General features: G+C 63.9%; 57 protein-coding genes (2 of these 57 only partly in view). 23 read left to right on the top strand and 34 right to left on the bottom strand.

The annotated features are described in order from the left end of the window. From M1L53_RS18010 to M1L53_RS18000, 3 genes are all read left to right on the top strand, one after another. Window positions 1–568, top strand: the end of a protein-coding gene (locus M1L53_RS18010) for a zinc-dependent metalloprotease (RefSeq protein ID WP_054187617.1). Its footprint begins 833 nt before the window's first position; the window shows 568 of its 1401 coding nt (coding positions 834–1401); its start codon lies beyond the left edge, outside the window; its stop codon occupies window positions 566–568. A gap of 98 nt (window positions 569–666) precedes the next feature. Then, window positions 667–1581, top strand: a complete 915-nt coding sequence (locus M1L53_RS18005) for a hypothetical protein (protein ID WP_054187618.1) — start codon at window positions 667–669, stop codon at window positions 1579–1581. A gap of 4 nt (window positions 1582–1585) precedes the next feature. Then, a complete protein-coding gene (locus M1L53_RS18000; RefSeq protein ID WP_007731259.1) occupies window positions 1586–2929 on the top strand; it encodes an AarF/ABC1/UbiB kinase family protein in 1344 nt (447 codons plus the stop codon). Between the two features lie 47 nt (window positions 2930–2976). Here the strand turns inward: M1L53_RS18000 and M1L53_RS17995 are convergent, their stop codons facing one another. After that, the gene (locus M1L53_RS17995; protein WP_003942321.1) at window positions 2977–3300 is read right to left on the bottom strand and encodes a WhiB family transcriptional regulator; all 324 of its coding nucleotides are present in this window, start codon (window positions 3298–3300) and stop codon (window positions 2977–2979) included. A gap of 512 nt (window positions 3301–3812) precedes the next feature. Continuing rightward, the gene (locus tag M1L53_RS17990; RefSeq protein ID WP_003942300.1) at window positions 3813–5951 is read right to left on the bottom strand and encodes an ATP-dependent DNA helicase UvrD2; all 2139 of its coding nucleotides are present in this window, start codon (window positions 5949–5951) and stop codon (window positions 3813–3815) included. Window positions 5952–6054: 103 nt separating this feature from the next. Between M1L53_RS17990 and M1L53_RS17985 the strand changes: the two genes are divergently transcribed. Continuing rightward, the gene (locus tag M1L53_RS17985) at window positions 6055–6312 is read left to right on the top strand and encodes a mycoredoxin (RefSeq protein WP_003942350.1); all 258 of its coding nucleotides are present in this window, start codon (window positions 6055–6057) and stop codon (window positions 6310–6312) included. Window positions 6313–6326: 14 nt separating this feature from the next. Here the strand turns inward: M1L53_RS17985 and nudC are convergent, their stop codons facing one another. Both nudC and M1L53_RS17975 read right to left on the bottom strand, forming a co-directional pair. Then, window positions 6327–7226 (bottom strand): NAD(+) diphosphatase, encoded by a 900-nt coding sequence (nudC, locus tag M1L53_RS17980; RefSeq protein WP_007731249.1) that lies wholly within the window; start codon window positions 7224–7226, stop codon window positions 6327–6329. A 38-nt stretch (window positions 7227–7264) separates the two neighbouring features. Beyond that, window positions 7265–8332: a TrkA family potassium uptake protein gene (locus tag M1L53_RS17975; RefSeq protein WP_003942296.1), complete on the bottom strand. Its 1068-nt coding sequence runs from the start codon at window positions 8330–8332 to the stop codon at window positions 7265–7267. 156 nt (window positions 8333–8488) lie between these two features. On the opposite strand from M1L53_RS17975, the gene M1L53_RS17970 reads away from it, so the two are divergent. Continuing rightward, entirely contained in the window at window positions 8489–8890 is a 402-nt protein-coding gene (locus M1L53_RS17970; protein WP_003942341.1) for a hypothetical protein, read from the top strand. Here M1L53_RS17970 and M1L53_RS17965 read toward each other — a convergent pair. Together M1L53_RS17965 and M1L53_RS17960 are read right to left on the bottom strand one after the other, a co-directional pair. Continuing rightward, window positions 8887–12279: an ATP-dependent DNA helicase gene (locus tag M1L53_RS17965; RefSeq protein WP_054187619.1), complete on the bottom strand. Its 3393-nt coding sequence runs from the start codon at window positions 12277–12279 to the stop codon at window positions 8887–8889. The two genes, M1L53_RS17970 and M1L53_RS17965, sit on opposite strands and share 4 nt — an antisense overlap. Beyond that, entirely contained in the window at window positions 12280–15642 is a 3363-nt protein-coding gene (locus tag M1L53_RS17960) for an ATP-dependent DNA helicase (protein WP_054187620.1), read from the bottom strand. A 52-nt stretch (window positions 15643–15694) separates the two neighbouring features. Here M1L53_RS17960 and M1L53_RS17955 point away from each other — a divergent pair, with 52 nt between their 5' ends. From M1L53_RS17955 to M1L53_RS17945, 3 genes are read left to right on the top strand one after another with little or no spacing between them, the layout of a single operon-like run. Then, on the top strand, window positions 15695–16483 hold the full coding sequence (locus M1L53_RS17955; RefSeq protein ID WP_054187621.1) for an alpha/beta hydrolase: 789 nt from the start codon (window positions 15695–15697) through the stop codon (window positions 16481–16483). A 10-nt stretch (window positions 16484–16493) separates the two neighbouring features. Continuing rightward, window positions 16494–16790 carry an MGMT family protein gene (locus tag M1L53_RS17950; RefSeq protein WP_003942322.1) on the top strand — a complete coding sequence of 99 codons (297 nt, stop codon included), beginning with the start codon at window positions 16494–16496 and terminating at the stop codon, window positions 16788–16790. 50 nt (window positions 16791–16840) lie between these two features. Continuing rightward, window positions 16841–18586 carry an NTP transferase domain-containing protein gene (locus M1L53_RS17945; protein ID WP_054187641.1) on the top strand — a complete coding sequence of 582 codons (1746 nt, stop codon included), beginning with the start codon at window positions 16841–16843 and terminating at the stop codon, window positions 18584–18586. A 5-nt stretch (window positions 18587–18591) separates the two neighbouring features. Here the strand turns inward: M1L53_RS17945 and M1L53_RS17940 are convergent, their stop codons facing one another. Both M1L53_RS17940 and M1L53_RS17935 read right to left on the bottom strand, forming a co-directional pair. Next, on the bottom strand, window positions 18592–18936 hold the full coding sequence (locus tag M1L53_RS17940) for a hypothetical protein (protein WP_007731243.1): 345 nt from the start codon (window positions 18934–18936) through the stop codon (window positions 18592–18594). Then, window positions 18933–19511, bottom strand: a complete 579-nt coding sequence (locus M1L53_RS17935) for a hypothetical protein (protein ID WP_054187622.1) — start codon at window positions 19509–19511, stop codon at window positions 18933–18935. Before M1L53_RS17935 ends, M1L53_RS17940 begins: the two co-directional genes overlap by 4 nt. An 89-nt stretch (window positions 19512–19600) precedes the next feature. On the opposite strand from M1L53_RS17935, the gene M1L53_RS17930 reads away from it, so the two are divergent. Further along, the gene (locus M1L53_RS17930) at window positions 19601–20368 is read left to right on the top strand and encodes a hypothetical protein (RefSeq protein WP_003942311.1); all 768 of its coding nucleotides are present in this window, start codon (window positions 19601–19603) and stop codon (window positions 20366–20368) included. 35 nt (window positions 20369–20403) lie between these two features. Here the strand turns inward: M1L53_RS17930 and M1L53_RS17925 are convergent, their stop codons facing one another. From M1L53_RS17925 to M1L53_RS17895, 7 genes are all read right to left on the bottom strand, one after another. Further along, complete coding sequence (locus M1L53_RS17925) at window positions 20404–21051, bottom strand: maleylpyruvate isomerase family mycothiol-dependent enzyme (RefSeq protein ID WP_007731241.1); 648 nt, start codon at window positions 21049–21051, stop codon at window positions 20404–20406. Further along, window positions 20996–21745, bottom strand: coding sequence for a sirohydrochlorin chelatase (locus M1L53_RS17920; RefSeq protein ID WP_054187623.1), 750 nt, complete (start codon window positions 21743–21745; stop codon window positions 20996–20998). The genes M1L53_RS17925 and M1L53_RS17920 overlap by 56 nt, the downstream gene beginning before the upstream one ends. After that, complete coding sequence (locus M1L53_RS17915; protein ID WP_003942336.1) at window positions 21732–22892, bottom strand: uroporphyrinogen-III synthase; 1161 nt, start codon at window positions 22890–22892, stop codon at window positions 21732–21734. Before M1L53_RS17915 ends, M1L53_RS17920 begins: the two co-directional genes overlap by 14 nt. Continuing rightward, entirely contained in the window at window positions 22889–23302 is a 414-nt protein-coding gene (nirD, locus tag M1L53_RS17910; RefSeq protein WP_003942316.1) for a nitrite reductase small subunit NirD, read from the bottom strand. The genes M1L53_RS17915 and nirD overlap by 4 nt, the downstream gene beginning before the upstream one ends. 90 nt (window positions 23303–23392) lie before the next feature. Beyond that, window positions 23393–25894, bottom strand: a complete 2502-nt coding sequence (gene nirB / locus M1L53_RS17905; protein ID WP_050654902.1) for a nitrite reductase large subunit NirB — start codon at window positions 25892–25894, stop codon at window positions 23393–23395. 49 nt (window positions 25895–25943) lie between these two features. After that, window positions 25944–27344 (bottom strand): nitrate/nitrite transporter, encoded by a 1401-nt coding sequence (locus M1L53_RS17900; protein WP_085989607.1) that lies wholly within the window; start codon window positions 27342–27344, stop codon window positions 25944–25946. A gap of 113 nt (window positions 27345–27457) precedes the next feature. Beyond that, a complete protein-coding gene (locus tag M1L53_RS17895; protein ID WP_054187624.1) occupies window positions 27458–28720 on the bottom strand; it encodes an MFS transporter in 1263 nt (420 codons plus the stop codon). Between the two features lie 93 nt (window positions 28721–28813). On the opposite strand from M1L53_RS17895, the gene M1L53_RS17890 reads away from it, so the two are divergent. After that, window positions 28814–29494, top strand: coding sequence for a FadR/GntR family transcriptional regulator (locus M1L53_RS17890; RefSeq protein ID WP_003942319.1), 681 nt, complete (start codon window positions 28814–28816; stop codon window positions 29492–29494). On the opposite strand, the gene M1L53_RS17885 is transcribed toward M1L53_RS17890, so the two are convergent. From M1L53_RS17885 to M1L53_RS17875, 3 genes are read right to left on the bottom strand one after another with little or no spacing between them, the layout of a single operon-like run. Then, a complete protein-coding gene (locus tag M1L53_RS17885) occupies window positions 29491–30345 on the bottom strand; it encodes a TIGR02569 family protein (RefSeq protein WP_007731227.1) in 855 nt (284 codons plus the stop codon). The genes M1L53_RS17890 and M1L53_RS17885 overlap by 4 nt on opposite strands. A 45-nt stretch (window positions 30346–30390) precedes the next feature. Continuing rightward, window positions 30391–31578: an adenylyltransferase/sulfurtransferase MoeZ gene (gene moeZ, locus M1L53_RS17880; RefSeq protein WP_003942292.1), complete on the bottom strand. Its 1188-nt coding sequence runs from the start codon at window positions 31576–31578 to the stop codon at window positions 30391–30393. A gap of 47 nt (window positions 31579–31625) precedes the next feature. Then, complete coding sequence (locus M1L53_RS17875) at window positions 31626–32672, bottom strand: DUF3152 domain-containing protein (protein ID WP_007731223.1); 1047 nt, start codon at window positions 32670–32672, stop codon at window positions 31626–31628. 328 nt (window positions 32673–33000) lie between these two features. Here M1L53_RS17875 and M1L53_RS17870 point away from each other — a divergent pair, with 328 nt between their 5' ends. Then, window positions 33001–33672, top strand: a complete 672-nt coding sequence (locus M1L53_RS17870) for a TetR/AcrR family transcriptional regulator (RefSeq protein ID WP_003942309.1) — start codon at window positions 33001–33003, stop codon at window positions 33670–33672. Window positions 33673–33741: 69 nt separating this feature from the next. On the opposite strand, the gene M1L53_RS17865 is transcribed toward M1L53_RS17870, so the two are convergent. Together M1L53_RS17865 and M1L53_RS17860 are read right to left on the bottom strand one after the other, a co-directional pair. Further along, window positions 33742–33972 (bottom strand): DUF3107 domain-containing protein, encoded by a 231-nt coding sequence (locus M1L53_RS17865; protein WP_003942312.1) that lies wholly within the window; start codon window positions 33970–33972, stop codon window positions 33742–33744. 107 nt (window positions 33973–34079) lie between these two features. Beyond that, window positions 34080–34775 carry a ferritin-like fold-containing protein gene (locus tag M1L53_RS17860; RefSeq protein ID WP_029255047.1) on the bottom strand — a complete coding sequence of 232 codons (696 nt, stop codon included), beginning with the start codon at window positions 34773–34775 and terminating at the stop codon, window positions 34080–34082. 377 nt (window positions 34776–35152) lie between these two features. On the opposite strand from M1L53_RS17860, the gene M1L53_RS17855 reads away from it, so the two are divergent. Both M1L53_RS17855 and M1L53_RS17850 read left to right on the top strand, forming a co-directional pair. Continuing rightward, window positions 35153–36742, top strand: a complete 1590-nt coding sequence (locus tag M1L53_RS17855) for a DEAD/DEAH box helicase (protein ID WP_054187625.1) — start codon at window positions 35153–35155, stop codon at window positions 36740–36742. 9 nt (window positions 36743–36751) lie between these two features. Further along, entirely contained in the window at window positions 36752–37954 is a 1203-nt protein-coding gene (locus M1L53_RS17850) for a PQQ-binding-like beta-propeller repeat protein (protein WP_054187626.1), read from the top strand. Between the two features lie 13 nt (window positions 37955–37967). Here M1L53_RS17850 and M1L53_RS17845 read toward each other — a convergent pair whose 3' ends face one another. Continuing rightward, window positions 37968–38765 (bottom strand): ParA family protein, encoded by a 798-nt coding sequence (locus tag M1L53_RS17845; protein ID WP_003940948.1) that lies wholly within the window; start codon window positions 38763–38765, stop codon window positions 37968–37970. Window positions 38766–38836: 71 nt separating this feature from the next. Between M1L53_RS17845 and M1L53_RS17840 the strand changes: the two genes are divergently transcribed. Next, window positions 38837–39460, top strand: coding sequence for an acid phosphatase (locus M1L53_RS17840; RefSeq protein ID WP_080552758.1), 624 nt, complete (start codon window positions 38837–38839; stop codon window positions 39458–39460). A gap of 17 nt (window positions 39461–39477) precedes the next feature. Then, on the top strand, window positions 39478–39957 hold the full coding sequence (locus M1L53_RS17835) for a GNAT family N-acetyltransferase (RefSeq protein ID WP_003940724.1): 480 nt from the start codon (window positions 39478–39480) through the stop codon (window positions 39955–39957). A gap of 42 nt (window positions 39958–39999) precedes the next feature. On the opposite strand, the gene M1L53_RS17830 is transcribed toward M1L53_RS17835, so the two are convergent. Then, window positions 40000–40470: a membrane protein gene (locus tag M1L53_RS17830; protein ID WP_019747799.1), complete on the bottom strand. Its 471-nt coding sequence runs from the start codon at window positions 40468–40470 to the stop codon at window positions 40000–40002. 41 nt (window positions 40471–40511) lie between these two features. On the opposite strand from M1L53_RS17830, the gene M1L53_RS17825 reads away from it, so the two are divergent. After that, window positions 40512–41468 (top strand): diacylglycerol kinase family protein, encoded by a 957-nt coding sequence (locus tag M1L53_RS17825; protein WP_007731209.1) that lies wholly within the window; start codon window positions 40512–40514, stop codon window positions 41466–41468. A gap of 255 nt (window positions 41469–41723) precedes the next feature. Beyond that, window positions 41724–41978, top strand: coding sequence for a WhiB family transcriptional regulator (locus M1L53_RS17820; RefSeq protein WP_003940950.1), 255 nt, complete (start codon window positions 41724–41726; stop codon window positions 41976–41978). Window positions 41979–42097: 119 nt separating this feature from the next. Here the strand turns inward: M1L53_RS17820 and M1L53_RS17815 are convergent, their stop codons facing one another. Together M1L53_RS17815 and M1L53_RS17810 are read right to left on the bottom strand one after the other, a co-directional pair. Continuing rightward, entirely contained in the window at window positions 42098–43600 is a 1503-nt protein-coding gene (locus M1L53_RS17815; RefSeq protein WP_003940890.1) for a sensor histidine kinase, read from the bottom strand. 8 nt (window positions 43601–43608) lie between these two features. Beyond that, a complete protein-coding gene (locus tag M1L53_RS17810; RefSeq protein WP_007731208.1) occupies window positions 43609–43824 on the bottom strand; it encodes a biotin/lipoyl-binding carrier protein in 216 nt (71 codons plus the stop codon). Between the two features lie 136 nt (window positions 43825–43960). On the opposite strand from M1L53_RS17810, the gene M1L53_RS34880 reads away from it, so the two are divergent. Then, a complete protein-coding gene (locus M1L53_RS34880) occupies window positions 43961–44035 on the top strand; it encodes a 50S ribosomal protein bL37 (RefSeq protein ID WP_022597109.1) in 75 nt (24 codons plus the stop codon). 102 nt (window positions 44036–44137) lie between these two features. Here M1L53_RS34880 and rsrA read toward each other — a convergent pair whose 3' ends face one another. Together rsrA and M1L53_RS17800 are read right to left on the bottom strand one after the other, a co-directional pair. Continuing rightward, window positions 44138–44419 (bottom strand): mycothiol system anti-sigma-R factor, encoded by a 282-nt coding sequence (gene rsrA, locus M1L53_RS17805; RefSeq protein ID WP_003940722.1) that lies wholly within the window; start codon window positions 44417–44419, stop codon window positions 44138–44140. Further along, complete coding sequence (locus M1L53_RS17800; RefSeq protein ID WP_042922166.1) at window positions 44416–45114, bottom strand: sigma-70 family RNA polymerase sigma factor; 699 nt, start codon at window positions 45112–45114, stop codon at window positions 44416–44418. The genes rsrA and M1L53_RS17800 overlap by 4 nt, the downstream gene beginning before the upstream one ends. A 207-nt stretch (window positions 45115–45321) precedes the next feature. Between M1L53_RS17800 and ybaK the strand changes: the two genes are divergently transcribed. Together ybaK and M1L53_RS17790 are read left to right on the top strand one after the other, a co-directional pair. Next, window positions 45322–45816, top strand: coding sequence for a Cys-tRNA(Pro) deacylase (gene ybaK, locus M1L53_RS17795; RefSeq protein WP_054187627.1), 495 nt, complete (start codon window positions 45322–45324; stop codon window positions 45814–45816). A gap of 24 nt (window positions 45817–45840) precedes the next feature. After that, window positions 45841–46554: an SIMPL domain-containing protein gene (locus M1L53_RS17790; RefSeq protein WP_021332569.1), complete on the top strand. Its 714-nt coding sequence runs from the start codon at window positions 45841–45843 to the stop codon at window positions 46552–46554. A 3-nt stretch (window positions 46555–46557) separates the two neighbouring features. On the opposite strand, the gene M1L53_RS17785 is transcribed toward M1L53_RS17790, so the two are convergent. After that, on the bottom strand, window positions 46558–47310 hold the full coding sequence (locus M1L53_RS17785; RefSeq protein WP_020969226.1) for an SOS response-associated peptidase: 753 nt from the start codon (window positions 47308–47310) through the stop codon (window positions 46558–46560). Between the two features lie 49 nt (window positions 47311–47359). On the opposite strand from M1L53_RS17785, the gene aroA reads away from it, so the two are divergent. Then, a complete protein-coding gene (aroA, locus tag M1L53_RS17780; protein ID WP_042922161.1) occupies window positions 47360–48673 on the top strand; it encodes a 3-phosphoshikimate 1-carboxyvinyltransferase in 1314 nt (437 codons plus the stop codon). After that, complete coding sequence (gene rsgA / locus M1L53_RS17775) at window positions 48622–49659, top strand: ribosome small subunit-dependent GTPase A (RefSeq protein WP_083471184.1); 1038 nt, start codon at window positions 48622–48624, stop codon at window positions 49657–49659. Before aroA ends, rsgA begins: the two co-directional genes overlap by 52 nt. Before the next feature lie 98 nt (window positions 49660–49757). Here rsgA and M1L53_RS17770 read toward each other — a convergent pair whose 3' ends face one another. From M1L53_RS17770 to M1L53_RS17745, 6 genes are all read right to left on the bottom strand, one after another. Continuing rightward, on the bottom strand, window positions 49758–50999 hold the full coding sequence (locus tag M1L53_RS17770) for a fatty acid desaturase (protein WP_003940700.1): 1242 nt from the start codon (window positions 50997–50999) through the stop codon (window positions 49758–49760). A gap of 138 nt (window positions 51000–51137) precedes the next feature. After that, entirely contained in the window at window positions 51138–52400 is a 1263-nt protein-coding gene (locus M1L53_RS17765) for an acyl-CoA desaturase (protein ID WP_003940901.1), read from the bottom strand. A gap of 24 nt (window positions 52401–52424) precedes the next feature. After that, on the bottom strand, window positions 52425–53543 hold the full coding sequence (locus M1L53_RS17760) for a ferredoxin reductase (RefSeq protein WP_003940928.1): 1119 nt from the start codon (window positions 53541–53543) through the stop codon (window positions 52425–52427). A 92-nt stretch (window positions 53544–53635) separates the two neighbouring features. Next, entirely contained in the window at window positions 53636–54136 is a 501-nt protein-coding gene (locus tag M1L53_RS17755) for a DUF6912 family protein (RefSeq protein WP_030535010.1), read from the bottom strand. 23 nt (window positions 54137–54159) lie between these two features. Beyond that, window positions 54160–55569 (bottom strand): wax ester/triacylglycerol synthase family O-acyltransferase, encoded by a 1410-nt coding sequence (locus M1L53_RS17750; protein ID WP_007731194.1) that lies wholly within the window; start codon window positions 55567–55569, stop codon window positions 54160–54162. After that, complete coding sequence (locus tag M1L53_RS17745) at window positions 55563–55988, bottom strand: HAD-IA family hydrolase (RefSeq protein WP_003940859.1); 426 nt, start codon at window positions 55986–55988, stop codon at window positions 55563–55565. Before M1L53_RS17745 ends, M1L53_RS17750 begins: the two co-directional genes overlap by 7 nt. A gap of 130 nt (window positions 55989–56118) precedes the next feature. Here M1L53_RS17745 and M1L53_RS17740 point away from each other — a divergent pair, with 130 nt between their 5' ends. Then, window positions 56119–56637 carry an Rv3235 family protein gene (locus M1L53_RS17740; RefSeq protein WP_232319032.1) on the top strand — a complete coding sequence of 173 codons (519 nt, stop codon included), beginning with the start codon at window positions 56119–56121 and terminating at the stop codon, window positions 56635–56637. Window positions 56638–56673: 36 nt separating this feature from the next. On the opposite strand, the gene secA is transcribed toward M1L53_RS17740, so the two are convergent. Further along, on the bottom strand, window positions 56674–56935 hold the end of the coding sequence (gene secA / locus M1L53_RS17735) for a preprotein translocase subunit SecA (protein WP_007731191.1). 2582 nt of this gene lie beyond the right edge of the window; the window shows 262 of its 2844 coding nt (coding positions 2583–2844); its start codon lies beyond the right edge, outside the window; the stop codon is at window positions 56674–56676.

The raw sequence follows: 56935 nt of genomic DNA, 5'->3' as shown, positions 1-56935 counted from the left end.
GATGGAAGAATTCGCCAAGGACCTCGATCCATCCGCTCTCACCGATCCGAGCAAGCTCGAAGCGCTGATGCAGCAGGGCACGTTCGAGCCGCAGAACACACCGGAGCAGAAAGCCGCTCTCGAACGTCTCGAGACTCTGCTTGCGCTGGTCGAGGGCTGGGTGGAGACGGTCGTCACCGCCGCACTCGGCGAGCGACTGCCTGGTGTTGCCGCGATGAGTGAGACGTTGCGGCGTCGCCGCGCTACCGGCGGCCCCGCCGAGCAGACCTTTGCGACGCTGGTCGGACTCGAACTTCGTCCTCGCAAGGTCCGTGAAGCGGCTGGTTTGTGGCAGAAGCTCACTGCGGAAGCCGGTATGGACGTTCGCGACGGCGTCTGGTCGCATCCCGACCTGATGCCCGATTCGAGCGATCTCGACGCACCGGACGGATTTGTCGCCCGTGTCCTCGGCGCCGGCGAAGCCGGTAATTTCGACGACCCGATAGCCCAGCTCGAAGCCGTCGTGGCAAAAGAGCGTGCGGCCGAGGAAGCGATGGACAAGACCCGCGAGGACGACGAAGAGAAGTAATCCCTTCTCGACCGATTTTCGCAGATCAGCCGCGATGACCGCCTGTGGATAACTGCCGCTGACGGGGACTCGCCGAGGGCCCGTCGTGCCAGCATCGAATGATGACCGGTCACACACACGACGACACCAGACAAGACAGCACTTCACAGCGATCCGCGGGACCTCGATGGGACCCGCGGATCGCTGTTCTGTCGCGCCCGGATGGTCGACTGCAGCTGGGATGGACCCCCGGACGTGCCGTCCTGCTGACTCTGCCTGTCGGGGTCGACGATCGCGCGGTGAAGTCGATCCTGCGCAAAATGGACGGCTCGAGATCCCGCGCAAACATCCTCTGGGAAGCGTCGAGGCTCGGGATTCCCACATCCGTGACGGAGGAGTTGCTCGAGCAACTCGCCGATTCCGGTTTCGCCCACACTGCCCGCAGAAGCACCGCGACGGTCCGGATTCACGGTGTCGGTCCGCTCTCTGACGCCATCGAGCGCGCACTGGTCACCGGCGGGGTCAGCACGCGTCGCTCGCGCGGGTATCGCAACACCGACGTCGTGCGCACGTGGAACGAACAACTGGTGGTCCTGAGCGACGACGTCGTGACTGATCCTCGTCTGGTCAGCGATCTCGTTCGCTGTGGACTCCCCCACCTTTCCGTCCGCATCCGCGACGGCAACGGTGTGGTCGGTCCTCTTGTCCTGCCTGGTCAGTCGAGTTGCCTGCGGTGCGCAGACATCCTCCGATCCGAACTCGACCCTCATTGGCTTCATCTGTCCGCGCAGCTACTCGGCAGCGCAGGCCACGCGGAATCGGCGATGATCCATGCAAGTGTCGCGCTGGCCCTGGCCGAGATCGACTCCGCATTATCGGAGACAGCGGCGACGCATGCGGCGAGTCTGTCGTCGACGCTCGAGATCGCGCTCCGTCCGTATCGGATCACAACCAGGCGCTGGCCTCGGCAAATATCCTGCAGTTGCCAATACCTGGCACCTGTTTCGGGCAAAGGACGCCCCAGTCAGACATGATGGTGTGGTGTCCGAGATCCCACGCAAGAGTTCTGCCCGTACTGCCAAACTCGCGAGCATCCCCCTGGGGATGGCCGGTCGCGCCGCCATGGGCTTCGGACGCAAGCTCGCCGGCGGCGACAAAGGCGAGATCGACGCGCAGTTGAGCGCGAAGGCGGCCGAGCAACTGTTCGCGGTGCTGGGCGAACTCAAGGGCGGCGCGATGAAGCTGGGCCAAGCGCTCAGCGTCATGGAGGCGGCAATTCCGGAGGAATTCGCCGAGCCGTACCGCGAGTCACTGAACAAGCTCCAGGCCGCCGCCCCGCCGCTGCCGACCAAGCAAGTACACAAGATGCTCGACCAGCAACTCGGAACCAAGTGGCGCGACCGATTCCAGTCGTTCGACGATGAACCGACCGCGTCGGCAAGCATCGGGCAGGTTCACCGAGCCGTCTGGGCGGACGGCCGCGACGTAGCCGTGAAAGTTCAGTACCCCGGCGCCGACGAAGCTCTACGCGCCGATCTCAAGACCCTGGGCAGATTTGCCGGTCTCTTCGGTTCGGTCATGCCCGGTGTCGACGTGCGGCCCGTGATCGAGGAGTTCACCGCGCGCACGGAGGAAGAACTCGACTATCGGATCGAGGCGAACAATCAGCGAGCTTTTGCCAAAGAGTTCGACGGAGATCCCCAATTCGTGATCCCGCACGTCGTGGCGAGCGCGCCGAAAGTGGTCGTGACCGAATGGATGACGGCAACCCCGTTGACCAGAATCATCGAGAGTGGAACGCCGGAGCAGCGCAATGCGGCCGGTGCACTACTCGCCGAATTCCACTTCGCGTCTCCGGCCCGTGTCGGATTGCTCCACTGTGACCCGCACCCCGGCAATTTCATGCTTCTCGAGGACGGCCGACTCGGCGTCATCGACTTCGGTGCTGCTGCGCCGTTCCCGAACGGACTGCCACGGGTTCTCGGCACGATGGTGCGCTTGGCTGTCGAGGAACAATTCGACGAGTTGACGGAGTTGTTGCGCGCCAACGGTTTCGTGATCCCCGGACGCACGGTGACCGACAAGGAGATCGCGGATTACCTGCGACCCTTCACCGACCCGATCCAGACCGAGTCATTTCACTTCACTCGGGCATGGCTGCAAAAGGCCGCCGGAACCGCCACTGACTTCAACAGTGCGCAGTTCCGAACGGCCCGTGCACTCAACCTTCCGGCCGAGTATTTGATGATCTTCCGTGTTCTTCTCGGTTCGGTCGGCATATGCGCCCAGTTGGACGCATATGCCCCGTACATGGAAATCCTGACTCGTTGGTTGCCAGGGTTCGCGGAGCCGGTTCTGGATGACACCGGCTCCGCCGAATAAGACACCGGCTCCGCCGACTAAGACACCGGCTCCGCCGAATAGGGCTCTCACGCGCACACAAGTTGCTTGCGTGGGCGCCCTCTCGGTCTCTTGCGCGCTATGACGGCCCCCTGATCGAGGATCTCGCCGCCCCACACCCCCCATGGCTCGGCGCGGTCGAGAGCCGCACTGAGACAACGGGAACGGATGGGGCACTGCGCGCACAGTGCCTTGGCCTGCTCGAGTTCGGCCGGAGCTTCGGCGAACCAGAGATCGGGGTTGGATGCCCGGCACGGCAAGTCGCGGCGGGTGGACGCGACCTCGATGAACGTGACTGCAGCCGAAGTGACGTCGGTGGAAGTTACTGCAGTGGTGGAGTTTTCGGATTCCACGCGGATTGTCTGGGCAGACAACTCGGTCTCCTAGTGCTCGGATGCGAAACTGTGTCGCACGATATGGGTTCGATGGGTGCGAACCTGAGCCGAGTCGGAAACCAGATGAAGAGGGCTATCCAACACAAAGGCCACGGTCCGCAGGGGCTGCGGGTCCGTGGCCGTAAGTGAACGGATGTGTCCTACCGAGAAATACCTCGATGGCTTAAGAACACGGACTCGACAGCTGCTTTCTTTGCTGCTGCTTGAGGGCGCAGGCGGAGCGCATGCTGCGCCCATACCGCTGCACGCGGCAGCATGGGGGCGGCAACAGCGAACTTTGCGCTTGCGCACGCTTCGTAAGAGATCAAGTTCGTCATTTTTTTGCCACCTCCATTTCGTGTCGGTCCGGATAGTTTCTGCGCACAGGTTGCCCCGTAACACTGAAAACCAGAGTAGAGAATCTGCCGAATCTGCACAACCTATTTTTGACCTGCGGTTATGTAACTCACCGTTGTCGATTCGGATGCATTTCAGATATCGAGTGTTGCCGCACGCAGTTCGCCGCGAATGACAGCTAGTACGTCTTCCCCGAAGTTGTCGAGTTTCTTCGGCCCGATTCCAGGGATCGAAACCAGTCCACGATTGTCTTGTGGTCGTTGTTCGGCAATAGCCATCAATGTGTTGTCACTGAAGACGACATAGGCCGGAACTTTGAGTTCTCTGGACTTGTCCAGACGCCAGGCCTTGAGGTGCTCGAGCAATTCCAGGTCGACATTGGACGGGCATTTTTCGCAGCGCCCGAGCATGGTCGCCGACGTCCCGATCAACGGTTTGCCGCAGACGCGGCAGCGCGGACGCTTCTTGTTTCCCGACGACGGCGCGGCGACGCGCGAGGCCGGCGAGTCCTCGGGGATTAGTCCGTTGAGAAATCTCGACCGGCGACGGGACTTGCGTCCACCCTCATTGCGGGCCAATGCCCACGACAGCTGCAGATGCTCGCGAGCGCGAGTAACCCCCACGTAGAGAAGCCGACGCTCCTCCTCCACCGCGACGTCGTCGGCGCCCGAATTGGCGTCGCCGAGAACGTGTTGGATAGGCAGGGTGCCGTCGTTGAGGCCGACCAGGAACACCGCATCCCATTCGAGTCCCTTGGCCGCGTGGAGGGAGGCCAGCGTCACACCTTGCACGGTCGGTGGGTGCCGCGCCTCGGCTCGGGCCGTGAGCTCCTGTAGAAGCCCGGTGAGCGTCAGTTCAGGTTCGTGGACAAGTTGTTCTTCGGTGAGCGCCACGAGAGCCGAGAGCGACGCCCAGCGCTCGCGTGCCTGAGTACCCGAAGGCTCTTCGTTGGTCAGGCCGAGCGGCGCGAGCACAGCGCGGACGAGTGAGACCAGCGCTTCGCCGTTGTCTGCACCTTCGGGGAGGTCGTCGCGTCCAGCTGCCTGACGCAGCGCTGCCACCGCCTGACGTACCTCGGTGCGAGTGAAGAAGCCCTCTCCACCGCGCACCTGGAACGGAATGCCCAGCTTCGTCAGGGCCTGCTCGTGCGCCTCCGACTGAGCATTGATCCGGTACAGAACAGCGATCTCGGCCGCAGGGGTGCCTGCCGCGATCAGCCGTTTGATCGCCCGCGCAACGCCGAGTGCTTCGGCCGGCTCGTCGTCGAACTCCATGAACTCCGGCTCAGGCCCCGGCGCGCGTTGCCCGATCAGCTGCAGACGCGTCCCGGCGATCCGCCCGCGCGCGGCACCGATCACGCGGTTCGCCAACGACACGACCTCAGGGGTGGAGCGGTAATCCCGTTCGAGCCGAACGACGGTCGCTTCGGGGAATTTCCGGGAGAAGTCCAACAGATAGTTGGGGGTGGCTCCGGTGAAGGAGTAGATGGTCTGATTCGCATCGCCCACCACGGTCAGATCGTCTCGGTCGCCCAGCCAGGCGTCGAGCACACGCTGCTGCAGTGGGGTGACGTCCTGATACTCGTCCACGACGAAGCAGCGATACCGCTCGCGGAACTCGTCGGCGACTGTCGAATGCTCTTCGAGAGCTGCCGCCGTGTGCAGTAGGAGATCGTCGAAATCAAGCAGCATGCCGTCCTGGCCGCGTGCTTTCAGCTCTTCGTATGCGGCATACACCTGGGCCACCTTGGTGGCATCGACCGGTGCCTCACGGCGAATCTTGGCGATCGCGCGTGGGTAATCCTCCGGCGCGATCAGCGACGCCTTCGACCACTCGATTTCACTGGCGAGGTCGCGGACGCTTTCCGTGCTGGTGGACAATCCCACCCGGGCTGCGGCACTGCTGACAACGGCGAACTTTCGGTCCAGCAGACGCCACGGCGTGTCGCCGACAACCTGCGGCCAGAAGTACTTCAGTTGACGGAGAGCAGCAGCGTGAAAAGTTCGAGCCTGCACCTGCGGCCCACTCCCGCCGACGCCCAGCTCACGGAGACGTCCACGCATTTCCCCGGCCGCACGAGCGGTGAACGTCACGGCAAGCACCTGACCGGCCGACACGTGACCGTCGGCAACCAGATGAGCGATCCGGCGCGTGATGGTGCGGGTTTTGCCTGTTCCAGCGCCCGCGAGGACACATACCGGGCCGCGTGGCGCGAGCACGGCGGCCGATTGTTCTGGATCCAGTCCGGTGTCCGCAGGCATGGGGACCATCATGGCAGGACGTTCCGACACTCCATTCGCCGCGCCCGACGGTATGTGGGCAAGAGAACACGGGCCGATACGGAACAACGCTCTCGGTCGTGGTGTTATATCGGCCGTGACTTCTACCGAAAATGCGCCTGCCCTGACCATCTACTCGACCACGTGGTGCGGCTACTGCCGTCGCCTCAAGACGCAGCTCAACGCGTCGGGGATCGAGTACACCGAGATCGACATCGAGAACGATCCGGCAGCAGCCGATTTCGTCGGCAGCGTCAACGGTGGCAATCACGTCGTTCCGACCGTGAAGTACGGCGACGGCAGCGTTGCGACCAACCCGTCGCTCAACCAGGTCAAGCAGGCTCTGGGTCTGTAGACCTTCTCCGGCTGCTACTTGACCCAGCTCTCGAGCATTCCGCGAGCGATGGAGATCGACCCGGGCAGCAGCAGTGGCGCGTCCGCTTCCGAACCCCAGTCGCCGAGTTCGAGAGCGGCGCGCACCTCGTCCTTCGTGAACCAGGTGCCCTCGGCGATCTCGCCGTCCGCGAACAGCAGCGGAGCGGCGGGGTCGCCGATTGCGGCGAAGCCCAACATCACCGAGCGAGGGAACGGCCAAGGCTGGCTCCCGAGGTATCGAACGCTGTGCACGTCGATACCGACTTCTTCCTTGATCTCGCGGACAACACACGTTTCGAGTGACTCCCCGGCCTCGACGAATCCCGCGAGAATCGAGAAACGGCGCTGCGGCCAGGTCGGCTGACGCGCGAGTAGAACTCGATCGCCGCCGTCGTGCACCAGGCAGATGACCGCCGGATCCGTTCGGGGAAACTCCTCGTGGCCGGTGGACGTGGAAATGCGTGACCAGCCGGACATCGTGGGTTCACTCGGTGCGCCGTCGATAGCGCTGAATCCGGCACTGTCGTGCCAGTTGAGAATCGCGACGGCACCGGTCAACAAACCGGCGTCCGCGTCGTCGAGTGTTCCGCCGAGCATCCGCAATTCAGACAAAGTGCCCGCCAGCAGCGACACCCGCACCGCCCAGACGTGGCGATTCTCCCGAATTCCCAAGAAGACCGCGCCGCGCACCGGTTCGGGCCCCAACTCGGTTGCCTCGGCGAAGACCAATTGACCTTCCGGCGACACCTTGACCTGACCCCGTGAATTCACACGGAGGAGCAGTGCGTCCGCCCAACCCGTCGTCAGTGCAGCGGCGTCCGACCGCAATTCCTCGGCGCGGCCGACGCTCGAGCGTGAGAGCAGAGGTGTTTCGGTCAGCTGGAAGTCGTTCACGCTCACGACATTACTGCGCGCACGAAGCTCGGTAACACTCAGTTCGTGACGCGGCGAATGTAGAGCAGTCGATCGTTCTCCTCGACGGCGTCCACCTCGGGCGAACCGACGCGAACCAGACGGCCGTCGCGAACGACCCCGAGCACGATGTCGGAGAGATGACGCGGAGAGCCGCCGACCTCGTCGCGCTCGACGGCACGCTCGGCAATCGCGAATCCGGCCTCCGGAGTCAGCAGGTCTTCGATCATCTCCACGACGGTCGGCGTCGTGGTCGCGATGCCGAGGAGTCGACCCGCCGTCTCCGAGGACACGACGACGGAGTCTGCGCCGGACTGACGCAGAAGATGCGCGTTGTCGGCTTCACGGATGGCTGCGGCGATCTTGGCTTTCGGCGCGATTTCGCGGGCTGTCAGCGTCACGAGCACTGCGGTGTCGTCACGGTTGGTTGCCACGATGATCGACGACGCATTCTGCGCACCTGCCAACCGAAGTACGTCCGATTTCGTCGCCGAACCGAATACCGTCACCAGGCCTTTGCTCGCCGCCGAATCGAGGACGGTCTGATCGGTGTCCACGACCACGATCTCCGACGCCGGTACACCGTCACCGAGCATTGCTTCGATTGCCGTCCGCCCCTTGGTCCCGTATCCGACGACGACGGTGTGATTACGCACGTGCTGCCTCCAACGCTGAATTTTGAACGCCTGACGCGAACTCTCGGTCAGAGCTGAAAGTGTGGTTCCGACCAACACGATCAAGAAGAAGATCCGAAGTGGCGTGATCAACAGGACGTTGACCAGGCGCGCCGACGGCGTGAACGGAGTGATATCGCCGTAGCCGGTGGTCGAGAGCGAAACCGTCGCATAGTAAATGCAGTCGAGCAGCGACAGCTCGTTGTCCTGTGCGTCCCGGTATCCCGCGCGATCGATGTACACGATCAACACGGCGGCGCCGAGAGCACCCAACGCGATGAGAACTCGCTTGTAGATGGCCCGCGCCGGACTTGTCTGTAGCTGGGGAATGCGCAGCACCCCGACAAGGGCGAAGTCAGGCTGATCGGTCAATGCTTCCGACCTGGTCAAACGCGCCCGGAGCTTACCGGCCATACATCGACTCTCTCACTCGAACTTACGAAATACCTACACGGACATCGGCAGGCAGCGTAACCCTCGAAGATCGACTTCGGAACTCGGGCGCCGAATAGCGCGCGGGTCGTGGCGCCGGTAGTGGCAAGAAGGTCCACCGTGAGGCAGGCTGGGCAAATGCCTTTCACCGGTTCGACGTCCACTCCCAGCCAAGCGGCCGCTCTTCGTTTGTCGGCCCTCCTTCTCGGCGCCGGCACCATGCATTTCGTGGCGCCTTCCTTCTTCGACAGCACCGTTCCCCGCCAGCTTCCCGGACAGGCCCGCACCTACACCCAGGTGTCCGGCGTCGCGGAACTGGCGATCGGCGCTGCCTTGGCCGTGCCGAAGACCCGCAAGCTCGGCGCGGGCCTTGCCGCCGCGCTCTTTGTTGCCGTGTTCCCCGCCAACATCCAGATGGCGATCGACTGGTGCCGAAGCCCGAAGACGTCCACACCGCAGAAGATCGGTTCGATCGCACGTCTTCCCCTGCAGGTTCCGCTGGTGACCGAAGCACTCAAGGCTCGTCGAAACGCAAGCTAATCTTGCGCGCCTGCCGTTCGGATGAGGCGAGCGAGAGCCTCACCGTCCGGCAGGTTCTCGGGTGCGATGGTGCGACCCGATCGAACGTAGTGAAACGCCGCCCGCACCTTGTCGGCCGGAAACTGTTCGTTGCGCCCCGCCGAACGGGCTCTGGCGGACATCAATTCGGCCCAGGCCACCCGATACGCGGCCAACTGCATCACAACAGCGTCCTCGTTGGCGGCCGACGGTTCGGCACCGGTCTTCCAGTCGATCACCGTCCATCCGCCGTCGGGATCGGCGAACACAGCGTCGATCCGACCGCGGAGAACCGTTCCGGCAATGGATGTTTCGAAAGGAACTTCCACTTCGATCGGGCTGCGATTGGCCCACGGGGACCGCAGGAACGCATCCTGAAGTTTCACCAGATCGGTCTCGGGACCCGCGCCGGTATCCGCGGCGCCGGGTAGTTCGTCGAGATCCAACAGTCGGGTCGCACCGAACCTTCGCTCGATCCAGGCGTGAAAAGCCGTGCCGCGCCGAGCGAGCGGGTTCGGTGGGTACGGCAGTGGTCTACGCAGCCGTGCCGCGAGTTCATCCGGATCTGCCTTGAGGTCGACGAGCTGAGTCACCGAAAGCTGCGCCGGGAGAATCACTTCGGCACGCGCGTTTGCCCGGGCTTCGCGCTCGGCCAGGAGAACGTCGACGTCCGAGGCCCAGTTCTCCGGATCGTCCTCCGGTTCTTCCGTCTCTTCGCTGTCTTGCGGCAGCGATGCAAGTGCGGACAGGACGCTTGCGGCTCCGGCCTCGACCGCGCCGCGCCGCGCACCCAGCGGATCCGGCGGCCACTGCGCCGTACGGGGCGTGGCGGCCAACGGGTTCTCGGTGTCAGGTTCCGGTGCAGGCGCCCACTCCTCCACGACGCCGATCGCACCGCGCGAGTCTTCTTCACCGGCATCGTTTTCGGCCGTGACCATCTGATGCAGCTCGTCCAGGAACGCCGAAGGCCCCTTCGGTTCCGAACCGGATTCCGCCCAGTGATGCGCCGAGATGAACAGCGCCCGTTCGGTTCTGGTCAGCGCGACGTAGAACAACCGCCGGTCCTCGTCCAGTCGACGGTTGGACAATGCCTTCTTGTGCGCCGTGATCGCGTTCTCGAGGTCCTTGCGGTTGTAGAGCTCCTCGAGGTCGAGCACCGGAACTCCGTCGGCCGAATCCGCGTCGACCGCCCGGTCACCACGCAACGACGGTGGCAGTTCGGCGAGCGCCCCGAGCCACGATCCGGACGCGGTGGACGAGGGGAACACCCCGTCGCTGACATGCGGGATCGCCACTACTTCCCATTCGAGCCCCTTCGCCGAGTGCACGGTCAAGATCTGCACGCGATCCGGCGCCACCTCCACTTCGCCCGGAGTGAGGCCCTTTTCGATCTGTTCGGCGGCCGCGAAGAATGCGAGCATCCCGGGCAGATTGGCTGTTGGACGCGTCGCGTAATTGGCGACGACGTCGGCAAATGCGTCGAGATGCTCGCGGCCCGCGGTCCCGACGACACCGACTCGGGTTCGCGCGCCTGCCTCGATTCCGATACCGAGCACCCGCTCGACCTCCGCCACCAGTTCGGTGAGCGGCTGGCCGATACGTTCGCGCAACGACGCCAACTCTGCCGCTATCGCGTTGATGCGTGTGTACCCGAGAGCTGAATAACGTTCTGCCGGGCCTGGATCGGAGATCGAATCGACCAATCCTGCTTGCTCGGCGTTCTCCCCCGGCAGCGCGTCCTGAACTGCCGAGGTGAGCGCCTCGGCGTCGGTGACCGCACCCGCTGTTCCGTATCCGGCGGAGATGGCAAGTTCGCGGGAGCGTTGCGAGAGTGCGGCGAGGTCCTTCGCGCCGATCTGCCATCTCGCTCCGGTGAGCAGCCGAACGGCGGCGCTGCCCGCCAGCGGATCGGCGACCACTCGGAGCATGGCGATCACGTCCGCCACCTCGGGTGTGTGCAGGAGCCCACCGAGTCCGACCACTTCGACCGGCAGACCTTTGGACCGCAAAGCCTCGGCCAGCGGGGCAGCATCGGCGTTGCGGCGGATCAACACCGCTGCTGTGGGCGTCGGGCGGTCTTCGGCACGTGCCGCCTCGTATTCTTCGGCGATCTTCTCCGCAACCCACTGACGTTCCTGTTCGACGTCTCCCAGCAGCGCCAGTCGAACGTCTCCGGCGACGGCTCCCGGCCGCGCACGAAGTGTGCTGACGGCCACACCGCGTCGGCGCAACGGTGCCGACGACAGGTTTGCCAATTCGAGAGCCTCCGGCGGGTTACGCCAACTGGTGAGCAGTTCGAGCGTCGGAGCCGGCTTTCCGTTGGCAAGCGGGAAGTCGGTTGCAAACCGTGGCAGGTTGGCCGCCGACGCGCCTCGCCAACCGTAGATCGACTGCATCGGATCGCCGACGGCTGTCAGCGCCAACCGGCCGTCGGCTCCCCCGCCGAACAACGAGGACAACAACACTCGCTGAGCGTGACCGGTGTCCTGGTACTCGTCGAGAAGAACTACCCGAAAGCGCTCACGCTCGGTTTGCCCGACCTCGGGATGTTCGGAGGCGACACGGGCCGACAGCGACATCTGGCTGCCGAAATCCAATGCGCCTTCACGCCGCAGCGTCTCACCCAGCCGGGCAACGAGGGGCAGTAGCTCGATGCGTTTGTGTTGCACATCAAGGTAATTCAACAGCTCCTTGCTCGGCCCACCCCGCTGTTTCGGACCGGCGGGCAGAGTGTGAATCAGCTTGTCCAACTCGGTGTGAGCCTCGAGCAACTGCTCGGGGTCGACCAGGTGCTCCGCCAACTGACCGGCAAGGGCCAGAACGGTTTCGGTGATGGACCCCGGATTCTTGTCGGTGTCCAGATCACTGTCCCAGCCGCTCACGACGCGGTGCGCAACCTGCCACAGTTCGGTCTCGGACAACAGCGTCGCCGAGGGTTCGATCGGCAACAGCAGTCCGTGCTCGGACAGCAACCGTCCCGCGTAAGCATGGTAGGTACTGACTTCGGGTTCCCCGGCCAGAATCCGGGAACGCACTCCGCCGGTCGGGTCGAGTGCCCGCAAAACGTCCGAACCCGCCAGTCGCGCCAAGCGCTTGCGGATTCGCGACGTGAGCTGTTGTGCCGCTTTGCGCGTGAAGGTCAATCCGAGAACGGCCTCGGGATCGACGAAGCCGTTGGCCACCAGCCACACGACGCGAGCAGCCATCGTCTCGGTCTTACCGGCACCGGCACCGGCGACGACCAATGTCGGACCGAGCGGTGCGGCGATGACTGCCGCCTGTTCCGGCGTCGGCGGGTGTTGACCGAGCGCGACCGCCAGGTCGACAGGATCGATCTTCGGTCGGCGTGCCTTCTGCGTCGCGGCAGCCACTTAGTTACTCACCTGTCGTCCCTCGTCGTGTGCCGGGCAACTCGAGCGCACCGGGCAATGTCTACATCCGTCGTTGACCCTGGCCAGATACTGCGGCCCTTGGGTCGCTGCCGCTGCGTTGTGGATGACGTCTCGCCACATCTCGACGGCTTCGGCCGTCAGCGGCGGCTGAACTCGCTGCGCCGCACCGTCTTTCTTGTTGGACTTGGCCACGAATACCAGGCGTGCACCGCCGGGTTGTGTGGCCGGTTCGCCGGCAATCGCACCTTCGGCCGCTGCGACCTGGTACGCCGCCAACTGCGCGTGAGATTGCGCGGCCTCGTTGCTGACAGGGTTTCGCGCAGTCTTGACGTCGACAACCACCGGACGGCCTTCGGTGTCGCGCTCGAGCCGGTCGATCCGGCCACGAAGCTTGACCGCAGGCGCTCCCTCCTCACGTGGTTCGAGGACCCCCTCGACCGCGACCTCGACGCCGACTTCGGTCAGTTCACCGCGAGTTGCGTTCATCCAGGCGGTGAACGTCGCCAGCATCTCCCGAGTTCGATTGAGTTCGCGGCGCGAGTACCACTGCGATCCCAGATCGATGGATTCCCAGGCATTTTCGAGTGCCTTCTCGACCTGATCCGGTGGAATCCGGCCGGCCAATGCCTGCACCAAGGTATGGACCAGCGTACCGGCGATCGCATGAGTGTTGTCTCCGTCGCTGCCGCCATGACGCTCGAACACCCATCGGAGAGGGCATGTTTCGAGAAGCTCGATGGTGGACGGCGATAGTGAAACCGGTCCGTCCTCGGGCTGCCACATGGGAGCAGCGGTACTCGGCTCGGCTGTGCCGTACCACTGATCCGGGTGCGCGCCGCGTACCCCGGCAGCAGCCAGACGTGCCAACTGGCGAGCGGCCCGGGAATGCTTCTCGGGGTCGAAATGCGCGATGTCGGGATCACACACGACGCTGCGAAGCTGTGCGACCAGTGCAGGCAGCGACAGAACCCGGGTATCCCCGGTCTCGGGTGCAACGACGTCGAGATCGGAGGACGGATCGTCCGAGTACGCGTCACCACGGATCAATTCGTCCACGAACCGCGAAGGCACCAAGTCGGTGTCCCCCGAAGCCGATTCGACTGCGGTGATCAGCAGACGGCGACGAGCACGGCTACAGGCAACCAGGAACAACCTGCGTTCTTCGGCCAGAAGCGGTGCGGTTCGCGAGAGTCGTTCGGCAGCCGAGTCACTGCCGTCGGAGACTCCGTTGACCAGGTCGATCAGCGCTTCGGTACGCAGTAGCGATCCGCGTGCCCGCAAACTCGGCCAGAGCCCCTCCTGCACACCCGCCACCGCCACGACCGCCCATTCGCGACCCGCCGCGGCGTGAGCGCTGACCACGGTGACGGCGTCGGGAGTGATGACCGATCGGCTCCGCGAGTCGGTCGGTATCTCCTGGCTGGTCAAGTAGTCGACGAAACCGGCGAGTTGAGAACGCGGCAACCGGTCGACGTAGTTGGCGGCCGCGTCGAAAAGTGCGACGACTGCGTCGAGGTCTCGATCGGCCTGTGAGCCGATAGGTCCGCCGCGCGCCGACGCAGCCGCCCAGCGTCGTTCCAGCCCCGTCGCCTGCCATGCTGCCCACAGAACTTCTTCGACCCCGAGACCTCGCTCGAGAGGCACTCGGGCCTTGCGAAGGACCGACAGCACGCGATTGAGTGCCGCAGCTTCGACGTCTGTCAACTTGCCCATGAGGCGCTTGGACTGCGCACGATCCTCGTCGATCAGAATGAGCCGCAACAACTCCGAGGAGTCCCGATCACTTCCCGATGCCAACTCGACCCGGCGCAGGCCACGACGCAACCGGCGCAGGGTGACCGGCTCGGCGCCGCCGATGGGACCGGCCATCAGGGCAAGCGCGTCGTCGCCGGTGAACTGATCGCCGCCGAGCGCCCGAAGGACCAGCAGCAGGCCGGACACTCCGTGTTGCCTGGCCAGCGGCAATTCGGTGGCAGCGGTCGTGACGGGTACCCCGGCCGCGAGCAGGGCTCGCCGGAGAGGGGCGAGAGTGCGCGGGACCGACCGAACGATGACGGCCATGTCGGACCAAGCAATCCCGTCCAGCAGATGCGCCCGGCGCAAGGTATCTGCGACGACTGCCGCTTCTTTGGCCGTCGTACCGAGAACCCGCACCGACGCCCGCCCCGGGTCCTCATCGGCGAGATCGGATGGAACCGCGATGCGATGAGCGAGGTTGCCGGGCAGCCGCGCAGCGATCTTCGCCGCGATCGACGCGACGTCGGCGTTGTTGCGAAACGTGGTGGGCAGGACGATCTGGCGCTCGTCTCCGCGCTCGGCGAGTCCGAGTAGGAACGCCGAATCCGCACCGCGGAACCCGAAGACCGACTGATCGGGATCACCGGCGATGACCGTGCCCGCAGTTGCGGTTCCGATCAGCCGAACCAGTTGCGCCGCCTGCGGATCCAGATGTTGTGCGTCGTCGACGAGTAGGTGCCGGATCCGAGCGCGCTCGGAGCGAAGCAATTCGGGATCGGTGGCGAACGCGGTCAATGCCGCACCGATCAACTCGGCCGCGTCGAGCGCCGGCGCCGTCGCCTCCGGAGCCTCGACACCGACACTGCCGCGCAGCAGCACGCCTTGCTCGTAGGCCTCGGCGAACCGCCCGGCCGCCACCCACTCCGGACGTCCACGCTTCTTGCCGAGCTTGACCAGATCTTCGGGGCCGAGTCCGCGCTCGTTCGCTCGCAACATCAGATCTCGAAGTTCGACGGCAAAGCCGTTCAAACCCAATGCGGGTCGCAGGCGCTCCGGCCACCGGAGCGCACCGTCTTCGATGTCGCCGCGCAACATCTCTCGGAGCACCGAGTCCTGCTCGGCGCCGGTGATCAGGCGTGGCGGCGCGTTGCCGTGCGCTGCGGCTTGAAGCCGGAGTACGGCAAAGGCGTACGAGTGAACGGTGCGGACCAACGGCTCACGAGTTGCCTGCGGTCCGCGTTCTTGTTCGTACCCGAGCAACCCGGCCGTGATCTGCTCGCGGACCTGCGTCGCTGCCCGGCGCGACTGGGTGAGCACCAGGACCGATTCAGGATCTTCGCCACCGGAGATCTTCTGCACTGCCAGATCCACCAGAAGGGACGTCTTGCCGGTTCCGGGGCTGCCGAGTACCTGCCAGGGACTCCAGGCGGCCCCCGAGCCGAATGAAACAGGGCCGAACGCGAGTTGGAAAGGATCCTCGGACGGCGGCGCGAACAGCCGGGCCGTCCCTTCGTCCCACGTTCGGGGTATCGGAGACGGCGCAGTTCGGTGCACCAACCGCGCCCGCGGAATGGTGACCTTGCTGCGTGTTGCCGTCTCACTCACCCAGGCATTCCACCAGAGCGCACCGACAACTCACACATCGCCTGCATCCGGCATGATTGACCTCGTGTCTGCACTCCATACGTATCTCTACGGACCCGTCGGGGCACCGGAGATCCTTTCGCTGCACGGTCTGACCGGTCACGGCCGACGTTGGCAGTCGATGGCCGAGAACCAACTGCCCGAAGCGCGCTGGATCTCGCCGGATCTACGCGGTCACGGGCGTTCCACCTGGGCTCCTCCGTGGAACATCGAATCCCACGTGGCGAGCCTGCTGGAGACGCTCGACGAACATGCCACCGGACCGGTGGTGATCGTCGCGCATTCTTTCGGCGGAATGCTGGCGCTGCACCTCGCGGCCACCGCACCGGAACGCATTCGTGGGCTCGTCCTGCTCGACCCGGCGATCGGGTTGGATCCGACTTTCATGCAGGAAGTGGCCGAACTCACAATCGGCTCACCGGATTACACCGATGCGGCAGAGGCCTACTCCGAGAAGATTCACGGCTCGTGGGGTGAGGTTCCCACACAGGACCTCGACGTCGAGATGGCGGAACACCTGATCGAACTGGACAACGGACGCGTCAACTGGCGCCTGTCCACGCCCGCGATCGTGACCGGGTGGGGCGAACTCGCTCGCCCGATCGTGCTGCCTCCGTCGTCGATGCCCACCGTGCTGGTTCAGGCGATGAAGGTCCAACCGCCGTACGTCACCGACGAGTTCCGGGCAGCGCTCACCGAGCACCTCGGTGAAAATCTGACCGGTGTCGAATTCGACTGTGACCACATGGTCCCGCACGTGCGGGCCGACGAAGTCGCCGCCCTCGTTCGCAGCATGCTCTGAAGGAACCGACATGGCAGCCACCACCGAAGAGCAGATCGAAGAGGTACGGCGCCTCATCGCGTCGATTCCGGCCGGTTTCGTGGCGACGTACGGCGATATCGCTGATGCTGCAGGACTTTCCAGTGCTCGCACGGTCGGTTGGATCATGCGAACGGACTCTGCCGACCTGCCGTGGCATCGGGTTCTCGGCGCCTCCGGCAAACCGTCGGCGCACCTGGCTCATCGTCAGATCGCCAAGCTCGAACTCGAAGGCGTGCCGATCAAGGACGGTCGGATCGACCTGAAGAAAGCTCGGTATCACTTCTGATTCACGTGTCACCGGTCGTCGTGACGCGGGCGATGGGGCAGCATGGAGGTATGACCGTCACGCCGCCGACCGCCGCCCTCATTCTGGCGGGTGGTCGCGGGACCCGAATGGGTGGTGTCGACAAACCCGGCCTGCTCGTTCACGGCCGCAGGCTCCTCGACATCGCGCTTTCAGCGACGGCGCATCTGGACGCCGTCGTCGTGGTCGGTCCACATCGCCCTGAACTTGATCCTGGCATCACTCAAACTCAGGAAACTCCGGCCGGAGCCGGCCCTGTCGAGGCGATCTGGGCCGGATTGTCTGCGACCCGGTTACCCGACGACGCCGTGGTGGTGGTCCTGGCGTCCGATCTGCCGCACATCGAGGCCGTATCAGTCGACGCTTTGATAGCTGCCACGTCGACGGACAGTCCGCTGACGTGTGCCGTGGACGAGAACAACCGAACCCAATTCCTGCTCTCCGCGTGGACATTTCGCGAGCTCCGGCAACGCCTGTCCACATTGCGGGAGAGTTCGGGGTTGGAGAATCAACCTATGAAAGCGATTGTCACCGAACCGTTCTCGACGCTGCGTGTCACTGGCACCACTGACTGCGACACACCGGCGGACATCGACCGCGCGCGAAACCATCCGCGCCTGACGATCGAGCAAGCCCGCGCCGCCGTCAGGAACTCACTGACAGCATTGTCACCACACCGGGCCGCCCTCGCCGACAGTCTCGGAGCAACGCTCGCGCAGCCTCTCGTCGCCCTGGGTGATCTGCCTCGATCCGATGTCTCGGCGATGGACGGGTACGCCGTCTCCGGCGAGGGTCCCTGGCGAATCCGCACCGAGATCCGTATCGCGGGCGCCGACGGGCAACTCGAACTCGGTGAAGGCGAAGCGATTCGCATTGCCACGGGAGCACACCTGCCCCTCGGCGCCACCTCGGTGATTCGTGACGAGTATCTGTCCGTCGACGAGCCATCTCGGATGGTACGGAGACTGCCGGATGCGCCGCACCGCAACGACGCTCGACCACGAGGGGAAGATTGGACCACCGGATTCACGATCGCCCCGACTGGTACCGCGGTGACTCCGGCGGTGGTCTCCGCAGCTGCCAGCGGTGAAGTGTTCGACGCCCTCGTCCGTGGTCCGGTACGGGCACGCGTGACAGTCACCGGCGACGAGATCCGGCGGACCGGTCCACTGCGTGAAGGTCAGACCCGCGACTCCGTCGGTGGGATTCTCCCCTACCTACTGGAAAGCAACGGCGTACGGTGCGTGGCGGATTCGCACCTGAGGGACACGGCCGACAGTTTCGAGCGTGTACTGGCGGATGCGACTGAACAGGACCTGCTTGTTGTCATTGGTGCCACGGGCGGCGGCGCTGCCGACGAAATGCGCAGTGCGCTCGATCGACTCGGCGCTCGCACGATTGTCGGGCGAGTCGCCTCGCGCCCGGGCGGATCTCAAATAACGGCTGTCCTGCCCAGTGGTCGGGTGGTTCTCGGCCTCCCCGGCAACCCGTACGCCGCAGTGACCACCCTGTTGACGATGCTGCCCACCGTCGTGGCCGCCTTGACGGGAAGCGACACACCACCGCGACTGCTCGGCATCATCGAGAACGCCGCTGCGGTGACTTCCGATGCGGTACGCCTACTGCCGGTCACACAATCCGCCGACGGTCGCTGGCGCGCCGAACCGTCTGTACGTACCGCACACCTGGCGGGGTTGATCGGGCGCTCCGCGTTTGCACTCGTTCCGCCACACGCGGAAGACGATGCCGTCGCCGAAGTGGTTGTCCTCCCACGCTGATCGGGTCAGTCGTTTGGGCGCCTACGCCGGTTGACCCCGACCACGCCGACCACTATCGCAAGCACCAGCGAATACACGCCCCACAGCACCAAGAACGGCAGCAGCCACCCGGCATCAACGGTCTGACCGCGCGGTCCGACGCAATACAGCGTGAAATTGGTGGACGTACCGTCGCCGTCGGAAAAGGTATCCGAGACGACCATCGCGCTCGATGTGGGAGCTTCACAGAAAATCGGCGCCAAATGAGCGACCTGTCCTGGCCAGATCACCGAAGACAGTAGTGCAGCAAAGATTCCCACGACCACGATCACCACTACGGAGATCAGCAACGGAGCGATACGGCGGCTCACAGCGGGTGCACCAGGAAGGGAGTTCCGTCAGGCTCGAAGACCACCAGCGCCCGCGAGCGTGGAGATTCCACCATCACGGATGCGCGAATCGCCTCGGTGCGAGTGACCGAGATCCCGGTGACTTCGCCGTCGTCGACACCGCTGTTCTCCAGCGCGTCGTCGACCAACTTCTCGAGGTTCGTCAATGCCGGCACTTGATCCAGCGTGAACGATCGTGCATCGAGATCGTCGGTGACACTGACTTGCACGGGGCTCGGCTCGCCGAGAATGACTCCGTCGAAAGAGAATCTGTCGAGCTGGGTCGGCTTCCCGGGGTCACGAACGGTGACCCCGAGCGTCTCGATCGGGCTGATGTCGATGCTGGTCACCGATATCGCGTCGACGCCGTATCTATGTGCGAGGCTGTCGAACCCGCCTCGCACCAACTCCGACGTCATCCCACCGCCACGTTCGCGCATCTGGTTGTCGAAATCCATCCGATCGACGGCACCGATGCATCCGCTCAGACCCGTGGCCGTCAAGGCGATGGCTACCGTCCACAGCGCCGGACGCACCCTCGAGGACGCCGATTTCATGAGCGGAGCGTACCGCGAGTGTCCGGTTCCATCTCGGTGACCTGCGCGTCGGACGAATTCCTGTCGGCGACTCGTGGGATCATCGCGCCATGAATCGTGTCGACGAAGGATTCGAACCGCCGGACGCATTGGTCGAGTGGTGCCGCTCCCGCACCTTTCCACTGCACGTCCTCGACGACGAAGCGACCGTCGACCTGGATTGGTGGAACGCGCACCTGAAGGACGCCGGCCACACCATCAGCCTGCGCGGGCGTGATCTCGACGGCAAAGTGATCACCGAAGGTCGAGCCATCGTTCAACGCAACGACCTTCGCCCGTCGAGCGATCTCGTTGTCGCCCAGCACGACGGCCTCGGACTACTGTTTCTCTGCGCGGCCTGGCAGGGCTCGCACGAGAGCCGACGGTTCACACGGCGGTTCCCCAACGTCTTCAATCCCCATCACCGCGAGGACGAGGATCCGCTGACCCAGATCACAGCCATTCTCGATCACTGCTCGAAAAACAAGTCGATGCCCGTCGTCCGGCGCGACACCTGGTCCGGGTGGCCACTCACCCCCGGTGTCGGGGTATCGCTGATGGCCGCTTTCATGTGGGCAGTGGGCGTACAGGACGAAGGCCGACGCGCTCAGATGATCGACCAGTACGGAGTCTCGACGCTCATCCACGAGGGCTGGCTCGAGGATCCTTCCGTCACCGGCTTCACGACGCGTCGCTACCGCCGGTACTGCGAACTTCTCGACAGCTGGGCCTATGCCGCCGGCACCCAACCCGAGATCGTCGAGATGTGGTTGGTGAAAAGGTGGAGTGCGCGGTTGGCCCAAGCACGCAACGACGTGAGCGCCCCCACCCTGTTCTAACTCTCAGAACGGCTGCATCTCAGAACGGCTGCATCTCAGAACGGCCAGGCAGGGAGAGTCGGCAGCCCCACCCTCGTCGGCCTCCCGACCAACCAGGCCAAGGTCTCCGCGTCGGACAGTGACGGCACTCGTACACCCGGGACCGCCGTCTCGAGTGCGCCCAACTGACTGGCGAGAGTGAATTCCACGAACTCGGCAGGCCAGTCGTGGCAGGTGTAACCGATGTCGAGGTCCATCAGGTGAATCTCGATCTCGTTCCAGCGCAGGATCGGTAGATCGAATGCCGTCACAGGTTTGCGCCACGGCACCGGTGTGTCCAGTCGATCTGTCGGGATCTCGCACAACGCGTCGACCAGCCTCGTTCCCGAGAAGCGGTAGTCGAGGGCCAACAATTCAGCCGGGCGATCTGCGCCCTCTTCGATTGCAGCATTGCGCGCATCCGGCCCCCCTGGATACATCTCCCCCGATTCGCCGCCCTGCACGCCGGCAACAAATCTGCCCAGCGCGTCGGCGTTGCGCGACATGTGCGTCACGACGTGTCCCCGACTCCACCCGGGGAGCCCGGAGGGCTCCCGCGCCTGCTCTTCGGTCAGTGCACCGATGAGAGCCTGTGCCTTGACGTCGGATTCACGAACTGCTGCGACCAGGTCGGCATACGTCGGCGTTACGGAGTGAGACGTCATGCAGCGATACTAGTTCCCTTCGCGCACTCTCATACCGATTCACGACAAGGTCCACCACTCCCGGATCGACGCCGAGCGGTTCGGTCACACCATCGGCTCCTGCAGCGTGCAACCTTTCGTGGAACAGCCCGTGCGCGAGGAGGTACGAGGCGACAAAAACTCGCTTCGCGCCGCGAACGCGTTCTGCTGCAACAACATCGGCTACCTTCGGCTCCCCGGTCGCGATGTACCCGATGTCGACACGAGTCCCCGCCGCTTCGGCAAGCATCAGCGCAGCACGCTCGACGTCTCGCAGCGCCCGCGCATCGGACGACCCGGCGGCAGCAAGCACTGTCGCGTCACCCGGATTCCACCCCGCTTCGGTCAAGCGCCGAAGCAGCACGCGTGCAAGCGCCGGATCGGGTCCGAGTGCGGGCGTCACACTCACAGCCGAGTGCTCACTGATCGCCACTTCGCGTCGAACATCGGTGTGAACGTGGTAGCCGGACGCCAGGAACGCCGGTACGAGAATCGCTCGCCCCGGAGTGTCCCGGAGGACTTCCGAAGGTGACGGACCGAGCACATCGACAAAGGCAACGCGCGTGCGTCCGACGCGCGTGCCGACGGCGTCGGCCAGTGCGGCAACCATTTCCACGCCACGTGCACTACGCGTGCCATGAGCTACCAGGACGAGGACATCGTCATCGCGTTGCATAGTCACCTGGATTCTGTACGTAGTCGCCGGGGTCGAGGGCAAGTCGATAGCCCCGCTTGACCACCGTCTGAACGGCTTTGGGCGCGCCGAGGCACGCGCGCAATCGGGCGACGGCGGTCTCGACGGCATGGGTGTCGCCGCCGCCGCCGGGAAGAGAAGCCAGCAGTTCGTCGCGGGAGACGACTCGACCGGGGCTGGCACCGAGAGTGCGGATCAACGACATCGCAGCCGGCGGCAATTGCTTCACTTCACCGTCCACGACTACGCAACCGCCGCGAATGCTGATTTCGTGTTCGCCGGCTTGAATCTTGTTGGCTCGCTGCGGGAGTTCGTCGACGATGTGTCTCGCGAGCGCGCCCAGACGTGCCCGCGCCGGGGCTGTGGTCGGTACATTCAACGCTTCGAGCGGCGCCGAGGTGACCGGGCCGACGCACATGGCCGCCACCGGACCCCGCATCGCGTCGAGAATGTCTCCGAGATCCCCGGTCTTGTCGGCGCGCATCAACATCGAGGCTACGGCCGGTGCACTGGTGAAACTGACGGCGTCGATTCCGGCTGACGCTATGGCGTCGATCATCCGGTCGAGCAGCGTCGGATCCTCCGGCGGTTCCCATCGATAGACGGGCACCGCGATGACCTCGGCGCCGGCCTCGCGCAACACCTGACAGAAGTCGGGAATCGGCTCCCACTCGGTGGTCGCACCATGCAGTTGTACAGCGATCCGCTTTCCCGAGACACCTTCTGCCAGAAGATGTTCGAGCACCTCGGCGGAAGACTCGGATGCCGGTGACCATTCCTCACGAAGGTCGGCCGCGCGGATTGCTCCCTTGGCCTTCGGTCCTCGCGCGAGCAGACGAGCCGAGCCCAACGCGGATCCGAGATTTTCCGCCTCACCCCACCCGTCGGCTGCTTCCAGCCAACCCCGGAATCCGATCCCGGTGGTGGCGACAACCACCTCGGGAGGATCCGAGATGATCTGCTGTGTCACCCTTTCGAGCTCACGGTCGTCGGCCAACGGAATGATTCGAATCGCCGGAGCGTGAACGACATCCGCTCCCCGACGAGTCAGCAAGGTCGCGAACTCCTCGGCGCGGCGCGAAGCAGTGATACCTACCGTGAATCCAGCCAACGGCATGTCGTCACTCACGAGACTGCATCGGCGACAGTCGAGCGAACACCCTGCATCTGCAAGCTGTGTACCTGAACGACTCCAGCCCACACGCGAACGCCGTACACCGGCAGCGCAACCGACGAGTCGTCCAGCGCCCGGCCGTCGACCAGCGAGAACGCCTGCTTGAGCAGTGGCGAGACCACGATCGGCTCACCGTCCCGGTCGCCGACGAGTCCGCGAGACATCACCGCGGCGCGGCCGTACGGATCGAAGTTGCTGACAGCCCGGAGTGTGCCGTCCTCGAGTAGGAACAGCGCCACCTGCTCGCCGCCGCGAAGAAGCACGGCAACTCCGCGTCCAGGGATCAGATGGCTCAGCGGGCAGGCCGACGTCCATTCGAGTCGATCCGAATCCAGCTTGGCGATCTGCGCATCGATGACACTCATCGAAGTCCTCCTGTCGATCCGGCGACAACGTCGCGCGGGTTCTTGTCTACGTTTCTACGGATCCCGTGTTTCCCACGGGTTACGCGACTATTACCGGCGCGTGGGGATGCTCGGCATGCCCATCAGGACCGGAACCTTGCGCACTCCGGTCTCGTCGAACACAACCGTCGGGTCGGCTTCTTCCGGTGCGTTGACGAACGAGACGAACCTCGACAATTTCTCCGGATCACCCAGCACACCGGCCCATTCGTCCTGGTAACCCTCGACGTGCTTGGCCATCAGTGCCTCGAGTTCCTCGCCGATACCCAGGCTGTCTTCACAAATCACGGCCTTGAGGTGATCGAGTCCGCCTTCGAGTGATTCGACCCACGGCGCCGTGCGCTGGAGGCGATCGGCAGTACGGATGTAGAACATGAGGTAGCGGTCGATGTACTTGACCAAGGTCGCGTCGTCGAGGCCTCCGGCAAGCAACTGAGCGTGTTTGGGCGACTGTCCGCCGTTACCGCCCACATACAGATTCCAACCGTTCTCCGTCGCGATGACGCCGACGTCCTTGCCTCGCGCCTCGGCACATTCACGGGCGCAACCCGAGACGCCGAACTTGATCTTGTGCGGCGAACGCAGACCGCGGTAGCGATTCTCGAGGTCGACGGCCATACCCACCGAATCCTGGACACCGTAGCGGCACCAACTCGAACCGACGCAACTCTTGACCGTCCGGAGGGACTTGCCGTACGCCTGACCCGATTCCATCCCGGCGTCGACGAGGCGCTTCCAGATCGCGGGCAACTGTTCGACGCGGGCACCGAACAAGTCGATGCGCTGACCGCCGGTCACCTTCGTGTACAAGCCGAAGTCTCGCGCCACTTCTCCGATGACGATGAGTTGCTCACCCGTGACCTCGCCGCCAGGCATCCGAGGTACCACGGAGTACGTACCGTTCTTCTGGATGTTCGCGAGGAAGTGATCGTTGGTGTCCTGCAACGACGCCTGCTGGCGGTGCAGGATGTGATCGGAGTCCGTCGATGCCAGAATCGAAGCGACTACGGGCTTGCAGATGTCGCAACCGGCGCCCTTGCCGTACTTGGCGATCAGCGCCGAGAAGGTTCTGGTCTGCGTCGACTGGACGATCTGGAACAACTCGGCCCGCGACTGCGCGAAATGTTCGCACAGTGCCTTCGACATCACGACGCCGGAATCGGCCAGCAGCTGCTTCACGGTGGGAAGGCAACCGCCACAAGTGGTTCCGGCGCTGGTGCACGCCTTCACCGAAGCGATGTCGCATGCGCCGGCTGCGATTGCACCGCAGATGGCTCCCTTCGTCACGGCGTTGCACGAGCACACCTCGGCGTCGTCGGGCAGCGAGCCTGCACCCGGCTTCTCCCCCGCAGGCGAGATCAATGTCGCCGGGTCACCGGGTAGTTCGCGACCGACCAGCGGGCGCAGCGACGCGTAGGCCGATGCGTCACCGACAAGAATGCCGCCGAGCAGGATCTTCGCGTCGTCGGAGACCACGAGCTTTGCGTACGTCCCCTTGGACGCGTCGCTGAGGACGACTTCGAGGGCGCCCGGTGAGGTCGCCATCGCGTCACCGAAACTGGCGACGTCGACGCCCATGAGCTTGAGCTTGGTGGACATGTCCGCGCCCGGGAAATCCGCGGCGCCGCCGAGCAGACGATCGGCCACGATCTCGGCCGTCGTGTAACCGGGAGCGACCAGACCGTAGCAACGGCCTTCCACCGCAGCACATTCGCCGACGGCATAGATGTTCTCGTCCGACGTCACGCAGCCGAGGTCGGTCAGAATGCCACCGCGCTCCCCCACTGCGATGCCGGCGTCGCGGGCCAGCTGATCACGCGGACGTACTCCGGCGGAGAAGACGAGCAGCGACGCGTCGATGGTGGAGCCGTCGGAGAGTTCGACCACGATTCCATTGTCGGCCTGCGAAATTCCCGCCGTCCCGACACCGGTGTGGACAGTGAGCCCGAGTTCGGTGACGAGGCGAGCGAGTAGTGCGCCACCACCCTCGTCGACCTGCATCGGCATCAATCGCGCATTGTGTTCGACGACGTGTGCCGTCATTCCCATGAGCGAGAGAGCATTTGCGGCCTCGAGTCCAAGCAAACCTCCGCCCACCACGACGCCGACAGCGCCAGGACCAGCCTTCTCGGCGGCGGCCCGGATACCGTCGAGGTCGTCGAGGGTGCGGTAGACAAAACATCCGTCGCCCTCGTGCCCCGGCACGGGTGGCACGAACGGATACGAACCGGTCGCCATCACCAGAGCGTCGTAGGAGATCGTCTCGCCGGTTGTCGTCGTGACCGTGCGTGCATCTTTGTCGATCGAGAGCGCGCCTTCCCCCACACGGAGGTCGACCAGGCTGTCGCCGTCGTAATCGTTGCCGGCCAGTGCCAATTCCTTGGGGTCCCACGCTCCGACGTACGAGGACAGCCCGACTCGGTCGTACGCTGCGTACTGCTCGTCGCAGAGTACGGTCACCGACCAGTTGTTCGCTTCGTCGCGCGAACGCAGTGCCTCGACGAATCGGTGTCCGACCATTCCGTGTCCGATGACAACAACCGACTTGCTCATGACGCCTACTTCCTGAGGTACGAGATAGTTCTGAGATTCTGCGGACCGCTCACGCCGTGACTGCGACCTTCGCCTCGTCGACGTCTGTGGTCAGCGTCGACGGCTTGCGCAGGAAGACGAACCAGGTGACTGCGATGCAGGCGATGTAGAAGGCCAGGAACACCCAGAAGGCCATGGTCGCCGACTTCGCGGGGCTGCTGTACGACGCGCGCAGCACCAGGTTGATGCCGACGCCGCCCAAACCGCCTACCGCACCGGCAAATCCGATGAGAGCGCCGGAGATACTGCGCGACCACGTTGCCTTCTCGCTTCGATCCATGTGGTCGAAGCTCTGGGCCTTCGCCTCGAAGATCGCCGGGATCATCTTGTAGACGGATCCGTTTCCGATGCCCGAGAGCAGGAACAGGGCGATGAAGCCGAGAACGAATGTCACCATGATTCCGGCGCTGGCGACGCCCGCGGTGTTGTCGTCCATCGTTCCGGCCGTCACGAGTATCGATGCCGCGAATGCCATGGCGACAAACGTCCACATGGTGATCTTGCCGCCGCCGATGCGGTCGGCCAGTTTGCCACCGAGCGGCCGGGCGATCGAACCGAGGAGTGGTCCGATGAAGGCGATCTGTGCTGCATGCAGCGCCGCCGCGGCCGGAGTGGCACCGCCGGCGAGGAAGTTGATCTGCAGAACCTGACCGAAGGCGAAGCTGAATCCGATGAAGGAACCGAACGTACCGATGTACAGGAAGCTGATCACCCACGACTCGGAGAACTTGAGTGCCTTGGCCATGGAGCGCAGGTCCGACTTCTGGTTGCCCAGGTTGTCCATGAACAGCGCGGCACCGACGGCGGCGGCCGCAATGAACACGAGATAGACGGCGCAGACGATCCACGGAGCGCGGTTACCGACGGTGGCGATCACCAGCAGACCGATCAGCTGAATCATCGGCACACCGATGTTGCCGCCGCCGGCATTGAGACCGAGCGCCCACCCCTTGAGGCGTTGCGGGTAGAAGGCATTGATGTTGGTCATCGACGACGCGAAGTTGCCGCCGCCGATACCTGCAGTGGCCGCTACCAACATGAACGTGGTGTACGACGCACCCGGGTTCATCATCAGGTAGAGCGTGAGAAGTGTTGGCACGAAGAGGAACAGCGCACTCATGACGGTCCAGTTGCGACCGCCGAACCGTGCGGTGGCAACCGTGTAGGGAATACGGAGGACCGACCCGACAAGTGTGGGCACTGCGACGAGGAAGAACTTTCCGGCCGCGTCGATGCCGTAGATATCCGTCGGCATGAACAACACCATCACGGACCAGATCGACCAGATCGAGAAGCCGACGTGTTCGGCTACCACTGACCAGATCAGGTTCCGCTTCGCGATGTCCTTGCCGCCGGATTCCCAGGCGTCGACGTCCTCTGCATCCCAATGCTCGATGTAATGACTCACCAGGGCCTCCTGAATATGTTGGAGACCCAAAGGTAGAAAACGGTTATTGCGCCGGTGCTGCGTGCGATGACCGCGAAGTCAATTGATCCTCACCCGGTAACAAGACCGGGTGTGAGCTAGTTTTTCGCAGGTGCGTGCCAGGAATCCTCGAGCATCCGAGGCTTGCATGCCTGGTAGGCGCCCAGGAGCACCACGATCACAGCGACGACGAGCAGGCCGAACGGCGCAGCGTATCCACCGGACACGTCGTGAAAAACGCCGAACAGGAGCGGACCGAGGCAGGCAACGGAGTAGCCGATGCCCTGGGTGAAGCCGGACAGTGCCGAGGAACCGATGTGTGAACGAGTACGCAGGTTGATCAGTGTGAGCGACATCGGGAACGTGCTCGGGCCGAGGCCCAGGACGACAACCCACACGACCGGCGCCGCCATCGGGGCAAAGTACAGCCCGCCCATGCCGACCAGGTAGCAGACGGCACACGCGATCACGACAGGGAAGGGATTGGCCATGCGGGCGCACAGCGTCGGTGCACCGAACGCTGCGACGAGCCCGATCACCGAGAACATTCCGACCATCGTTCCGCCGAAGGCATCACTGGCTCCGGCGTCACGAAGGATCGACGGAATCCACGTGAACATCGAATACGTGATCAGTGAGGTCATGCCGAACATGCCGGCCATCCCCCAGGCCACGGGAGAACGCCAGACCTGACCGCGTGGCTGTTCTGCCACTGCCGCAACCGAATCCGATGAATTCTCGACGGACCCGGCTTCGTTCGCGCGAGCCTTGCGCGAGCGAGCGAGGGTGATCAACCACGGCACTGCTGCGGCGAAGCCGAAGGCGGACCACCAGCCGATCGAGAACCGCCACCCGAAGGCGTCGGCGACCGGGACTGCGACGAACGCCGGAACGATGGTGCCGATCTGCACGGCCACGATGTAGACCGAACTCATGGTGGCGAGGCGATCCGAGAAGTACCGCTTGACCAACGGCGGGATCACGACATTGCCGATTCCCATGCCTGCCAGTGCCAGAGCCGAGAGGGCCAGCAACGACCATGTCTGAGACATCATGGCGCGCAACAACATTCCGACGCCGGCCATGAGCATTGCAACGAGGGCCGTTCGCTCGAGCCCGATACGTTTCGCGATGGCGGGAGTGATGAGACCGAAGATGGCGAACATTGCGGTCGGAACCATGCCGAAGACACCGACGATCGAGGCGGAGAAGCCGATCTCGTCGCGAATCTCGGCCGCCAAGGACGAGAACGAGGTCACCGCAAGTCGAAGTACGAGCGCAGACATCGCAATCGCAGCGAAGACGAGCACACGGCCTTGTATCAACGAGTGGGTTTCGGTTCTCTCCAGTTGAGCAGTCACCGGCAAATCATAGGATGACCGGACGAACTCGCACAAGCGCGGTAATCTAACGTCACATTCACACCACTTACCCGGACCCGAGGAAACAACCACGTGCAACCCGTTCGACGCGCAAGTCTCATCTCGCAGGTCACCGAACAACTCCGCAACGAGATCCGGAGCGGAACCTGGCCGATCGGTTCCAAAATCCCCACCGAACCGGAACTGTCGGAGCTGACCGGGACCGGTCGCAATACCGTGCGCGAGGCGGTCCAGGCGCTCGTACACGCCGGAATGCTGGAACGTCGTCAGGGATCGGGCACCTACGTCGTTGCTGTCTCCGACCTCGGTGGCACTCTCGGCAACTACTTTGCCGGCGCCCACCAGCGGGATGTACTCGAACTTCGGCGCGCACTCGACATCACCGCGGCCACCCTGGCCGCCGCACGGCGAACCGAAGACGACATCGCCGAACTGACGCGGCTACTCGAGCTTCGCACCGCGTCATGGGAGGGTCAGGACGTCGACGCCGCCACCACCGCGGACGTCGCCCTGCACCGAGCAATCGTCGCGGCCAGCCACAACGAGGTCTACCTGGAGTTCTACGACTCCCTGCTCCCGGTCATCGAGACCACGATCCAACAGCACATCGATGCAACCGGCGAAGGATTCCACTCGCAGCACGCGAACCTCGTCAACGCTGTCGTCGACGGGAACACCGTGGCCGCCTCGAACGCCGCACGCGAGCTGTTCGAGGGCCTGGTCTCGGACTTCGGTACCGGCGCCCCGATCTAGAGCAGCAAGCGCACGATGTCGGACGTACGGGCCAACCCCGGGAACGCGTCCGCCGTCGAGCGAGGATGCAGAACATGAACCGCCAAGCGGAACATCACCGCACGTAGAAGCATCTGCGGCCACTCGGGGAGATCTTCCCACCGGCCGACCAGTGCCTCGTCGGCACCGCCCCACGAGATCGCGTCGACCACAGCGACGGCGGCGGCCCACGCGGCCGGCCGCCAATACGGCGTGATGTCGGTGATTCCGGGCGCCATACTGCCCGAGAACAGCACTGTCCCGAACAGATCGCCGTGCACGAGCTGGTCCGGGCTCTGCACCGGCTTACGCAAAGTAGCGAGCCCGGCGATCAGTTCCAGACTTTTGCGACCGTCAGGAGTGGGCGTCTCGAGTTGCTCGACGCCCTTCGCGATCCTCAGCGGAACCGTTTCCCATGCCGCGCGATCAGCGGCGACGAATACGTCGACCTCGGCCCACGGCGGCACGGGCGGTTGCGCAAGGAAGCGCGGGCGCTCGAGCGAGGCCGTCGCCGCATGCAGTCGGCAGGACATCGAGACCACTTCGTCGTGACGTGGTTCCGGCGATCCGACGATGAAGGTGTCGGCACGCCAGCCCGAGACGACGTAACGACCGTCGGTCGAACGCACCGGTCGAGCCAGCCGAACGCCGTCGACTTCGAGGTTCTCTCGCACCTTCGCCGACCACGCTGCGCGGGCATGATCCGCGACTGCTGAAAGGACGACGTCTCCACACAGCCACCCGCCGTCCCAATCCGCACCGAGTGGGATGGGATCGACTTCACGGAGGCCGAAGGTGGAGCACACGTGCTGGGGAGGTTGGCCTGTGCTCACACCCCAACGCTACCGGTGCGCGGCGCCGCCTCCCGCGAGGCGCGCCTAGTAGACCGGCAGACTCGCATCCACCTGGTTCGCCCAGGCGATCGCGCCGCCTTGAACGTGGACCGCGTCGGAGAAACCGGCGTTCTTGAGAAATGCCAATGCCTCGGCGGAACGAATGCCGGTTTTGCAGTACAGCACTATCTGCTTGTTCTGCGGCAACGTCGCCAGAGCTTCACCGGACAGGATGCGGTCCTTCGGGATCAGCACGGCCCCCGGCAGATGCATGATGTCCCATTCAACCGGTTCTCGTACGTCGACCAGCTCGATCGACCGTCCCTCGCCGATCATGGCCTCCAGTTCGGGCGCCGTGATCGTCGAACCGACAGCAGCGGCACTCGCCTCTTCGGACACGACACCGCAGAACGCGTCGTAGTCGATCAAGGCGGTGACCGGCACGCGGGTCGGATCACGCTGAAGGCGGATCGTCCGGAACGTCATCGCAAGTGCGTCGTAGATCATCAGGCGTCCGAGAAGCGGTTCGCCGATCCCCGTGATGAGCTTGACCGCCTCGGTCGCCATGATCGAACCGACGGTCGCAGGCAGGACTCCGAGCACACCACCCTCGGCGCACGAGGGGACCATGCCTGGCGGCGGCGCCTCCGGGTAAAGATCGCGATAGTTCAGTCCCGCGCCGTCCGGGGCGTCTTCCCAGAAGACCGAGACCTGCCCTTCGAAGCGGTAGATCGAGCCCCACACGTACGGCTTTCCCGCGATGACGGCAGCATCGTTGACGAGGTACCGCGTCGCGAAGTTGTCCGTACCGTCCAGGATCAGGTCGTACTCGGAGAACAGTTCGACCGCGTTGGAGTTGTCCAGGCGGAACTCGTGCAATCGGACGTCGACGTGCTCGTTGATTTCGAGAATCGACTCCTTCGCACTGAGCGCCTTCGGGCGTCCGACGTCGGAGCGTCCGTGAATCACCTGACGCTGCAGGTTCGACATGTCGACCTCGTCGAACTCGACGATCCCGATGGTGCCCACTCCTGCGGCCGCGAGGTAGAGCAGTGCCGGTGAACCCAATCCACCGGCGCCGATGAACAGGACTCGTGCATTCTTGAGCCGCTTCTGACCGGTCATGCCTACGTTCGGGATGATCAGGTGCCGGCTGTATCGGGCAACTTCCTCCCGGCTCAACTCGGCTGCCGGCTCCACCAGTGGTGGCAATACGACGGGTGTTGCAGACACCGCGAAACACTCCTAGTTCAAGACGAGATCAGGGATTCTCGATCCGGTCACGCTCGGGGGTACGGCCACGGATTGAAGCGGCACGTGAGTCCGTTCATCGGAACGACGCCCTCGGGATCAAGCCTAGCGATGTCGTTGTTCGCGGTTCCGAAGGTCTGCTGCATCATGATCGGTGCGAGTCCGCCTTCGGTCTCGCACGGCTGATGAGCGGCGTATCCGATGGCATGGCCGACCTCGTGATTGATCTGATACTGCCGATACGAGCCGATGTCGCCCTGGAACGAAATGGCGCCTCGCACCCATCGCGGTTCGTTGAGCAGGACTCGGTCCATGCTCGGGTTGTAGCAGGATCCTTCGAGTTCGATTTCGTATCCACAGCCTTCGCGGATCGTCATCTGTGAGGTCAAGGAGATCCGGAAGTCCGGCTCGCCGGCGTCGACGCGCCGGAACGCGACCTTGGGATCGTTGGTCCAACTCTTCGGATTGGCCAGTGTCTGGTCGACCATGCGTCCGTACGATTCGTCTCCGCCGAAGCCGGTCGTGTCGACGCCGTCCTCGATCTCGACCGTGTACGTGAACTCGCGTTCGGTTCCCTGTCCGACCTTGCCCGTCGTACCTGGTACGACGTGCCACGTTCCACCCCCCGCGACGGTGAACGGACCACCGTCGGGAAGGGCACCGGACGGTATCGACGAGGCAAAAGTTCCGTCTCCGGCCGGTGGGGCACCGATGACATCGGTTCCGTCGGTGCTGTGCGCGAGGTCGGCGGTGGCCGACGTCTTGCTCGCGGAGTCTGTGGCGTCCGGCCGTACCGCATCGACGATCACAAGAATGGTGAGCACCACGAGAACCGGAATCGCGTAGGCCCGCCAACCGTAGGTCGAGACGAAGCGCCCGAGCTTGCTCTGCTTTCGCGCTGCCCGGTCCGGTCGCGGATTACGCGGGGTTCGGCCCACTTCTCGTTTGGTCGGATCCCATTGGGCGCGCAAAGGCTGATGGGAGGAAATGCCGCGATAGTCGCGTTCGCCGTAGGCACGATCATCCGGCACCTCCGGCCGACGTTCGTCGCGAGGCGCTCCAGTTCCGCTACGCATTCGACGTTCCTCACGTTCAGGGTTCTGCGTAGTTCGTCCACGCATGCGCGGTCCCCCTGGGTCAGTCACGTCGTCCAGAATCTCACACACGGCAAGTCGCTCGCCCGGGCTGACCGAAACTTGCTGGTCCTGGCGTGTCATGGCAGCCCGTCCTGTAACGAGAAAGACCGCTGGTCTCGCTCACCGAGGCACGCGCGACTCGCCCGGGCGACACACGGTATCGTTCATTCGGCTACGACCGGTGTGACGGAGGATACTGGCGGGTACGCACACGCGACTCGCGGATCCGCGCGCCGACCGAATTACTTTTGCTCAGATTGGAAGCGACATGACAGAACTCGCGGATCGGACTGACTCCGATCGCGGTACAACGGCTGGCAAGCCTGCCGGAACACGTCGCAGCACCCGCCTCCCCCGCGATGCGCGCCGCCTCCAGCTCCTCGCAGCTGCAAGTGAGGTATTCGTTGCGAACGGGTACCACTCGGCCGGCATGGACGAGATCGCCGAATGTGCCGGTGTCAGCAAGCCAGTTCTGTACCAACATTTCCCAGGCAAACTCGAACTGTACGTCGCAGTCCTGCAGAGTTACGTCGACAGCCTCATCTCGGGTGTACGCCAGGCCCTGCGATCGACGACGGACAACAAACAGCGTGTCCGCGCCGCGGTCCAGGCGTTCTTCGACTTCGTCGACAACGACTCCCAGGGCTTCCGCCTGGTGTTCGAGTCCGACATCATGGGCGAACCTCAGGTCCAGACACGCGTCGAACAAGCCACCGAAGCCTGCGTCGACGCTGTGTTCGACCTGGTGAGTCAGGATTCCGGACTCGATCCGTACCGCGCGCGCATCCTTGCGGTCGGTCTTGTCGGTGCCAGCCAGTTCACTGCGCGGTACTGGCTCGAGGCCGCGCGGCCGATCCCGAAGGAAGAAGCCGTGGAAATCACCGTGACCCTCGCGTGGGGCGGTCTCTCACACGTGCCGCTGCAAGCCGAAACGAAGTAACCGGAACCCGAACGAGAATGGGCGGGCAGTCTCACGACTGCCCGCCCATTCTGCTGTTACAGCTACGCGTCAGACGGTAGGCGCGAATCCGACCTTGCGGATATCGGACGGACCGATCTCCACGTACGCCACACGAGAAGCCTGCACCAGGAACTTGCGGCCCTTGTCGTCGACGAGAGCCAGAACCGGCTCGCGGCCACCGAGGACAGCCGCGACCAGTGTCTCGACCTCGTCAGGGGTCTGTTCGCTGTTGACGATGAGCTCACGCGGGCTGTCGATTACACCGATCTTGACCTCCACGGTCAACCTCCGAACTGTTCGTGAATTACATCCGTTGTCGACGCAAGGCTAATGCAGCAACGACCGCCCACGCTCCTCTGCACGCTGTGCCCAGAGCGAACAGGCACCTAGACGAGTCCGAGAATCGCCATCCGCTCGGCATGCTTTGCCTGCATGCCGTCGAACAACGCGACAACTCCGTTGAGGTCGCCGGAGGCGGAGATCACCAGATCGGTTAGATCTTCACGCTGCGCCAGCACGAACTGTGCCTGCGTGATTGCTTCGCCCAGAAGACGGCGTCCCCACAGCATCAACCGGTCCTTTGCGCGAGTACTGGCCTCCACTGCTGCCTTCACCTCGAGCACCACGAACTCCGAGTGGCCCGTCTGGGACAGCACGTCCTCGACGATTTCCGCGACATCCGCCGGGAGGGAGTGCCCGATCTCGCGATAGAAGTCGGCAGCGATTCCGTCGCCGACGTACGCCTTCACGAGCGATTCCAGCCACGTCGACGGTGTCGTCGACGCGTGGTAGTTGTCGAGAGCTCGAACGAACGGGTCCATGACGGCGAAGATCTCGTGGCCACGTTCCGTCAACGCCGTTTCCAGAGTCTCGAAGTGGTCCATCTCGGCGGCGGCCATGCTGGCGAACGCCACCTTGCCTCGCAGGTCCGGTGCCATTTGTGCGTCCTCCGCCAAGCGGTAGAACGCCGAAATCTCGCCATACGCGAGAACGGCAAACAAATCGATCACGCCAGGGTGATCGGAAGCGACTCGGCCTCCGGTTCCAGCGTCCGTCGAAGCATCAAGATCGTGTGCGCCCATGACTACGAACTGTAGTGCTTCGACGGCCGACGCGACCGGCAAGGACCGCATGTCCGATTCGGTGATCTTCGACATGTCATCGCGAGGGACGGACAACGTGCAGCTACAATGGTCTTGGGAGTTCGCCAGTTCCCCCGGGCCATTTGGTTAGCCGGGACGGCTGTATTCACACGAACCCCACCGATAATGTGCGCGCACCTGCATCGACGGTTGTCGCCCGCTTCGCCGAGATCGCCGGACGGTTCGAATTCGTCCGAGTGGAATTCAGTGCTGAGGCGTAGGCATGACCGAAGAAAAAGAGGGCATCGACATCGGCCGACTTACGGCCTGGCCCCTTACCTTGTGCGTGCGTACCGCCACGAGGAAAGGCTAGTCCCCTGAGCAAGATCACTGTCGACCACGAAGACGAAGCAACCGAGAACACCGTTTCCGTCCAGCTCGACGACACCCATGTACCCCCGAGCTTCGCCGAACTCGGTGTCCGCGACGAAATCGTCCGCGCACTGAACGAGATCGGCATCGAGCGCACCTTCGCCATCCAGGAACTCACCCTTCCGTTGGCTCTCGCCGGTGACGACCTCATCGGTCAGGCCCGCACCGGAATGGGCAAGACCTTCGGTTTCGGCGTCCCGCTCCTGCATCGCATCGTCACCGCCGAGAACGGCACAGCTGTTCTCGACGGCACGCCCCGCGCTCTGATCATCGTTCCCACCCGCGAGCTGTGCATCCAGGTCGCCCGCGACCTCGAGAACGCCAGCAAGTACCTCCGGGTCGGCGACCGCGGTCTCCAGGTTCTGCCCATCTACGGCGGCCGTCCGTACGAGGCGCAGATCTCGGCACTCCAGAAGGGCGTCGACGTTGTCGTCGGCACCCCGGGTCGCCTGCTCGACCTCGCCAACCAGTCGCACCTGATCCTGGGCAAGGTGGGCGTTCTCGTCCTCGACGAGGCCGACGAAATGCTCGACCTGGGATTCCTCCCCGACATCGAACGCCTCATGGGCATGGTCCCCGACAAGCGTCAGACGATGCTCTTCTCCGCGACGATGCCCGGCCCGATCATCACCCTGGCTCGCACCTTCCTGACGCAGCCGACGCACATCCGCGCCGAAGAGGCCGAATCCTCCGCGGTGCACGATCGCACCAGCCAGCACATCTACCGTGCACACGCGCTCGACAAGGCCGAGATGGTCGCCCGCGTCCTGCAGGCCGAAGGCCGCGGCGCGACGATGATCTTCACCCGCACCAAGCGCACAGCCCAGAAGGTGGCCGACGATCTCGCGGAACGCGGCTTCTCCGTCGGTGCCGTCCACGGTGACCTCGGCCAGATCGCCCGTGAAAAGGCGCTGAAGGGCTTCCGTAACGGCAAGGTCGACGTTCTGGTCGCCACCGACGTCGCTGCCCGCGGTATCGACATCGACGACGTCACCCACGTCATCAACTACCAGTGCCCCGAGGACGAGAAGACCTACGTCCACCGCATCGGTCGTACCGGCCGCGCCGGACGCACCGGCATCGCCGTCACGCTGGTCGACTGGGACGACATCCCTCGCTGGCAGCTCATCGACAAGGCACTGAGCCTCGGAATCCCCGACCCGGTCGAGACCTACTCCAGCTCGCCGCACCTCTACGAAGAGTTGTCCATTCCGGCCGATGCCAAGGGCACTGTTCGCAAGGCCAAGGCCGCCCCGGAGAAGGCAGCAACGGACAAAGCAGACGCGCCGAAGTCGACCGACTCGGACGGCAACGAAGAGAAGGCCGCTCCCCGCCGCAACCGGACCCGTCGCCGCACCCGCGCCGGCGCTTCGACCGACGCCGCGACGTCCACCACCGCCGGCGCCACCACAGCTCCCCCTTCGGCACCCGCGGCAACCGCTGCCGAGAACTCGGACGAAGACGGAGCGGCCAAGCCGCGTCGCCGTCGGCGTCGTCGCCCCGCGGCTTCCGCGACAGCAGGCGCCGCAGAGTAAGCTGCCGATGTGCTGGCTCCCGAAAGGCGTACTCGCTCAGATGTCATCGGTGCGCTGGCAATCGCGCTGGCCGTAATCGTGGCGGTGACCGTTGTGTGGTTGCGCAGTGATGCGCGCGGAACCACCTCGGTCACCGCCGAATCTCCACTCCCACCTCTGTCGACGTCGGTGTTGTTACCCGACATCCTGAAGCAGACGTGGGAATCTCCCAGTGCCGACTCGACGGCACCGATCACCGTCGGAAATGCCGTCGTCACCGCCGACGGCTCCGAGGTGATCGGCCGCGATCCGGCAACGGGCGAAGAAGTATGGCGATACGCGCGCAACATTCCGCTGTGCGGCGCGATCGGTTCGTGGGATCGCGTCGTCAGCGTCTATCAGGACGATCGCGGTTGCTCTCAGGTCACGTCGCTGGTCGCCGACACCGGCGCCCGAAAGGACCAGCGCAACAGCGACGCCGATTCCGCGGTCAGCCTTTCAGCGGACGGCACCTACCTGATTTCGCGCGGCAGTGAGCGAATGGAGCTGTGGCGCTCGGACCTCGTCCGAACCCTCGAGTACGGCCGGGTCGACGCGAAGGTGAACCCCAACAAGCAACCTCGCACCGGATGCACGCTGCTCGACGCTGCGTCGAGCGCCAACCGAGTCTCGGTACTCGAGAGCTGCCCCGGTGAAGCCTCCAACAGGTTGACGGTGATGAATCCCGCACCGAAGGACGCCCAGGAACCCGAAGAGTACGGATCCGCGATTCTCCTCGACTCCGAGGGCGCCCGCCTGCTTGCCGTGGCCGGCGAAAAGACGGCCGTCTACCTCCCTGCCGCCAACGGAACCGTTTCTCGCATCACTATTTTCGACGGATCCGGCAATCCGATCGTCGACTATCCGATCGAGGGAACGGTGACCGAAGGCGCCCGCACCCACGCCGACAAGGCTTCGATCACGTGGTGGACCGGCTCGCAGACCGTCAACCTGCGCCTGAGCGATCTGGCTCCGACGTGGATCGTCAACGGAACGTCCGGACCCGGAAGCATGGTTGCCGGTCAGATGCTCATCCCCGTTCCGGGCGGCATTGCAGCCGTCAGTCCGTCGGACGGAGCGGTGCAGCGCATGATCGCAGTCGACCGCGGTGAGACGGCGACACCGATCGTGCTCGCCAGTGCGGGCGAGACGATTCTGGAACAGCGCGGCGATACCTTGTTCGCGCTGCGCTAGAAGCTCGCCTTCCTCAGAGCGCCAGCTCCGGCGCGAAAGTCACGACTTCGTTTCCAGCCCAATGCTTTACGAGATTGTCCGCGAGTTCACGATAGGCATCCGCACCCTTGTTCTTTCGTCCGGCGAGGACCGTCGCACCCGACGCGGACGCCTCGGCGAACTTGACGGTGCGTGGGATCGGAGGCGCCAGAACGGCCAGGGAGTAGCGGTCGCTGACGTCGGCGAGCACGTCGCGACTGTGCGTGGTTCGAGCGTCGTACAGAGTCGGAAGTGCGCCGAGCAGAACAAGATCCGGGTTGGTGATGGCTTGGACTTCACGAACCGTACGCAGCAGCTGTCCGACGCCGCGGTGTGCGAGGGTTTCGCATTGCAGTGGAACCAGAACCGACTGCGCCGCAGTCAATCCGTTGAGTGTGAGCACACCCAACGACGGTGGGCAGTCGATGATGATGACGTCGTAAGAGCCCAGGAGCGGAGACAGCGCCCGCTTGAGCGCGAACTCTCGACCGGGTCGCATCAGGAGCAGCGCTTCGGCGCCCGCGAGATCGATCGTGGCCGGCAGGAGATCCATACCGTCGTCCGTCTTCAGCACGGCGTCGACCGCGTCGAGATCACCCGCCAGGACCTCGTTGACCGAACGCTCGAGGCGATCCGGGTTGTGTCCGAGCGAGAACGTCAGGCAGCCCTGCGGGTCGAGATCCACCACCAGAACTCGTTGTCCGAGCGCGGACAAAGCCGCACCGAGAGAAGCGACGGTGGTGGTTTTAGCCACGCCGCCCTTTTGATTCGCCACTGCGAGAACCGTCGTCACACGTAGATCCTTGCGCACTTCGCGCCAGGAGGCGAGCTACACACGCGAGGCAGCCTGCAATGATGGTCGACATGACGTCCCAGTCCGCCCCCTCGTCGATCCCCCTCGGTGCTCGCGTCGTACTCATGCGACACGGTGAAACCGAGTGGGCACGCACCGGGAAACACACGGGCCGGACCGAGGTTCCGCTGACTCCGCTCGGCGAGATGCAGGCAACCGCGACCGGAAATCGCTTGCGAACCCTCGACCTCCGGAACCCCATGATTCTGACGAGTCCGCGGCTGCGCGCACAGTTGACGGGCGATCTCGCCGGCTTGCCGGAAGAGCGAACCTGGGATGCACTGTCCGAATGGGACTACGGCGACTACGAAGGCCTCACGACGCCCGAGATCCGCGCAACGGTGCCCGATTGGACCGTCTGGACGCACCCGTGCCCCGGCGGCGAGCAGGCCGATCAGATCCACGCCCGCACCGACATGGTGCTGTCGATGGTGCGTTCGCAACTACCCGAACGCGACGTGATCCTGATCGGGCACGGCCACTTCTCACGCGCACTCATCGCCCGCTGGCTCGAGCTCCCGGTGACGGAAGGAAAGCGTTTCGCCTTGTCCCCCGGCGCATACTCGGTTCTCGGTTACGAGCACGGCGCCACCCACCTCGTCCATCACAACGTGCCGCCGCTCGTCGAGGCTTGAGGCCTAAGATTCTCCCTATGATCCGACGCGCCACGCCCGCAGACGTCCAGCCGATCACCGACATGATCTACGAGTTGGCCGACTACCAGAAGGCCCTCGACGAGTGCACCGTGAAGGCGGAACAGATCGGCGAGGCGTTGTTCGGGCCGGCCGCGACGGCCTTCGCGCACGTCGCTGTGAATTCGGCCGACGACGTCGTCGGCATGGCATTGTGGTTTCGCAATTTCTCGACGTGGGACGGCGCTCACGGCATCTACCTCGAAGACCTGTACGTCAAGCCCAGTCAGCGCGGATCAGGCCACGGGAAGGCTCTTCTGGCCGCACTCGCCAAGGAGTGCACCGACAACGACTACACCCGGCTGTCCTGGTCGGTGCTCAACTGGAACACCCCCTCGATCAAGTTCTACGAGTCACTCGGTGCCGACGCGAAGACGGAGTGGACCACGTATCGCCTGACCGGTACTCACCTCGGAGCTCTCGCCGCCGAAGCTGAGTAGAGCGGAGGCTGAGTAGGTCTGAAGCAGCGTAGGCGTTCCGTCCTACTTGTCCCGCGGCTCTTCGGTCTCGTCCGGGCGCCCCTCTTCCGGCGACACCTCGTCTGCGTACGCTCCGTACTCCGCTGCCATCCATCGAGACGTCGGAGCCGAGAACAGGCAGCCCAGAGCGCCGAGAACGACGACACCCAGAACGATGCCGAGTGGCACCTGATGCGAATCGGTCAGGAGCGACCAGGCGACCGGCAGGAGCAGCAACTGCGCGACGACGGCAATTGCCCGGCCCCACCGGCGGCCCGTCAGCAAAGCGATACCGGCAGCCAACACCGCGCCGCCGAGGATCGCGACCCAGGCGGCAAATCCGTATCCGTTGGTGACGCTCTGATCGTGGCCGGTTGCACCGCGAATCACTGCGACGATCGCGAACCCGGCGGCAACCAGCCCTTGAAGCGTCACGAGGGCACCTGCCCATGTGACTGTCTTGGGCAGGGCGTTCGGACTGGCGGTATTCGGCACGAGGCCAGCCTAGAACACGACACCGGATAGGCTCATGCCCCGTGCGCGCACTGCTGATCGTCAATCCCAATGCCACCTCCACCACCGCTGCCGGTCGTGACCTGTTGGCACACGCCCTCGAGAGTCGGGTGCGACTTACTGTGGCGCACACCACACATCGGGGTCATGCCGCCGAACTGGCGCGCGAAGCCCACGAAGACGGCTTCGGCTCGGTGATCGTCCACGGCGGCGACGGAACGGTCAACGAAGTGGTCAACGGACTGCTCGGGTCACCGCATCCCGCGTCGATGAAATCGGTTCCGGTCGGTCCGATCCCGACGATCGCTGTCGTCCCGGGAGGCTCGGCAAACGTTTTCGCGCGCTCACTCGGTATTGCCGCCGACCCGATCGACGCCACGAACCAGCTCGTCGACCTCCTCTCCGAACGGACCAGGCGCCGAATCGGGCTCGCACACTGCGACAACCGTTGGTTCACGTTCAACGCCGGAATGGGCCTCGACGCCGATGTGTGCGAGGCCGTCGACGCCAGCCGTAAGAACGGTGACGCCGCCACACCCGCCCGGTATGTCCGAACCGCGATCGCGGCGTTCTTCCGTGCCAAGCGAGCCGAACCAGCGCTGACCGTCCACCTTCCCGATCAGGATCCCGTCTCCGGAGTCCACTACGCATTCGTCTCGAACTCGAGCCCGTGGACATATCTGGAAGAGCGTCCCGTCCACACCAATCCGGGAACGACCTTCGACAGTGGACTCGGCATCTTCGCCATGACGAGCACCAAAGTTCTGCCGTCCCTGCGGGTGGTGCGGCAACTACTCGCACGCGGCGCGGAGCCGAAATCGAAGGTCCTCTTACGCACCGACGACGTCCCGACAATCACCATCGAATCGTCGCGACCGATCGGACTCCAGATGGACGGCGACTACATCGGACTTCGTGAAAAGGTCGAATTCACCTCGGTCCCGGATGCACTGGAAGTGTTCGCACCGATTACGACGTGAGTCAGGCAACACGTTTGACCTGCAAAAACTCTGGTGCCAAAAGGTCGAAATCGGGTAAAATGCCGGTGACGCCCAGGTGGCCGTCAGGTGTGTCACAAATTAGTGAGTTGGCCCACGAACCCGTTCAAACCTATTGACATACCGCGAGTTCGTGAAAGCATTCACAAGTAACAGTGCGGAAACATTGATGACGCACACACAAACTCATTGGTACCAAATGGTGTGAATACACACCCAATTAAGGAGCGAAAAAAGATGGACTGGCGCCACAACGCAATCTGTCGCGACGAGGATCCCGAACTGTTCTTCCCTGTGGGAAACAGTGGACCGGCCCTCGCTCAGATCGCTGATGCCAAGGTTGTCTGCAACCGCTGCCCCGTCACCGCCGAGTGCCTGTCGTGGGCTCTCGAGTCCGGCCAGGATGCAGGCGTCTGGGGCGGAATGAGCGAAGACGAGCGTCGCGCACTCAAGCGTCGTAACGCACGTACCCGTGCACGCACTTCCGTCTAGGTAGAACCGAGACGTTCGACTCGCGGCGGAGAACAGCCCCTCTGCACAGTCGAAGACGACAGCCCGGCACCACATGGTGCCGGGCTTTTTGTCTGCTCGAATCGCTAACGCGGCTCGAATCAGTAACGCGCAGAACGTCTACCGAGCGGCACACGCAGAACCGCGTCGGTACCGCCTCCGCTTCCCGGGTGCAGTCCGAGCGAGCCACCGAGTTCGGCGCCCAGCAAAGTCCGCACGATCTGGAGTCCGAGGCGATCGGATTTCTCGAGGTCGAAGTTCTCCGGCAGGCCGCGCCCGTTGTCGTGGATGATCACGTCCAACCAGCGTGCAGAACGCTCGGCACTGAGTGTGACCGTGCCGGTCACACCCGGATCGAAAGCGTGCTCGATCGCGTTCTGCACCAACTCCGTCAGCACCATGACCAGCGGGGTGGCGCGCTCGGCGGAGAACACTCCGAAACTGCCCTCACGCCGAATCGTCACCGGCACACCTACTCCCGCGACATCGGAGAGCATGGGAACCAACCGGTCGATCACCTCGTCGAGATCCACCTCTTCGTCCACCGACATCGACAAGGTGTCGTGAACGAGGGCGATGGACGTCACGCGTCTCACCGACTCTGTCAACGCTTGTCGCGCTTCGTCGTTGCCGGTTCGCCTGGCCTGTAGACGCAGAAGCGCCGCGACGGTTTGCAGATTGTTCTTCACTCGATGGTGAATCTCGCGGATGGTTGCGTCCTTGCTCAGGAGAGCGCGATCACGACGCTTGACCTCGGTGACGTCGCGGACGACGACCGCAGCACCGACATGCCGGCCGCCAGGCTTGAGAACCAGGGCCCGCAGCAGAACGGTCGCCCCGCGCGCCTCGATCTCCATACGGCGACCGGGCTTGTCCGCCAACGTATCTCGGATGTATCCCGCAGCTTCCTGAGACTCGAACGGGTCGGTGACCAACGAACGGGTCAGCGCTGCGAGGTCTTGGCCCACCAGATCCGAACTCAGACCCATCCGGTGATAGGCCGAGAGCGCGTTCGGGCTGGCATAGACGACTGTGCCTTCGGTATCGAGACGGATGAAGCCGTCGCCCGCACGTGGGCTCGAGTTCGTGTCGGAGCGCGATTCTCGGATCGGGAAGGTTCCGTCGCTGATCATCTGACACAGGTCTTCGGCGCAATCGAGATACGCGAGTTCGAGCGGACTCTGCGCTCGCTGGTGCGACAGGTTGGTGTCGCGGCTCAGAACAGCGATGACTCGCCCGTCCAGACGCACCGGAACGGCTTCCCGACGCGGCGGCATTCCTTCACGCCACGTCTCGTCTTCCCCGCGCACGACGCGGCCCTCCACGAGAGCGCGAAGAACCTGCGGGTGCTCGGACTCGGAAACGACCGTTCCGACCGCATCCTCCGGAAAAGCCGTCGATGCCGTTGTCGGCCGGCAATGCGCGACGCAGATGACCGTCCCCTCGGATCGGTTCTTCTCCGATTCGGTGCCCACCCACAAGAGAACGTCGGCAAAGGAGAGGTCGGCGAGCAGTTGCCACTCCCCCACGACGCGCTGGAGATGGTCGACCGCCGCACCGGGAAGGTCGGTGTGTTCGGCGAGGAGGTCGCTGAGAGTGGACATCGTCCGGCTTAGGAGATCACGGCGATCAGATCGCCTTGCTGAATCACGTCGCCGACCTTGACGCCCACCGTCGTCACCGTTCCCGGAACCTCGGCCAGGACGGGAATCTCCATCTTCATGGATTCGAGGATGACCAGGGTGTCGCCGTCCGCAACGACGTCTCCCTCGCTCACGACGACCTGGTAGACCGTCGAAACCATCTCGGCGCGCACGTCTTCTGCCATCGTGAACCTCACTTCTGTCGGAACTGCACTCTGACCACGAAAATACGTCGACGGATCACTCGATCGACCTGCCAATGGAACCACACCGGCATCGGCGTGAAACAATGACGCGAAAGAAACAGAAGGGAGACCAATCATGGGTAAGCGTGGTCGTAAGAAGCGCAGCCGTAAGGGCAACGCCGCTAACCATGGCAAGCGTCCAAACGCCTGACATGTAGCGCAACAAAACGTCCGAGGGGCGGGGAAGCATTGCTTCCCCGCCCCTCGGCGTTACTGCCTTCCGACTGCTGCCGCTCAGATCTTCGCTGACGGGCTAGCTGTCGGTTTCGGTAGTCGTTATGACGATGGTCCGACGCAACTCGACGGTGAGCCTCTGACGCAGGCTTTCCGGCGCATGGTCTCCGCCGCACTTACGGTTGATCAGGCTCTTGACCTTCTCTTCGATCCCGTAGGCCTCGAGGCACGATCCACAATCGTCGATATGACGCTGCAGGCGAGCACGACTTGAATCGTCGCATTCACCGTCGAGCATCAACCAGACGTCGGCGATGACTGCCGAGCAGTCGAGCCTTTCGAATTCGTCCTGCTCACTCATCGTGTGACACCTTCCGTCTCGGTGGCTGCGACTGTGGCTGTGTCGACCGCGCCGTCCCGATTGAATCCCCGGTCTTTTGCGACATCGGCCAAAAGACCACGCAATTGCTTGCGACCACGGTGCAGTCGCGACATCACCGTTCCGATGGGTGTGCCCATGATCTCCGCGATCTCCTTGTACGGGAATCCTTCGACATCGGCGTAGTACACGGCCATACGGAATTCCTCGGGAAGCGACTGCAGCGCCGCCTTGATGTCGTCGTCAGGCAACGCGTCGAGCGCCTCCACCTCGGCCGATCGCAGCCCCGTCGAAGTGTGCTCGGCGGTGGCGGCCAACTGCCAGTCGGTGATCTCGTCCGTCGGATACTGCGCGGGTTGGCGCTGCTTCTTGCGGTACGAGTTGATGTAGGTGTTCGTGAGAATCCGGTACAGCCAGGCTTTCAGGTTGGTACCGGCACGGAACGAACGGAAAGCGGTGTACGCCTTGACGTACGTCTCCTGCACGAGATCCTCGGCATCAGCCGGATTCCGCGTCATGCGCAGGGCAGCGCCGTACAACTGGTCGAGCAGCGGGAGCGCGTCGCGCTCGAACCGGGCAATCAACTCATCCGCAGTTTCGGGCGTTTCGGACACTGCGCCGTCGATAGGTTCAGCTACCCCTGACGGTTCGTCCTTGGGCCGGTCGTGTTCCAGCACTCTGATCCCTTCACTAGCCGTAGGGATCAAGGTTACCGCCAACTGAAGATCCGACCCACGGGCCGGTGGTGGCTCACACACAGCCAGCACGGTCGCTCCTTCGCTTCTCGGGACAAGTTTCATCAACTGGTACCAACACGGGAGTCAGCGACTCTGTTCCCGGCCTGGTCGAATGCACCTGTCGGCGATCCACATAGGGTGTTCCACATGGCCGGAACAGCGACCCCTGCGACCGTACTTCTCGACAAGTCGAAGACACCGCACCGCGTCCACAGCTACGACCACGATCCTCGCGCCGAATCTTTCGGCGACGAGGCGGTCACTGCACTGGCAGAGTCGACAGGCGTTGAGGCCGCCCAGATCTTCAAGACCTTGGTCGTCAAACTCGACACCGGCAAGCTCGCCGTCGCGGTCCTGCCGGTCCCGGACAAGCTCTCGCTCAAAGCTGCAGCCGCTGCCCTCGGTGCGAGCAAAGCCGTCATGGCCGATCGCGCCGAAGCCGAGCGCTCGAGCGGCTACGTCTTCGGCGGTATCTCACCGCTCGGCCAGCGCAAGAAACTGCCGACAGTGATCGATGCGTCGGCGCTCGACTGGGACCGCATTCTCTGCAGCGCCGGCCGACGCGGGCTCGAAATCGAGCTGGCTCCGACGGACCTCACGCAGCTCAGTGGCGCTTTCACGGCGCAAATCACGGCGGGCTGAGTATCCGGTCGCTACGGTCTCACCATGCGACCACACCTGAAAACTCTTGCACTGACCGCTGCAGCGGCAGCCCTCACCGTCTCGCTGACGGCCTGCGGGAGTTCGGACAATGCCGCCAAGGAAGTCACGGTAGTCGGATCAGGGCAGGTCCGCGGGGCGCCGGACATCCTCAATGCCGACATCGGCATCGAGGTGGTTGCCCCGGATGTATCGGGAGCGGTCTCGGAGGCGAATGACAAGGCCCGTCAGATGATCGACGCGATAGTCGCCGCCGGGGTTGCCCCCGAGGACGTGCAGACAAGCGATCTGTCCGTCCAGCCGCAGTACGACGCCAGCGGCGGACCGTTCGTCGGCGGCAACGTGACCGGCTACCGGGCGACCAACTCGGTACGAATCGTCGTCCGCGATCTCGACAAGGCCTCTTCTGTCCTGGACGCCGGCATCGCGGCGGGCGGAAACGCGGCACGGCTCGGTAACGTCGCCTTCGCCATCGACGACGACTCTCAGCTTCTGGCCGACGCTCGCACCCGTGCCTTCGAGGACGCGAAGAACCGTGCCGAGCAGTACGCGGATCTGTCCGGGACGTCGCTCGAAAACGTCGTGACCATCACCGAGGCACACGACACGAGTGGCGGTCAGACCATGCGCGCTCCCGACGCCTCGATGTCCGACATGGTTCTCGCCCCGGGAACCCAGCAGGTCTCGTTCGAAGTGACCGTCACCTGGGCTCTCGGCTGACTGCTAGAGCAGGCTGATCTGCTCGCCGGCACGGTCGACGTCCGGCTCGATCAACTCGTGCCCGTTGTTCTTGACACTGTTGACCAGCGGCCGGACTCGATCGACGTCGATCCGCTCGAAGAGGTCCGGTACCGGTTCGAGCAGAGCCGAATCGACGGTGTTGTCGGGATCGAGCCACGCCTCCCAGCGGTCACGAGGCAGGGCGAGGGGCATGCGGTCGTGAACCTGCTCGAGGTGACCGAGAGAGTCGACCGTGACGATCGAGCAGCTCAGAACGGGGCTCGCGTTCTCGACCCTCGGGTCCCGCCAGGCAGACCACACGCCCGCCATGAACAGCCGTGATCCGTCGTCGGGGTGCATGTAGTAAGGAATCTTCGCTGCCTTCTTCCCGCCGGTGGCCTCGGTCTGCCACTCGTACCACCCGTCCATGGGGACCAGGCAACGCTTGAACTTGAAGGCGGTCCGAAACGCCGGCTTCTCCGCCAGCGAGTCGGCGCGGGCGTTGAACAGGACCGGGCCTTTGCCCAGTTCCTTGGTCCACGACGGCACCAATCCCCACCGCATCCGCCGAATCCTCTTGGTCGGATCGCTGTCGGGGTTCTCCCGATCGTGGCGTTCGACGACGGTCAACACCTCGGTCGTGGGGGCCACGTTGTAATCGGCTTCGACGGGCGCCGAGTGGTCGGTCTCGTCGAGCGCGTCGAGTTCCACCGCCAGGGTGGCCGGGTCCGCTGTGGTCGCATACCTTCCGCACATGACACCCAGGGTGGCACGGTTTCGACCATTCCCCCACCGATGAGAGAAGATGGACCATGTGAGTCTGAGTCTGTGGAGCGCCCCGAGGGCCCAAGCACCCGTCGATGCAGTGGTGACGCTGCCCGGATCCAAGTCCATCACCAATCGAGCTCTGATTCTGGCCGCACTTGCGGATGGCCCGTCCACGATCACCGGTGCACTCCGCAGCCGTGACGCCGACCTGATGATCGCAGCTCTGCGTGACCTCGGCATCGGCGTCGAGGAAGCCGGTGATGCGACCACGCTTCGCATCACCCCTGGACCCCTGCGCGGCGGCGAGGTCGACTGCGGCCTGGCCGGCACCGTGATGCGCTTCCTGCCGCCACTCGCCGCGATGGCCGACGGCATCGTCCACTTCGACGGCGACGAGCAAGCACGCACACGACCGCTCGGCACCATCTTGGAAGCACTGCGCGGTCTCGGCGCTCGGATCGAGGGTGACGCACTCCCGTTCACCGTCACCGGAACCGGATCCCTACGCGGCGGGACGGTCACCATCGATGCATCCGGTTCGTCGCAGTTCGTCTCCGGTCTCCTGCTCTCGGCTGCTGCGTTCGAAGAGGGTGTCACCGTTCACCACGACGGCAAGCCCGTCCCGTCCATGCCACACATCGACATGACCGTCGAGATGCTCCGCGAGGCCGGAGTTTCCGTGACGACGCCAGCCACGGGCGGTGACGCGGACACCTGGCGTGTGGCACCGGGGCCGGTGCGCGCCGTGGACTGGGCGATCGAACCCGATCTCTCCAACGCCACACCGTTCCTGGCCGCTGCCGCAGTGACCGGCGGAACCGTCAGCGTCCCGATGTGGCCGTCGTCGACGACGCAACCCGGCGACGCGATCCGCGGGATCCTCGCCTCGATGGGGGCCGACGTCACTCTCGCCGATGGTGTCCTGACCGTCCGCGGCCCGGAGAAACTGCGCGGCATCGACATCGACCTCCACGACGTGGGAGAGCTGACCCCCACCGTGGCGGCCCTGGCCGCTCTCGCCGAGGGCACCTCGCATCTACGAGGAATCGCGCACCTGCGCGGGCACGAGACAGACCGTCTCGCCGCCCTCGCCGACGAGATCAACAAACTCGGCGGCTCCGTCACCGAAACCGATGACGGCCTGACGATCGTTCCCGCGGAACTCCATGGTGGACAATGGCTCTCGTATGCCGACCACCGCATGGCAACAGCCGGCGCCATCATCGGCCTGGTCGTCGACGGTGTCGAGGTCGACGATGTCGGAACCACGGCCAAGACACTGCCGGGCTTCGAGAACATGTGGATCGACATGCTCGAGAGTTCGCCGGCGACACCGAAGGCAAGCTTCTGAGTCCGCGGCAGTACGACGAGTCCGACGTCCGGGTACGCCCCGGGCGCGGATCCCGCCCCCGTACGAAGACTCGGCCCGAACATCTCTCGGCCGAATCGGGGATGGTGGTGTCGAAGGATCGTGGCCGTTGGGGTTGCGTCCTCGGCGGCGATCCCGACCGGCTGATCGTCACGATGCGCGCCCGCGAACTTGGCCGAACCCCCATCGTCGTCGGCGATCAGGTGGACATAGTCGGCGATCTGTCGGGCAAAACCGACACCCTGGCGCGCATTGTCCGGGTCTCCGAGCGTTCGACGGTTCTACGACGGACCGCCGACGACACCGATCCCTTCGAACGTATCGTCGTCGCGAACGCGGAGCAGTTACTCATCGTCGTGGCACTCGCCGATCCCCCACCGCGCACCGGCTTCGTCGAGCGCGCACTGGTCGCCGCCTACGTGGGTGGCCTGACGCCGATCGTCTGCCTGACCAAGAGCGACCTCGAACCGCCGGAGGAATTCGCGAGCACGTTCGCCGACCTCGACATCCAAGTGGTCGTCGCCGGTCGCGACGATCCCCTGGACGAACTGAGGCAGATCCTCGAGCACAAGTTGACCGCCCTGATCGGACATTCCGGCGTCGGAAAGTCGACACTGGTCAATCGCCTTGTCCCCGATGCCAATCGAGCGGTCGGCATCGTATCCGGCGTCGGCAAGGGCCGGCACACGTCGACGCAATCGGTGGCACTCCCTCTCGCCGGTGGCGGCTGGGTGATCGACACCCCGGGCATCCGTTCGTTCGGTCTGGCGCACATCTCGCCCGAGAACGTGGTGGCGGCGTTCTCGGATCTCGCTGCGGCGATCGAGGATTGCCCGCGCGGATGCACGCACCTCGGACCGCCGGCAGATCCCGAATGCAAGCTCGACCTGCTGGAGGGCAAATCAGCTCGACGCGTCGTCGCTGTGCGACAACTGCTGGAAGCGATCAAGTCCAACGATCAGTACTGAGCGCCCCCGAGCGACGTTCCGGGCGAGAACAGCAAAGCGGCCCGACACCATCGAATGGTGTCGGGCCGCTTGCTGTCTACGGTCAGCGCAGTCGACGATCAGCGCAGGCCGAGGAGGCTGCGCAGCTTTCCGCTCTTGCGCTTACGTGCGATGGCGCTCTTGAGGCCACTGCGACGCCCGGTCACGGGATCGACAGTCGAGGTCAGTTCGCCGTCGAACATCCGCTCCGACGCCGTCTCGGGCGCATTGTCGACGGTGTCCTTGAGGTACTTGTTGGGCAGCGACAGCTTGGCGATGGTTCGCCAGGACTTGGCGTACTGCACGGCAAGCGGGCCCGTCGTGTACGGCAAGTCGTACTTGTCCGCGAGCTGACGCACCGTGACCGCGATGTCCTTGTAGCGGTTGCTGGGCAGATCGGGGAACAGGTGGTGCTCGATCTGGTAGCTCAGGTTGCCCGTCATGAAGTCCATGAGCGCGCTGCCCTCGATGTTGGCGCTGCCGAGCATCTGACGCAGGTACCACTGAGCCTGCGTTTCCTTGTCGATGTCTTCCTTGGTGAACTTCTCGGCACCGTCCGGGAAGTGGCCGCAGAAGATGACCGCGTTGGTCCACACGTTCCGCAAAGTGTTGGCGGTGAAGTTGGCCGACAACGTGCTCTTCCACGCCGGGCCGGTGATGGCCGGGTAGATGACGTAGTCGCGCAGGACCTGCTTGCCGATCTTCTCGCCGACCTCACGGAGCTTGCGCTGCGTCTCTTCCTTGTCGGCGCGGCCCTTGGCCACCTTGCCGAGCTCGAGGTGCTGAGCGGCGATGCCGTACTCGAAGAACAGCGCGAGCAGCGTGTTGTACACCAGGTTGCCGGCGTTGAAGGGCTTCCAGCGCTGATCGCGGGTGACGCGGAGGAGTCCGTATCCGACGTCGTCGTCCATTCCGAGGACGTTGGTGTACTTGTGATGCAGGTAGTTGTGGGTCTGCTTCCAATGCGCAGACGGGCCGGTGACGTCCCACTCCCACGAGGTGGAGTGAATCTCCGGGTCGTTCATCCAGTCCCACTGCCCGTGCATCACGTTGTGCCCGAGTTCCATGTTCTCGATGATCTTCGAGAGCGTCAGCAGGCCAACTCCGGCGAGCCACGCCGGACGACGACGGCTGGCGAAAAGCACTGCGCGGCCGCCGATTTCGAGCGAACGCTGCAGACGAATGACGTTGCGCACGTATCGCGCATCCTTCTCGCCGCGCGACTCCTCGATGTCGCGACGAATCGCGTCGAGTTCGCGGCCGAGCGCTTCGATGTCGGCGTCCGTGAGATGTGCGTATTCCTTGACATCTGCAATCGCCATGGAAAGCCTCCTAGCAGTGAGTTAGGCGCAAAGTAGTAAGTGCAGAACGATCATCGATTCGAATCGTTCAGATCAACTGCACCTACTGTAGCGTAACTTACGGCACCGTAGGTTAGGTTTTTCCCGATGTAACCTATATCACTTCCGACGCTTCGGCATGCGGGAACGGGCCTGTGACTTGAGTGCGGTCAACAAACCGAGACGCTTACCGGTGATCGGATCGGTACGAAGGTCCTCGACCATCGCCATGGCTGCGTCCCGGAATCCCGAGTCGCGGAACCGCAGTTCCGAAGACGTTTCCGGAGCATTGTCCGAGGTTGCGGTCAGCCACTTGTCCGGCAAAGCCAACTTGTGGATGGTACGCAGAGCCAGAAGATACTGCTTGAAGAGCGAACCGGTGGTGTACGGGAGATCGAACTTCTCGCACAACGCACGCATCTTCACAGCGATTTCGGGATAGCGGTTGCTCGGCAGATCAGGAAACACGTGGTGCTCGATCTGGTAGCTCAGATTGCCGCTCATGAGTCCCATGAGCTTGCCGGAATTGAAGTTCGCACTACCGAGCATCTGGCGCAGGTACCACTCGTGACGAGTCTCCTGCTCGAATTCGGCAACCGTGAACTTCTCGGCACCGTCCGGGAAGTGGCCACAGAAGATGACGACGTACGCCCAAAGGTTGCGCACGAGGTTCGCGGTCGCATTGGCCGACATGGTCGACTTCCACGCCGGCCCCGTCAGCGCCGGGAACAAGATGAAGTCCTTACCCACCTGACGAAAGATCTTGCGCGCGAAGTCTTTGTTCGCCTGCGAGTTCAGCTGCCCCTTTTCCGCGCCCTCCAACTCGGCTGCCGCCGTGAGGTCGTGCAGCGCGATGCCCCACTCGAACGTGGCCGCCAAGATCACGTTGGCGATCGGTTGGAAGAGGTTGATCGGCTTCCACGGCTCGTCACGAGTCATACGCAGAATCCCGAAACCGAGATCCTCATCCATACCGACGACGTTGGTGTACGTGTGGTGCTGGTAGTTGTGGGCGCGCTTCCAATGCTCGGAAGGACCGGTCTGATCCCACTCCCACGAGACGGAGTGAATCTCGGGATCGTTCATCCAGTCCCATTGCCCGTGCATGACGTTATGCCCGAGCTCCATGTTCTCGATGATCTTCGACAGGCTCAGCAGGGTCGTGCCGACCAACCATGCCGGTCGGTACCGACTGCCGAACAACGCGATACGCCCGCCGAGCTCCAACGCCCGCTGGACGCGAATGACGCGACGAATGTAGCGGGCGTCCCGGATCCCACGAGAGTCTTCGATGTCGAGTCGAATCTGATCGAGTTCACGTCCGAGAGCTTCGACATCGGCCTCGGTGAGGTGCGAAAACTCTTTGATATCGGTGATGGCCACCGTGGTCCTCCGTGTGCCTAGAAGCTATGCGTCCAGCGTACAGTCGCCGGCGGCGGCGGAGATGCACGTCTGGATGCGCTCGCCCTCCGCGTGCTGTTTTCCCGAGCGTAGGTCGATCGCGTGGCCGGCAACGAGAGGTACGACACACGTCTGGCAGATGCCCATGCGGCAACCGAACGGCATCAAGGCACCGGACTGCTCGCCTGCCTCCAGAAGCGTCGTCGCACCGTCGACGGTGATCGTCTTACCCGACTTCTCGAACGTGACCGTGCCACCGTCGGCCGAAGCATCGATGCGCGATACGGCGAACCGCTCCATGTGGAGTCGATCCTCGATGCCTTCCGCCTTCCAGACGTCTTCGAGCTCGTCGAGCAACGGGAGGGGTCCGCACGCCCAGGTGTGGCGCTCGCGCCAGTCGGGGCAGACCGTGTCGAGAGAACTGAGTTTGAACTTTCCGTCACGTCGCGTGAGTTGAACGTGGCTCACGAAGTCCTCGTGCTCGGCGTGCAGTGCTGTGAGTTCGTCGGCGAACATCACGTCGGATTCCGTCGGAGCCGAGTGGATGTGCATGACGTCGGGCAATTGACCGCGCCGGTTCATCGTCCGCAACATGCCCATGACCGGAGTGATGCCACTGCCGGCGGTGATGAACAGGATCTTCTCCGGTGGCGGATCCGGCAACGCGAAGTTGCCCGAAGGCGTGGCCAGTCGAACGATGGTTCCCGACGGCACGGCCCCGCTGACGAGGTGGCTCGAGAGAAAGCCCTCGGGCATGGCCTTGACCGCGATGGAAATGCGCTTGTTCTCCCAGTTGGGAGGCGAGGTAAGTGAGTACGACCGCCAATGCCAACGGCCGTCGATATGCAGACCGATGCCGATGTACTGCCCCGGCTGGTAGTTGAAGTCGAATCCCCAACCCGGCTTGATGACGATGGTCGCCGAGTCCGTGGTCTCGGGCCGGACTTCGACGATCTGGCCGCGCAGCTCGCGCGCGGACCACAACGGATTCGCGAGGTGCAGATAGTCGTCGGGAAGCAATGGTGTGGTCAGCCGAGCCGCCGCACCGCGAAGCAGATTGAGCTTCGACCGCGCTGCCGGAACTACCGACGCTGCCGGTGCCTCGATCCAGTCCTTCAGACCCATCAGACCTCCACCTCTCACCTTCCGAACCCACTGCCTACGGTACCGTAGGTTATCAGGTTACGGTACCGTAGGTTACTTCACGGTAAGCACATTCACAGCAGGTCGAGCAAGAACGGCAACTCCTGCGCGGCGTACCACGCCAACTCGTGGTCCTCCGCGTCACCGAGCGTGAACTCGGCATCGGCGTCACCGAGATCCGCCGCGTCGACTATGCCAGCAGCGCGCTCGATGTCCGATTCTGCCTGTTCGAGGTCGACATGCACAGATGCAACCTGAGCCATCGTGACAGGACCCGCCAATCGGACTACCGAATCGTCGAGATCGGGCCGTAACTTCACATCGGCATCGTCGACGTCGGCGGCAACGACAGCACGCCGGAAGGTGACGTCACCCTCGGTTCCGGCGATCAGCCGCAGCGACGCACGCGCAGCCTCACCCATGGCGACCTCGGCCAACTCGTCGTCGTCCCCCGCCGCGTACGACTCACGCAGAGTCGGGGTGACCGCAAAAGCCGTCCGGCTCATAGGGTCGAACTCCTGATCTGCGACCAACTGCTGCAAAATCTCGACCGTCGCCGGTACGTACACCCTCATGAGACCACCTTCATGCTCGTTCGTCACCGACTCGCATCCGTCAATTCCTCGAGTGACTCGAAGATCAGCGAACGAACGACGTCGACGTCCGACATCGCGTCACGGTCGGCATTCAAACCGTAGTAGACATTCCCGTCGTACGACGTCAGGGCGATGCTGAGTGTCTGATTCTTGAGTAGTGGCGACACGGGATACATCTCGAGCATCCGAGCCCCACCGAGGTAGAGCGGAAATTGCGGCCCTGGCGCATTGGTGATCATCAAGTTGAACATTCGCTGCGACAGACTGCTGGCCGCACGCGAGCTCATCGCATGCAGCGTCGCCGGCGCAAACCCGGACATTCGCACCATCGTCTGCGCGGTGACCCGCCGACCCTGACGCGCGAATGCCTCCGTCGCATGGGCCACGTGCGAGAGCCGAACCACCGCGTTGGGTTCACCGACAGGCAGGTCGATGAGGAACGAGGAAACATGTCCGGGCGCTTGCGGATCGTCGACGTCAGGACTCTCCGGGCCGTCGGTGTAGACCGACATGGGCACCATCGCTCGCACGATGGTCGCCTCGGTCACCGGTTCACCGCGCGAGAGCAACCAGTTCCGCATCGCACCCGCGATGACGGTCAGGATCACGTCGTTGATCTCGCACCCGTACCGCGCACGAATGCGTCGATAGTCCTCCAGAGACGTCTTGGCCACCGCAAGGCGCCGATTGCGCGAGATGGTGGCATTGAGCGGGCTCGACGGGGCCACCTGGGTCGCCGTTCGAACCACTTCTGCAAGCTTCCCGAGTGCACTCACTGCCTCGGTGACGGACGTGGTCACGTCGTTGAACGCTGCACGCGCCCGCGCGATCCCCTCCCCCGGGCTCGTCACGAGATCTGCCAGTGCACTGACCAACAAGCTGGTGTCGCTCGGCGGCCTGGCGGGCATCCACAATTCTTCGGGGCCTGGCGCTCGATTCTTCTCCGGATCGAAGATCACCTGACTGATCTCTGGAGCCGCCTCGCCGTCCACCAACGACGAATGAGACTTCGTGAAGATGGCAAATCTGTTTCTGGTCAGCCCCTCGACCAGGTACATCTCCCACAACGGCCTCGTGCTGTCGAGTGGTCTCGACGTCAGCCGCGCGATCAGATCCATCAGCTGTTCGTCGGAACCTGGTTTGGGCAGAGCCGATCGGCGTACGTGATAGGTGATGTCGAAATCCGAGTCGTCCACCCAGACGGGGCGGGCCAGACCGAACGCCACCTCGCGAACTCTCTGTCGGTACCGCGGAACCGATCCGAGCCGCTCTTCGACAAGTCGAAGCAACTCCTCGTGATCGATCCCGTTTCGCAGTTGCCTGAAGATCCCCAACGAGCCGACATGCATCGGCGTCGTCCCGGCTTCGAGGAAGTAGAAAGCGGCATCCTGAGTCGTCAGTCTGTTCACCATGGCTTCGTGTCCCCTCCTTCGCCGAGATCGAACAGAATCGACAACTCCTCGATGGTCGATTCCGAGCCGACGTGATGGACCCCGACCATCCCGACGGCCACAGCCGCCCGGACGTTGATTTCGAGATCATCCACGAAAACGAAATCCTCCGGCTCGACGCCCAAACGACTCGCTGCCAACAGATAGATCTCGGCGTCGGGCTTTGCCATCTCGACATCACCGGACAAGATCACGTCGTCGACCAAGACCCCGTCGCCGAGATCCCGCAACCACTGAGCACTGGCGCCGCCGGGATCGTTGCTGACGATTCCCGTCACGATTCCGCGGGCCTTCACCGCGCGCACGACCGCGCTCAAGCCGTCGAGATCCGATCCCGGACCGAACAGCACGCCACCGACATCCAACAGAAGTCCCCGCACGCCATCACCCTAAGTCGCGATGGTGATCACGGCGACATCTCGAGCGATTCGTGTCATGCTTCTCACCATCGCTCGGGGGAGCGAAGTCCGAGACAGCTGTCTCGGACGCAGGATCATCCGGGGGGATGTCATGGAGCAGGACTGCAAGATCGTTCTCGAGCCGGCGCCGCAATTCGAGCCTCACCCGCATACCGTCGTGCTGTCGCGGCCACAGTGCCGGCCAGACCGAACGCAGTGCCGAACAGACCGGATGCTGCGTCGCCCGCGAAAGACGCCACACAACGGAACGTCGCCCAGTACCGGGTTCACTCACGCTCCGGAACCGCGGCTGGTAGGTGCCGACATCTTCTGGAACCGATCACTACGTCTGGTTCTCGAAACCGTCGACCGACGACGAAATCCACTGCAACTCAAGGGCGTGTTGACGCCGTCCGTCCTGGAAGTTGTTGCGCAACTTTACACTTCGGATTCCTCGGCCCGGAAGCTGGGCGGCGCGGCGGTTCACCGCACCCACGTTCAAGCAGTGTCGGAGAGTACCGCCGAAGTCTGTGCGACGTACACACGAGGCACGCAGACTTTTGCCGTCGCAGGCCGGATCGACCACACAGACGAAACAGGCTGGACGGTCACCGCACTACACGTGGTGTGACCGTCCAGCCTGCCGAGTACTGACTGCGCTAATACCTCAGCGCTTGCGCTTGGACTTCGGAGCTCGATTGCTCTTCGACTGCGTCCGTGCGGCTTCACGACGTTCGCGACGAGAGGCGGCACCGTCGCCGGTGTCGGCAGCCGAGTCACGTGTTGCCTTTGCCTTGCCGTCCTCGTCCGGGCCGGTGTACGTCAGACGCGACGGACCTTCGTCGTCAAGTCCCTTGGCGCGCAAAGCCGTCGGGGCAGCAGTTCCGGCTGTCCTGGCCGCAGCCTCCTGCGTGGGGAGCGGCTTGGGC

The sequence above is a fragment of the Rhodococcus sp. T9N genome, from assembly GCF_024436645.1.
GTDB lineage: Bacteria > Actinomycetota > Actinomycetes > Mycobacteriales > Mycobacteriaceae > Rhodococcus_F > Rhodococcus_F qingshengii.
Note: the sequence above shows the minus strand (reverse complement) of the source record. Positions and strands in the feature narration are given on the sequence as shown.

What these genes read in the sequence shown, in the direction of transcription:
- M1L53_RS17810 (WP_007731208.1), bottom strand. Translation starts at nt 43,824, where the DNA reads ATGGCAGAAGACGTGCGCGCCGAGATGGTTTCGACGGTCTACCAGGTC.
- M1L53_RS17955 (WP_054187621.1), top strand. Translation starts at nt 15,695, where the DNA reads ATGATTGACCTCGTGTCTGCACTCCATACGTATCTCTACGGACCCGTC.
- M1L53_RS17950 (WP_003942322.1), top strand. Translation starts at nt 16,494, where the DNA reads ATGGCAGCCACCACCGAAGAGCAGATCGAAGAGGTACGGCGCCTCATC.
- aroA (WP_042922161.1), top strand. Translation starts at nt 47,360, where the DNA reads ATGGACCATGTGAGTCTGAGTCTGTGGAGCGCCCCGAGGGCCCAAGCA.
- ybaK (WP_054187627.1), top strand. Translation starts at nt 45,322, where the DNA reads ATGGCCGGAACAGCGACCCCTGCGACCGTACTTCTCGACAAGTCGAAG.
- M1L53_RS18005 (WP_054187618.1), top strand. Translation starts at nt 667, where the DNA reads ATGATGACCGGTCACACACACGACGACACCAGACAAGACAGCACTTCA.
- M1L53_RS17930 (WP_003942311.1), top strand. Translation starts at nt 19,601, where the DNA reads ATGAATCGTGTCGACGAAGGATTCGAACCGCCGGACGCATTGGTCGAG.
- M1L53_RS17945 (WP_054187641.1), top strand. Translation starts at nt 16,841, where the DNA reads ATGACCGTCACGCCGCCGACCGCCGCCCTCATTCTGGCGGGTGGTCGC.
- M1L53_RS17860 (WP_029255047.1), bottom strand. Translation starts at nt 34,775, where the DNA reads ATGGGCGCACACGATCTTGATGCTTCGACGGACGCTGGAACCGGAGGC.
- rsrA (WP_003940722.1), bottom strand. Translation starts at nt 44,419, where the DNA reads ATGAGTGAGCAGGACGAATTCGAAAGGCTCGACTGCTCGGCAGTCATC.
- M1L53_RS17935 (WP_054187622.1), bottom strand. Translation starts at nt 19,511, where the DNA reads ATGAAATCGGCGTCCTCGAGGGTGCGTCCGGCGCTGTGGACGGTAGCC.
- M1L53_RS17835 (WP_003940724.1), top strand. Translation starts at nt 39,478, where the DNA reads ATGATCCGACGCGCCACGCCCGCAGACGTCCAGCCGATCACCGACATG.
- M1L53_RS17970 (WP_003942341.1), top strand. Translation starts at nt 8,489, where the DNA reads ATGCCTTTCACCGGTTCGACGTCCACTCCCAGCCAAGCGGCCGCTCTT.
- nirD (WP_003942316.1), bottom strand. Translation starts at nt 23,302, where the DNA reads ATGAGTGTCATCGATGCGCAGATCGCCAAGCTGGATTCGGATCGACTC.
- M1L53_RS17760 (WP_003940928.1), bottom strand. Translation starts at nt 53,543, where the DNA reads ATGGGTCTGAAGGACTGGATCGAGGCACCGGCAGCGTCGGTAGTTCCG.
- M1L53_RS17840 (WP_080552758.1), top strand. Translation starts at nt 38,837, where the DNA reads ATGACGTCCCAGTCCGCCCCCTCGTCGATCCCCCTCGGTGCTCGCGTC.
- M1L53_RS17870 (WP_003942309.1), top strand. Translation starts at nt 33,001, where the DNA reads ATGACAGAACTCGCGGATCGGACTGACTCCGATCGCGGTACAACGGCT.
- M1L53_RS17740 (WP_232319032.1), top strand. Translation starts at nt 56,119, where the DNA reads ATGGAGCAGGACTGCAAGATCGTTCTCGAGCCGGCGCCGCAATTCGAG.
- M1L53_RS17755 (WP_030535010.1), bottom strand. Translation starts at nt 54,136, where the DNA reads ATGAGGGTGTACGTACCGGCGACGGTCGAGATTTTGCAGCAGTTGGTC.
- M1L53_RS17750 (WP_007731194.1), bottom strand. Translation starts at nt 55,569, where the DNA reads ATGGTGAACAGACTGACGACTCAGGATGCCGCTTTCTACTTCCTCGAA.
- M1L53_RS17875 (WP_007731223.1), bottom strand. Translation starts at nt 32,672, where the DNA reads ATGCGTAGCGGAACTGGAGCGCCTCGCGACGAACGTCGGCCGGAGGTG.
- M1L53_RS17990 (WP_003942300.1), bottom strand. Translation starts at nt 5,951, where the DNA reads ATGATGGTCCCCATGCCTGCGGACACCGGACTGGATCCAGAACAATCG.
- nirB (WP_050654902.1), bottom strand. Translation starts at nt 25,894, where the DNA reads ATGAGCAAGTCGGTTGTTGTCATCGGACACGGAATGGTCGGACACCGA.
- M1L53_RS17925 (WP_007731241.1), bottom strand. Translation starts at nt 21,051, where the DNA reads ATGACGTCTCACTCCGTAACGCCGACGTATGCCGACCTGGTCGCAGCA.
- M1L53_RS17920 (WP_054187623.1), bottom strand. Translation starts at nt 21,745, where the DNA reads ATGCAACGCGATGACGATGTCCTCGTCCTGGTAGCTCATGGCACGCGT.
- M1L53_RS17975 (WP_003942296.1), bottom strand. Translation starts at nt 8,332, where the DNA reads ATGGCCGGTAAGCTCCGGGCGCGTTTGACCAGGTCGGAAGCATTGACC.
- M1L53_RS17820 (WP_003940950.1), top strand. Translation starts at nt 41,724, where the DNA reads ATGGACTGGCGCCACAACGCAATCTGTCGCGACGAGGATCCCGAACTG.
- M1L53_RS17770 (WP_003940700.1), bottom strand. Translation starts at nt 50,999, where the DNA reads ATGGCGATTGCAGATGTCAAGGAATACGCACATCTCACGGACGCCGAC.
- M1L53_RS17815 (WP_003940890.1), bottom strand. Translation starts at nt 43,600, where the DNA reads ATGTCCACTCTCAGCGACCTCCTCGCCGAACACACCGACCTTCCCGGT.
- M1L53_RS17790 (WP_021332569.1), top strand. Translation starts at nt 45,841, where the DNA reads ATGCGACCACACCTGAAAACTCTTGCACTGACCGCTGCAGCGGCAGCC.
- M1L53_RS17785 (WP_020969226.1), bottom strand. Translation starts at nt 47,310, where the DNA reads ATGTGCGGAAGGTATGCGACCACAGCGGACCCGGCCACCCTGGCGGTG.